The organism is Agarivorans sp. TSD2052, assembly GCF_023238625.1.
Lineage (GTDB): Bacteria > Pseudomonadota > Gammaproteobacteria > Enterobacterales > Celerinatantimonadaceae > Agarivorans.
This window is the reverse complement of sequence record NZ_CP096670.1, coordinates 2,680,290-2,737,960: the sequence shown is the minus strand read 5'-3', so window position 1 is coordinate 2,737,960 and position 57,671 is coordinate 2,680,290. Positions and strand designations below refer to the sequence as shown.

55 protein-coding genes (2 of these 55 cut by a window edge) are annotated in these 57,671 nt (G+C 43.6%); 35 read left to right on the top strand and 20 right to left on the bottom strand.

What is annotated here, in order from left to right:
• Together M0C34_RS12375 and M0C34_RS12370 are read right to left on the bottom strand one after the other, a co-directional pair.
• Positions 1-62, bottom strand: partial view of an isopenicillin N synthase family dioxygenase gene (locus M0C34_RS12375; RefSeq protein WP_248711998.1) — the start only. The gene continues 901 nt to the left of window position 1, outside the view; the window shows 62 of its 963 coding nt (coding positions 1-62); its start codon is at positions 60-62; its stop codon lies off the left edge, out of view.
• Positions 63-161: 99 nt separating this feature from the next.
• Positions 162-1,244 (bottom strand): BMP family ABC transporter substrate-binding protein, encoded by a 1,083-nt coding sequence (locus tag M0C34_RS12370; RefSeq protein ID WP_248711997.1) that lies wholly within the window; start codon positions 1,242-1,244, stop codon positions 162-164.
• Between the two features lie 413 nt (positions 1,245-1,657).
• On the opposite strand from M0C34_RS12370, the gene M0C34_RS12365 reads away from it, so the two are divergent.
• From M0C34_RS12365 to M0C34_RS12350, 4 genes are all read left to right on the top strand, one after another.
• Positions 1,658-3,052, top strand: coding sequence for a uracil-xanthine permease family protein (locus M0C34_RS12365; protein ID WP_248711996.1), 1,395 nt, complete (start codon positions 1,658-1,660; stop codon positions 3,050-3,052).
• A gap of 186 nt (positions 3,053-3,238) precedes the next feature.
• Positions 3,239-3,742: a hypothetical protein gene (locus M0C34_RS12360; protein ID WP_248711995.1), complete on the top strand. Its 504-nt coding sequence runs from the start codon at positions 3,239-3,241 to the stop codon at positions 3,740-3,742.
• A 167-nt stretch (positions 3,743-3,909) separates the two neighbouring features.
• Positions 3,910-4,263, top strand: coding sequence for a putative quinol monooxygenase (locus M0C34_RS12355; RefSeq protein WP_248711994.1), 354 nt, complete (start codon positions 3,910-3,912; stop codon positions 4,261-4,263).
• Between the two features lie 175 nt (positions 4,264-4,438).
• Complete coding sequence (locus M0C34_RS12350; protein WP_248711993.1) at positions 4,439-5,125, top strand: haloacid dehalogenase type II; 687 nt, start codon at positions 4,439-4,441, stop codon at positions 5,123-5,125.
• A gap of 78 nt (positions 5,126-5,203) precedes the next feature.
• On the opposite strand, the gene M0C34_RS12345 is transcribed toward M0C34_RS12350, so the two are convergent.
• From M0C34_RS12345 to M0C34_RS12325, 5 genes are all read right to left on the bottom strand, one after another.
• The gene (locus M0C34_RS12345) at positions 5,204-5,710 is read right to left on the bottom strand and encodes an SRPBCC domain-containing protein (RefSeq protein WP_248711992.1); all 507 of its coding nucleotides are present in this window, start codon (positions 5,708-5,710) and stop codon (positions 5,204-5,206) included.
• 92 nt (positions 5,711-5,802) lie between these two features.
• Positions 5,803-7,482: a bifunctional metallophosphatase/5'-nucleotidase gene (locus tag M0C34_RS12340; protein WP_248711991.1), complete on the bottom strand. Its 1,680-nt coding sequence runs from the start codon at positions 7,480-7,482 to the stop codon at positions 5,803-5,805.
• Positions 7,483-7,610: 128 nt separating this feature from the next.
• A complete protein-coding gene (locus M0C34_RS12335; protein WP_248711990.1) occupies positions 7,611-8,540 on the bottom strand; it encodes an ABC transporter permease in 930 nt (309 codons plus the stop codon).
• Positions 8,540-9,655 carry an ABC transporter permease gene (locus M0C34_RS12330; RefSeq protein ID WP_248711989.1) on the bottom strand — a complete coding sequence of 372 codons (1,116 nt, stop codon included), beginning with the start codon at positions 9,653-9,655 and terminating at the stop codon, positions 8,540-8,542. Before M0C34_RS12330 ends, M0C34_RS12335 begins: the two co-directional genes overlap by 1 nt.
• Complete coding sequence (locus M0C34_RS12325) at positions 9,648-11,198, bottom strand: ABC transporter ATP-binding protein (protein ID WP_248711988.1); 1,551 nt, start codon at positions 11,196-11,198, stop codon at positions 9,648-9,650. The genes M0C34_RS12330 and M0C34_RS12325 overlap by 8 nt, the downstream gene beginning before the upstream one ends.
• A gap of 335 nt (positions 11,199-11,533) precedes the next feature.
• On the opposite strand from M0C34_RS12325, the gene M0C34_RS12320 reads away from it, so the two are divergent.
• The 3 genes from M0C34_RS12320 (at position 11,534) to puuE (ending at position 14,599) form a co-directional block, all read left to right on the top strand.
• Positions 11,534-12,163 (top strand): TetR/AcrR family transcriptional regulator, encoded by a 630-nt coding sequence (locus M0C34_RS12320; RefSeq protein ID WP_248711987.1) that lies wholly within the window; start codon positions 11,534-11,536, stop codon positions 12,161-12,163.
• Positions 12,164-12,278: 115 nt separating this feature from the next.
• Positions 12,279-13,667: an 8-oxoguanine deaminase gene (locus M0C34_RS12315; RefSeq protein ID WP_248711986.1), complete on the top strand. Its 1,389-nt coding sequence runs from the start codon at positions 12,279-12,281 to the stop codon at positions 13,665-13,667.
• 8 nt (positions 13,668-13,675) lie between these two features.
• On the top strand, positions 13,676-14,599 hold the full coding sequence (puuE, locus tag M0C34_RS12310; protein WP_248711985.1) for an allantoinase PuuE: 924 nt from the start codon (positions 13,676-13,678) through the stop codon (positions 14,597-14,599).
• 96 nt (positions 14,600-14,695) lie between these two features.
• On the opposite strand, the gene M0C34_RS12305 is transcribed toward puuE, so the two are convergent.
• On the bottom strand, positions 14,696-14,959 hold the full coding sequence (locus tag M0C34_RS12305) for a DUF5062 family protein (protein ID WP_248711984.1): 264 nt from the start codon (positions 14,957-14,959) through the stop codon (positions 14,696-14,698).
• A gap of 347 nt (positions 14,960-15,306) precedes the next feature.
• On the opposite strand from M0C34_RS12305, the gene M0C34_RS12300 reads away from it, so the two are divergent.
• The gene (locus tag M0C34_RS12300; RefSeq protein WP_248711983.1) at positions 15,307-17,556 is read left to right on the top strand and encodes a peptidase U32 family protein; all 2,250 of its coding nucleotides are present in this window, start codon (positions 15,307-15,309) and stop codon (positions 17,554-17,556) included.
• A gap of 141 nt (positions 17,557-17,697) precedes the next feature.
• On the opposite strand, the gene M0C34_RS12295 is transcribed toward M0C34_RS12300, so the two are convergent.
• The 9 genes from M0C34_RS12295 to M0C34_RS12255 form a co-directional block, all read right to left on the bottom strand.
• Positions 17,698-17,892 (bottom strand): putative quinol monooxygenase, encoded by a 195-nt coding sequence (locus tag M0C34_RS12295; protein ID WP_248711982.1) that lies wholly within the window; start codon positions 17,890-17,892, stop codon positions 17,698-17,700.
• A gap of 6 nt (positions 17,893-17,898) precedes the next feature.
• The gene (locus tag M0C34_RS12290) at positions 17,899-18,774 is read right to left on the bottom strand and encodes an SDR family oxidoreductase (RefSeq protein ID WP_248711981.1); all 876 of its coding nucleotides are present in this window, start codon (positions 18,772-18,774) and stop codon (positions 17,899-17,901) included.
• Positions 18,775-18,902: 128 nt separating this feature from the next.
• A complete protein-coding gene (locus tag M0C34_RS12285) occupies positions 18,903-19,217 on the bottom strand; it encodes a DUF3861 domain-containing protein (protein ID WP_248711980.1) in 315 nt (104 codons plus the stop codon).
• 49 nt (positions 19,218-19,266) lie between these two features.
• Positions 19,267-19,758 carry a DUF2798 domain-containing protein gene (locus M0C34_RS12280; protein WP_248711979.1) on the bottom strand — a complete coding sequence of 164 codons (492 nt, stop codon included), beginning with the start codon at positions 19,756-19,758 and terminating at the stop codon, positions 19,267-19,269.
• Positions 19,759-20,059: 301 nt separating this feature from the next.
• On the bottom strand, positions 20,060-20,401 hold the full coding sequence (locus tag M0C34_RS12275; RefSeq protein ID WP_248711978.1) for a hypothetical protein: 342 nt from the start codon (positions 20,399-20,401) through the stop codon (positions 20,060-20,062).
• A gap of 65 nt (positions 20,402-20,466) precedes the next feature.
• On the bottom strand, positions 20,467-20,964 hold the full coding sequence (locus tag M0C34_RS12270) for a hypothetical protein (RefSeq protein WP_248711977.1): 498 nt from the start codon (positions 20,962-20,964) through the stop codon (positions 20,467-20,469).
• A gap of 312 nt (positions 20,965-21,276) precedes the next feature.
• Positions 21,277-21,837 (bottom strand): hypothetical protein, encoded by a 561-nt coding sequence (locus tag M0C34_RS12265; RefSeq protein ID WP_248711976.1) that lies wholly within the window; start codon positions 21,835-21,837, stop codon positions 21,277-21,279.
• 120 nt (positions 21,838-21,957) lie between these two features.
• Positions 21,958-22,383: a hypothetical protein gene (locus tag M0C34_RS12260; protein WP_248711975.1), complete on the bottom strand. Its 426-nt coding sequence runs from the start codon at positions 22,381-22,383 to the stop codon at positions 21,958-21,960.
• Between the two features lie 153 nt (positions 22,384-22,536).
• Positions 22,537-23,463 carry a LysR family transcriptional regulator gene (locus tag M0C34_RS12255; RefSeq protein ID WP_248711974.1) on the bottom strand — a complete coding sequence of 309 codons (927 nt, stop codon included), beginning with the start codon at positions 23,461-23,463 and terminating at the stop codon, positions 22,537-22,539.
• A 334-nt stretch (positions 23,464-23,797) separates the two neighbouring features.
• Between M0C34_RS12255 and M0C34_RS12250 the strand changes: the two genes are divergently transcribed.
• From M0C34_RS12250 to M0C34_RS12240, 3 genes are all read left to right on the top strand, one after another.
• The gene (locus tag M0C34_RS12250; protein WP_248711973.1) at positions 23,798-25,768 is read left to right on the top strand and encodes an alkyl sulfatase dimerization domain-containing protein; all 1,971 of its coding nucleotides are present in this window, start codon (positions 23,798-23,800) and stop codon (positions 25,766-25,768) included.
• A gap of 181 nt (positions 25,769-25,949) precedes the next feature.
• Positions 25,950-26,447: a hypothetical protein gene (locus tag M0C34_RS12245; RefSeq protein WP_248711972.1), complete on the top strand. Its 498-nt coding sequence runs from the start codon at positions 25,950-25,952 to the stop codon at positions 26,445-26,447.
• A gap of 263 nt (positions 26,448-26,710) precedes the next feature.
• Entirely contained in the window at positions 26,711-27,391 is a 681-nt protein-coding gene (locus tag M0C34_RS12240) for a glutathione S-transferase (RefSeq protein WP_248711971.1), read from the top strand.
• Between the two features lie 104 nt (positions 27,392-27,495).
• Here the strand turns inward: M0C34_RS12240 and M0C34_RS12235 are convergent, their stop codons facing one another.
• The gene (locus M0C34_RS12235; protein ID WP_248711970.1) at positions 27,496-29,106 is read right to left on the bottom strand and encodes an ABC-F family ATPase; all 1,611 of its coding nucleotides are present in this window, start codon (positions 29,104-29,106) and stop codon (positions 27,496-27,498) included.
• Positions 29,107-29,506: 400 nt separating this feature from the next.
• Between M0C34_RS12235 and M0C34_RS12230 the strand changes: the two genes are divergently transcribed.
• The 7 genes from M0C34_RS12230 to M0C34_RS12200 all read left to right on the top strand — a co-directional run bounded on the left by M0C34_RS12230 (position 29,507) and on the right by M0C34_RS12200 (position 33,926).
• The gene (locus M0C34_RS12230) at positions 29,507-30,145 is read left to right on the top strand and encodes an RDD family protein (protein WP_248711969.1); all 639 of its coding nucleotides are present in this window, start codon (positions 29,507-29,509) and stop codon (positions 30,143-30,145) included.
• Between the two features lie 2 nt (positions 30,146-30,147).
• Positions 30,148-30,471 (top strand): hypothetical protein, encoded by a 324-nt coding sequence (locus M0C34_RS12225; protein ID WP_248711968.1) that lies wholly within the window; start codon positions 30,148-30,150, stop codon positions 30,469-30,471.
• A 137-nt stretch (positions 30,472-30,608) separates the two neighbouring features.
• Entirely contained in the window at positions 30,609-31,295 is a 687-nt protein-coding gene (locus M0C34_RS12220; RefSeq protein ID WP_248711967.1) for a DUF4336 domain-containing protein, read from the top strand.
• 26 nt (positions 31,296-31,321) lie between these two features.
• Positions 31,322-31,636, top strand: a complete 315-nt coding sequence (locus M0C34_RS12215) for a cupin domain-containing protein (RefSeq protein ID WP_248711966.1) — start codon at positions 31,322-31,324, stop codon at positions 31,634-31,636.
• Between the two features lie 116 nt (positions 31,637-31,752).
• A complete protein-coding gene (locus M0C34_RS12210; protein WP_248711965.1) occupies positions 31,753-32,124 on the top strand; it encodes a SpoIIAA family protein in 372 nt (123 codons plus the stop codon).
• A gap of 83 nt (positions 32,125-32,207) precedes the next feature.
• A complete protein-coding gene (locus tag M0C34_RS12205; protein ID WP_248711964.1) occupies positions 32,208-32,633 on the top strand; it encodes a hypothetical protein in 426 nt (141 codons plus the stop codon).
• 216 nt (positions 32,634-32,849) lie between these two features.
• Positions 32,850-33,926, top strand: coding sequence for a GGDEF domain-containing protein (locus M0C34_RS12200; protein ID WP_248711963.1), 1,077 nt, complete (start codon positions 32,850-32,852; stop codon positions 33,924-33,926).
• Between the two features lie 39 nt (positions 33,927-33,965).
• On the opposite strand, the gene M0C34_RS12195 is transcribed toward M0C34_RS12200, so the two are convergent.
• Positions 33,966-34,271, bottom strand: coding sequence for a chaperone modulator CbpM (locus M0C34_RS12195; RefSeq protein WP_248711962.1), 306 nt, complete (start codon positions 34,269-34,271; stop codon positions 33,966-33,968).
• The gene (locus tag M0C34_RS12190; RefSeq protein ID WP_248711961.1) at positions 34,268-35,218 is read right to left on the bottom strand and encodes a DnaJ C-terminal domain-containing protein; all 951 of its coding nucleotides are present in this window, start codon (positions 35,216-35,218) and stop codon (positions 34,268-34,270) included. The genes M0C34_RS12195 and M0C34_RS12190 overlap by 4 nt, the downstream gene beginning before the upstream one ends.
• Positions 35,219-35,736: 518 nt before the next feature.
• Between M0C34_RS12190 and M0C34_RS12185 the strand changes: the two genes are divergently transcribed.
• The 17 genes from M0C34_RS12185 to M0C34_RS12105 all read left to right on the top strand — a co-directional run.
• On the top strand, positions 35,737-36,366 hold the full coding sequence (locus tag M0C34_RS12185; RefSeq protein ID WP_248711960.1) for a LysE family translocator: 630 nt from the start codon (positions 35,737-35,739) through the stop codon (positions 36,364-36,366).
• Positions 36,367-36,398: 32 nt separating this feature from the next.
• Positions 36,399-37,571 (top strand): MFS transporter, encoded by a 1,173-nt coding sequence (locus M0C34_RS12180; RefSeq protein WP_248715634.1) that lies wholly within the window; start codon positions 36,399-36,401, stop codon positions 37,569-37,571.
• A gap of 264 nt (positions 37,572-37,835) precedes the next feature.
• The gene (locus M0C34_RS12175; RefSeq protein ID WP_248711959.1) at positions 37,836-38,840 is read left to right on the top strand and encodes a diguanylate cyclase; all 1,005 of its coding nucleotides are present in this window, start codon (positions 37,836-37,838) and stop codon (positions 38,838-38,840) included.
• Between the two features lie 287 nt (positions 38,841-39,127).
• Positions 39,128-41,185: a methyl-accepting chemotaxis protein gene (locus M0C34_RS12170; RefSeq protein ID WP_248711958.1), complete on the top strand. Its 2,058-nt coding sequence runs from the start codon at positions 39,128-39,130 to the stop codon at positions 41,183-41,185.
• Between the two features lie 130 nt (positions 41,186-41,315).
• Entirely contained in the window at positions 41,316-41,486 is a 171-nt protein-coding gene (locus tag M0C34_RS12165; RefSeq protein ID WP_248711957.1) for a hypothetical protein, read from the top strand.
• A 210-nt stretch (positions 41,487-41,696) separates the two neighbouring features.
• Positions 41,697-42,395: a VC0807 family protein gene (locus M0C34_RS12160; RefSeq protein ID WP_248711956.1), complete on the top strand. Its 699-nt coding sequence runs from the start codon at positions 41,697-41,699 to the stop codon at positions 42,393-42,395.
• Positions 42,396-42,755: 360 nt separating this feature from the next.
• Positions 42,756-43,505 (top strand): substrate-binding periplasmic protein, encoded by a 750-nt coding sequence (locus M0C34_RS12155; protein WP_248711955.1) that lies wholly within the window; start codon positions 42,756-42,758, stop codon positions 43,503-43,505.
• Between the two features lie 226 nt (positions 43,506-43,731).
• Positions 43,732-45,162 (top strand): Wzz/FepE/Etk N-terminal domain-containing protein, encoded by a 1,431-nt coding sequence (locus M0C34_RS12150; RefSeq protein WP_248711954.1) that lies wholly within the window; start codon positions 43,732-43,734, stop codon positions 45,160-45,162.
• 13 nt (positions 45,163-45,175) lie between these two features.
• Positions 45,176-46,258, top strand: coding sequence for a glycosyltransferase (locus tag M0C34_RS12145; protein WP_248711953.1), 1,083 nt, complete (start codon positions 45,176-45,178; stop codon positions 46,256-46,258).
• Between the two features lie 19 nt (positions 46,259-46,277).
• Positions 46,278-48,089 carry a sugar transferase gene (locus tag M0C34_RS12140; protein ID WP_248711952.1) on the top strand — a complete coding sequence of 604 codons (1,812 nt, stop codon included), beginning with the start codon at positions 46,278-46,280 and terminating at the stop codon, positions 48,087-48,089.
• Between the two features lie 387 nt (positions 48,090-48,476).
• Positions 48,477-51,542 (top strand): ammonium transporter, encoded by a 3,066-nt coding sequence (gene amt, locus M0C34_RS12135; protein ID WP_248711951.1) that lies wholly within the window; start codon positions 48,477-48,479, stop codon positions 51,540-51,542.
• 255 nt (positions 51,543-51,797) lie between these two features.
• Entirely contained in the window at positions 51,798-52,160 is a 363-nt protein-coding gene (locus M0C34_RS12130) for an STAS domain-containing protein (protein WP_248711950.1), read from the top strand.
• Between the two features lie 21 nt (positions 52,161-52,181).
• Positions 52,182-53,006 (top strand): OmpA family protein, encoded by an 825-nt coding sequence (locus tag M0C34_RS12125; protein ID WP_248711949.1) that lies wholly within the window; start codon positions 52,182-52,184, stop codon positions 53,004-53,006.
• A 10-nt stretch (positions 53,007-53,016) separates the two neighbouring features.
• Complete coding sequence (locus tag M0C34_RS12120; RefSeq protein ID WP_248711948.1) at positions 53,017-55,152, top strand: SLBB domain-containing protein; 2,136 nt, start codon at positions 53,017-53,019, stop codon at positions 55,150-55,152.
• Positions 55,149-55,847 carry a P-loop NTPase family protein gene (locus M0C34_RS12115; protein ID WP_248711947.1) on the top strand — a complete coding sequence of 233 codons (699 nt, stop codon included), beginning with the start codon at positions 55,149-55,151 and terminating at the stop codon, positions 55,845-55,847. The genes M0C34_RS12120 and M0C34_RS12115 overlap by 4 nt, the downstream gene beginning before the upstream one ends.
• Positions 55,848-55,890: 43 nt before the next feature.
• Positions 55,891-56,790 (top strand): phosphate/phosphite/phosphonate ABC transporter substrate-binding protein, encoded by a 900-nt coding sequence (locus M0C34_RS12110; protein ID WP_248711946.1) that lies wholly within the window; start codon positions 55,891-55,893, stop codon positions 56,788-56,790.
• A 31-nt stretch (positions 56,791-56,821) separates the two neighbouring features.
• On the top strand, positions 56,822-57,671 hold the 5' end (the start) of the coding sequence (locus tag M0C34_RS12105; protein WP_248711945.1) for a PAS domain S-box protein. Its footprint extends 2,258 nt past the window's final position; 850 of the gene's 3,108 nt are visible here — the first part of the coding sequence; its start codon is at positions 56,822-56,824; the stop codon falls past the right edge of the window.

Below are 57,671 nucleotides of genomic sequence, written 5' to 3'. Positions count from 1 at the left end.
CATTGGCTTTGGTCATCGTTATGTAAGGCACTAATATCGATGATAGGTAACGCTAAGGTCATATTGTTCCATCCTGGATGATTATACGGGTACTCGTTTAGTGAGTTTTTAGCGCTCTCACACTAGGCTTAGAGAGCGCTATATAAGTCAAAAAAGTCAATTTACTTAGGAATGGTGGCGTCGATACCTTCTACGTACCACATGACTCCGGCTAACTCTTCATCGTTAAGGGTTTTGCCAGCAGGAATAACTTCTTCACCTTGGTTGTTATTCATAGGGCCTGTGAAGGGATGGAATTCACCCGATTTTATCTTCGCTTCTGTTTCGCTAATCGCTACTTTAATATCATCGCTAAGCGCAGGATTGACCGACACTATTTGTAGGATATCTTCAGCAAAACCGCCCCAGTAATCTTCAGGCTTCCAAGAACCATCCATCACTTCTTGAACGGTACGAATATAATGAGGTGCCCACACATCACGTACTGAGAACATATGTGCAGTAGGGGCGAAGTGGCTCATGTCTGATGCTTGACCAATACCCATTTTACCGCGTTTTTCTGCAGCGATAAGGGGGGCAGGGCTGTCGGTATGCTGCAAGATAATATCTACACCTTGATCCATTAACGCATTGGCTGCGTCTGCTTCTTTACCTGGATCGTACCAAGTATTTACCCAAACAATTTTAATCTCTACGTCTGGGTTTACACTTTTAGCTGCTAAGTAAACAGAGTTAATATCACGAATCACTTCAGGGATTGGGAAAGAGGCTATGTAACCAATCACGTTAGTTTTGGTGGCCATGCCTGCAGCAATACCCGACACATAACGACCTTCATAGGTCCGCAATACGTAAGTTGATACGTTTTTAGAGCGTTTGTAGCCAGTGGCGTGCTCAAAACGCACTTTAGGGAATCTTTTCGCTGCTTTAATCGTTGGGTTCATGAAACCAAATGAGGTCGTGAAAATCACATCGTGGCCTGATTTGGCTAGTTGAGTAATCACGCGCTCGGCGTCAGCACCTTCAGGCACGTTTTCAACAAAGGTTGTTGATACTTTACCCGCGAAATGTTTTTCCATTTCAATGCGACCTTGGTCATGCTCATAACTCCAGCCGTGGTCTCCTACAGGGCCTACATACACAAAGCCCACTTTTAGTGGTTCATCAGCGGCCATGGTGGTTGGGGCGATTAATAAGCTAGTTACAGCAAAGGCGGCTGCGCTTATCCATTTATTTAGTTTCATTAAGAACTCCGTTTCTCTATATCGGCGTTTAGGGTTGTGATAGTGGTAGCAAAAAGCTGGCCACTTGGTCATGTTTTTTGATTTAAGTCAAAAAACCACGTTAACACAAGCTTTGTTGTAATTAGATATCCTAATTGTAAGCAAAGCCACGATTTGAGTTTGTTACTTAATGGTGCAAGATGTTAAGTGCTCGCACCAAGGCTAAGCATTATAGCTTGCTTTTGACGTCAATTAATCATAGTTGATGTAAGCGATATGTTGATGATTTGTTGTTTGTAAGCCGCTGCTTGTGGTGTTTTGTGGTGATGTTCCCAATAGCGATTAACTTGGTTGGCAGGCAATTTGCCTAATTAAGCTGACTTTGTGGTCAGGTTTTTCTGGTTGCATAACGGATATATAGACAGGGAGCGAGTATGAGTAGCGATAATGAGACCGCAGTATCAAAGGATTTGATCTATCAATTGCATGACCGCCCGCCAGCCGCACAGGCCTTTTTTGCAGGCTTACAACATGTACTGGCGTGTTTTGTGGGTATTATTACGCCAACGTTAATTATTGGTGGAGTATTAGGCTTAGGTGAGCATATTCCATACTTAATTAGCATGGCGTTAATCGTGTCGGGAGTAGGCACTTTTATTCAGGCAAAAAAAATCGGCCCGGTAGGGGCTGGGATGATTTGTGTGCAGGGGACTAGCTTTGCATTTTTAGGTTCAGTATTGGCTGCAGGGTTTATTGCTAAAGGCCAAGGTGGAGGCCCTGAAGAAATTTTATCACTGATATTTGGCGTTTGTTTTTTAGGTGCCTTTATAGAGATATTTTTGTCACAAGTACTGATAAAAATGAAGAAAATCATCACTCCATTGGTGACCGGCATCGTGATAACTATTATCGGTATTTCACTGATAAAGATCGGTATGACTGACTTGGCCGGTGGTTTTAAAGCGTCTGATTTTGGCAGTATGCAGAACCTAAGTTTAGGCGCCATTGTATTACTGACCATTATCGTATTGAATCGCTCTACTAATCCTTGGTTACGCTTATCTGCGATTGTGATTGGCCTAATTGTAGGGATGGTTATTGCAATATTTATGGGTAAAGTCGACTTCTCTTCAGTACTGTCTCAGCCTTCAATTAGTGTTCCGATGCCGTTTAAGTATGGCTTCTCATTTGATTGGGTGGCATTTTTGCCAGTAGCGATTATTTACTTCATTACCGCGATTGAATCTGCGGGTGATATCACCGCCAACTGCGCCGTATCGCAACAGCCAATTAAGGGCGATTCTTATTTAAAACGCGTTCGCTCAGGGGTACTTGCTGATGGGGTAAACTCATTGATTGCCGCGACCTTTAATACTTTCCCAAACACCACCTTTAGCCAAAATAATGGGGTTATTCAGCTTACCGGTGTTGCCAGCCGCTATATTGGTTTTTATATTGCCGCCATTTTGGTAGTACTTGGTTTATTCCCTATTTTGGGCGCAGTACTGCAGCAGATCCCAAAGCCTGTATTGGGTGGCGCGACCTTGGTTATGTTCGGTACTGTTGCCGCAGCAGGCATAAAAATCTTAGCCAGCGATGAGCTAAATCGACGAAAACTGTTGATCATGGCGGTGTCGTTTGGTGTTGGGCTAGGCGTTACCATGGTGCCTGATCTCCTGCAGCATGCGCCAAAGTTAGTACAAAACATCTTTGGTTCGGCGGTTACCTCGGGTGGTTTAACGGCAATTTTACTTAGCTTACTGTTACCAGAAGAACGCAGTGAGACAGTGGCTAAAGTCGACAAGGCTGCGCAACATTCCGCAGCGTAAAGGCCGGGTTGGCTTTTTAAACGTTGCTTAATGTTTAGGCTTTTGGCAAAATTGCGGCAGGTGCTAAGGGGCGCCTGCCCGCCAAGAGGAACTCACCCTTAACTTTTATTATTACTTCATTAAGACACTGTATGTCATTCTGAATATTGTTTTGCGGGGAACAGACTATTATTTAGGAACATAGAGATGTTATCCCCAGTTGAAGAACTTAAGATCCGCAGTAAAATTTTGCTTAAACAGCAACCCACTGCTAACTCGCCTTTACTTGCGCTAAGTAAAGGCAAAATACCACAGCTTAAACACGCCTTATTATTTGTGGCTCGCCAAAGCGGATTTAATGATTGGCAACACGCCTTAACCATATTGTCTTGTGAGCAATCGTTAACTGAGCAACAAGATAGTGGTAAGTTTTGGTATGCCCAAGCGAGCATGACACTGCTTAACCATTGGTGTGCTAATTACCAAGAAGCGTTAACATTACAAGCTCAAAAAGGGGGCGTAGTCTTACCTTATAAAAAGCAATTTGTAGTGGCTGATAGTCGTTTTTTGCAAAGCTTAGGTTTAGCCGTCAACGACCCATTGTGGGAATCGCTTAAATACAATTGGTGCCAAGGCCCGCAAGCGATTCGCCAACAGCTAGCTTATAAGCGCTTGTTAGCGATGCAATTAGCCCCTTATAAAGCCTGTTAATTGGATACTAAACGTTTAAACTCTTCACTAAGTAAGCGTTCTTCTTGGTGTTCAGGCTAAATCGCCACTGCATTTGATCTACTTTGCCTATGCAGTGGTTTGAATGCCTTAGTATGGACCTTAATTGGCGAGCGATGCTCGCCAAACTTCTCTGTTAAGGAACTTACATGTCAAAGAAAATTTATTGTATCGCTATGTTTAAACCCAAAGCGGGCAAACTCAACCAGCTGTTTGAAGTGCTGCAAGGGCTAGAGCCAAACACTCTCCGTGAAGACGGTTGCATCCAATACACGCTAACACGCCAAATTGATAACCCTTTTGCTACTGGTACTGGTTACCCGATTGCTTTTCAAGAAATTTGGGCCGATAAAGATAGCTTCGAAGCGCACTGTCAGCGCCAAGAAATTAAAGACTTTTTTCAAGCCCAATGCGTTGCAGAAAGCGGTTTTGTTGAAGATGCCAATGTATGCGTATATAGCGATGAGCCAGAGAACTACGATGCGCCAGTGTTGGTGAAGTAGTTCAAACCTCAATTAACCTTATTTAAAATCGGTTATTGGCTCGGGCTTGTGAATAGCATGTTTACAGCACTCATCTTGTTCTTAGTATCAATGTGTTTAGCATGGCGTTATATTAGCTAACACTATATGGGCTAAACAGCTGTTGTGTAACCGCTATCACTAAGGAGAGAGCGCAATGTCTATAACCTTAGCTTTTGATGTTTACGGCACACTCATCGACACGCATGGCATTGACTGCTTGCTGGAAAAGCTTGCGGTAAAAAATGTCACTGAGTTTTCTCAAACGTGGCGAAATAAGCAGTTAGAGTATTCGTTTCGCCGCGGCTTAATGCAACATTATCAAAGCTTTGCTGTATGTACTAAAGATGCCCTCGATTACACTTGCCGCTTTTATAAGGCGGCATTAACCACAGCCCAAAAACAGCAACTTTTAGATGCTTACAAAACCCTACCTGCATTTGACGATGTGCCAGCGGCGTTAAGCCAATTGAAAGACAGTGATATCAAAATGTATGCGTTTTCTAATGGTAGCTTAGCAGCAGTTGAACAATTGCTTGAGAGTGCCGGCATTAAGCATTTATTTGATGGCGTGGTAAGCTGCGAATCGCTTCAATCATTTAAACCTAACCCTGCGGTTTATCGCCATTTCTTGCAACAAGCCAAAGCCTTAGCGAGCGATACATGGTTAATTTCGAGTAACCCCTTTGATGTTATCGGTGCTATTTCTTTTGGGATGCATTCAGCTTGGGTGCAGCGCAGTGAACAGGCCATCTTTGACCCTTGGGGAATAGAGCCAACAACAGTGGTAAAAAGCCTTAGTGAGCTAAACGTCAATGTATTTAGTATCAACCAGCAATGTTGAAAAACGGACTAAATCATTGGCTAATCGCACTATGGGATCACTCGTGACGTTGGCTGTTTGCGAGACTCATGTGATGAGTTAATTGTTACTCAAGGTGCCAACGGTTGATTGCTTTAGGTGCTGTTCTTGTAATTCTTCGAGCCAATGTCGATGGTAAGTCCTAAACTGATTAGACATAAAATACTTAGTTAACCAAGTTAAACCATTTCGTTGAGTAGATTCGGTAATAACTCGACAACCTTTGCTTGTGGGCTCAATTAACCAAGCATGATACATATCTACAGCACCCATTTTTCCTTTCCAGGCAAGTTGTTTATGAGGCGTAAATTCAACCACAGTACATTTGAATGCTGCTCTTTTGGTTTTCCAATAAAATTGAGCATTTTTAGCCAATTCAATGCCATCGCCATTGATGATTTGAACTGAGGTTGAGCTATGTTTCCATGTTGGCCAGCAGGGCGCATGAACTAAACAATGCCAAATCTCTTCAGCGCTGGCTGATATATCTAGCTGATTTTTAATATGTATTTGAGAGTTTTTAGGGTGATAGTAATCAGGCCAGATAATTCCTTTCTTATTGAGCATGCTGTTTCTCTCGATAGACTAAACATTTCAATATTAGTACTTATGGTGACATTTAACGAACTGTTCAAGATCTCGTTGTTGTGTGAGCTTGACTAGGCTAGCGCGTTGAGTGTAGAAGCATATTCAACAAAACTGTCACTCATGCTGGTGGCCAGATCTTGGTGGTCCCAAGAATTAAGCAAGGCGTGGTAGCCTTCTTTGCCTGCAAGCGTGTAGGCCGATGATACACCGCGATAGGCGTGTTGTTCTTTTACCGCTATCCACTCGCCTTGCTGACATATCTTAATATTTTTGACTCGCTGACCTTGAGGTTGCTCGCCATTGTATTGATAGCGTAGCCGATAGAAATAAGGAAAACTGCCATCGCCAGTCCCTACTATGCCATTGTTGTAGGCGTTATCTATGGCACCTTCAATCACACTGGCTAAATCTTCACCTTTGATTAAATAGCTGACTAAGGCTATCTCGAAGGGCAGTAAACGACCACAAATTTCTGCTTTTGTCAGTGGCCCTGCCTTGAGTGATACACGAACACCACCGGCATTGTGTAAGGCAAAATCTGTAGGACTATGTTTGTTGGCGATTTGGTAAAAGCCTTTACATACCAAGGGAGACACTTCACTGCCTAAGGGGTAATCATGATTAGGTAGTCGAGTATGCAGCAGTGGTGTGGGCAAAGTGGTAATGATTTGCTCGCGCATTTGTTCAACCACAGGGCGATAATCTCGGTCAATTATTTGCTTAATTTGCGGGTCTTCGGGGAAATGACTAAATAAATGGCTGCGGCTGACATAGTCATTAATCTGTTGGCGCAGCTCGTTGCTTACAACTTGCTCATTGGCAAAGGCTTGCCAATCGTCTGCGAGTAGAAATGACACCCCGCCAGTCAAGCCAGTTACTTTACCTTGATGGTCAAACGTCAGTTTTTCTAGGCCTATTGATTCGGCATGTTTTCCGGCTTGCAAGATTAAACAATCATTAACCCACTGAGGCGCTTGTTCAGTAGAACTGATGCCAAGCTCGCTGAAATCTCCGGTAAGGGTATGCGAATGTCCGCCGACAATCACGCTTATGCCATCAACAGCCTTAGCCAGTTCTACATCACCGTGGTATCCCAGGTGGCTCAGTACCAGGATATGATTAATCCCTTGTTGGTGGAGGTGCTCGATGGTAGCTCGGGTGGTTTGTATGGCATTGAGAAAATGGCAATCGGCGTCTGGGCAGCCAATATTATGCATTTGGTCATGGGTAATACCGACAATGGCTAACTGTTTGTCTGCTAGGGGTTTAAGCAGGTATTGAGCAATTTGGCGCTGATTGTCAAAACGATAGAGGTTGTTATGGGGGGCGAGAGGATGGGCTTTGTTTTGATCCTCTTGGCTTAGGTCCATGTTGCCTGCCAGTAAGGCAAAGTTAGCTTGCTCGATAAACTGCGCAACGGGGGCATTACCTAAATCAAATTCATGGTTACCAATCGTTAAGGCATCAGGGGCCAATAGATTAAGTAAACGAGCATTGGCCAAACCCTTAAATTGACTGAAATATAAACTGCCTTGAAAACTGTCGCCAGCATGCAGTAGCAATGAATCTGCACCTTGTTGCTTGGCTAATTGGCGCTGAGCCTTAACTGCGGAAGCTATTCGTGCATAACCGCCACAATGGGCATCTATTTGATACTCGGTGTCAGCAAGCTTGAGCTTGAAGTGCAATAGTGACGATTCAAAGTGTGAATGGGTGTCATTGATATGAGCCAAGTACAACGAGTAGGACATAAGGTAGGGGGCCTCCTAACATGGGGAGCTCATGATACGCGAAAAAGTCACGGTGTAAGCCACTTGATTAAGTAAAAAACCAAGCCGATGGTGAATCAGCTTGGTTTACGTGTCACTAAAATGAGGGTTTAGTGGATCCTTGAATCAAAGGGTTTAGCCAAGCTCATCGGTGCAGCGAGTTTTTGACGCAATGGGTTAGAGCTAATAATCACCATTACTACAATGGTGGCTACATAAGGCAGCATAGCTAATAGGTTGGGTGATATAGTAAAACCAATACCTTGCATCACTAAATGCAAAATAGACGCTACACCAAATAAGTACGCGCCCACCATTAAGTAACCCACTCGCCATGAGGCGAATACGACGAGCGATAGTGCAATCCAACCACGGCCCGCGGTCATGTTTTCCATCCACATTGGGGTGTATGACAATGACATATAGGCGCCCGCAAGGCCGGCAAAAGCACCGCCAACTAATACCGCAATATAGCGAACTTTAATTACTTTTATACCCAGGGCATTCGCTGAGTAGGGGTTTTCACCTACCGCGCGTAAGGTTAGCCCGGCGCGGGTTTTATTGACAACCCACCAGCAAATACCCACTAAAGCAAAGCTGCCGTATACCAAAATGTCATGATTGAAAAATAGCGGACCAATAAAGGGAATATCGCTAAGCAAAGGGATCGCAATCGCTTTAAATCCAACCACGGTAGAGCCCACTAAGTTAACGCCTAAGAAGGCACTTAAACCGGCTCCAAATATGGTTAAGGCTAAGCCTGTAGCCACTTGGTTGGTATTGAGGTTGAGGGATAACAGACCAAAAATGGCTGCCATGGTCATTCCGGCGATGATCGCTAACAATAAACCCAAGGCTAAACTGCCACTAAAATACGCGCCAGCAAAACCTGCCATTGCGCCCATTAACATCATGCCTTCTTGACCTAGGTTGAGTACCCCTGATTTTTCGCAGATTAATTCGCCTAAGGCGACCAGTAATAGTGGCGTGCCGGTTTTAATCGCAGCCACTAAGATTTGTTGAAAAAGTTCCATATCCATTAGGCTGTTCCTTGCTTAGTTTCGGTGGCCGTTGGTTTACTGCTTTGTGCCACGCGGGTGGTGGGTTTCCAAATGATTTTGTAATTAATCAGGAAGTCACAAGCGAGCAAGAAAAAGAGCAATATCCCTTGGAAAAGACCGGTAATCGCGGTGGGCATACCTAGCTCTATTTGTGCTAAATCACTACCCATGTATAAGGTACCCATGAAGAAGGCGGCGAAAATAATTCCAAAGGGATTTAGCCTGCCAAGGTAAGCCACAATAATGGCCGCATAACCATAACCAGGAGAAATTTGCGGGATAAGCTGACCAATTGGGCCGGTCACTTCGGCAACCCCTGCAAATCCAGCCAAAGCGCCGGCACTTAACATGACACTCCAGATAATAAATTTGCTGCTGTAGCCTGCGTAACGTGCCGCTGGTTGGTCAGAGCCAAACACTCTTAATTGAAACCCCGGTAGAGTGCGGTACAAAATTATCCCGGAGCCAATGGCAAAGATAACCGCCAAAATAATGCTGATTGAGGCTCGGCCATCTTCCATAATGGTAGGTAGCAATACAGAATCAGCAAAAATAGCCGATTCGGGGAAGCCAAAGCCATCAGGGTCGACTAATGGACCGTGTACACCCCAAAGCAGCAAGTACAAGCCGATATAGTTGAGCATAATGGTAGTAAGAATAAGGTTGGTGTGAAATAACTGATGTAACAAGGTAGGGATAGCCGCCCACAACATGCCGGCTATAGCACCGGCAATAAGGGTAATGGCTAACCAACCATAGCCGCTATCGTCGCCAGCTTGCAGCGCAAAGTAACTGCCCACTAAGGCACCTACTAACAGCTGCCCCTCTGCGCCAATGTTCCAAATATTGGCTTTATAACAAAGGGCCAAACCGGTTGCGCATAATAGTAGGGGAGTGGTTTTCACCATTAACTCACCCAAGTTATAACTATCGCTAAGCGGATCAAGAATGAATACTCTAAATGCTGTGGCGGGATTAATATCTAACGACAGAAACATCACGCTGGAGACGAGCATGGTTAACACAATCGCAATTACTGGCGACATCCAAGACATTAATTTAGATGACTCTAAACGTGGTTGAGTTCTAAGCATGTTGCTGCTCCTCTTCTGGGGTGTCGTGATCGATAAAGCCACCCGCTATCCACTTACCTATTTGTTCTATATTGGTTTGTTCGGTGCGTACCGCCTGCGATATTTTCCCTTCGTAAAGCGCCGCTATTCTGTCTGAGATCATAAATAACTCGTCGATATCTTCTGAGACCACTAATATTGCTGCGCCGCGATCGCGCAGTTCAATTAATTGGCGATGAATTGAGCTTGCTGCACCAATGTCTACTCCCCATGTTGGGTGAGCACAAATCAGGATTTGTGGGTCTTGGTCGACCTCTCGACCAATAATGAATTTTTGTAAATTTCCCCCTGATAAGCTTTTAGCTTGGGAGTGAGCGTTATGACATTTAACATCATTGTGGTGAATAATTGACTTGGCAAGTTCCAGTACCTTGTGAGGCAAAATTAGGCCTTTTTTAACCAAACCTTTGCGCGCGCTGGTTAACAGGGTATTGTCGGCCAAGCTCATATCTGGCACCGCACCTTGGCCTAATCTGTCTGCCGGCACATAACTCATGCCTAGCAAGCGTCGCTCACCGGCGTTTAATTTACCTACTTTACGGCCGTTCATGATAATGCTGGCAGCGTCGGCTCGAGTATCTTCTCCGCTTAGTGCTTCCAGCAAATCTTCTTGGCCGTTGCCTGCAACTCCTGCTATGCCTAAGATTTCACCGCTGTGTAGGCTAAGATTTACCTTGTTGAGTCCAGTACCAAAAGGATTGGTCGGTTCAACAGATAAATTAGTTGTCACTAACAGTTCATCAGAACCAATGGTTTTCTCGTAGCGCTCTGATAACACCGCATCACTGCCTACCATCATGCGAGCGATAGAATCAGGCGTTTCATTGGCGGGGACACATTCACCGCTTACTTTACCGCCGCGTAAAATAACCGCTCGGTCGCACAGCGAGGTCACTTCTTTTAGCTTATGACTAATAAACAAAATGCTACAGCCTTCGCTGGCTAAGGTACGTAATACTTTAAATAAACCGGCTACTTCTTGTGGTGTAAGCACCGATGTTGGTTCGTCAAGGATCAGTAGTTTTACGTTTTGGATTAAGCAGCGCAGGATTTCTAAGCGTTGACGTTCGCCAATACTGAGGTTATGTACGTAACGGTCAGGGTCTACTTTTAGCTCATAGGCGGCACTTAATTCAACAATTTTTGCGCGTAAGGCCGCTTTGTCTTTCACGACCCCAGCGTCTAGGCTCAATTCAATATTTTCTTGCACAGTGAGGGTTTCAAACACTGAGAAATGTTGAAAGACCATACCAATGCCCATGGCACGAGCCATATTGGGCGAGCTTATTTTAACTTCCTTGCCATGCCATAATAATCCGCCTTCGTCGGCTTGTACTACGCCATAAATCATTTTTACTAAGGTCGACTTACCAGCGCCATTTTCACCCAGTAGGGCAAGAATTTCACCTTTTTCTAAGCTAAGGCTTACCTTGTCGTTGGCTAATACACCGGGGTATCTTTTAGATACCTGCCATAGCGCTAACAATGGTTCGTGTTGTTTCATTATGAGTCCATTCGATATCTGTATGGTTTTCTTTAAGTCAATATCATTGCCATGTTCAATCGTTTGATTGAGCACTGGGTAATATGCAATCCTAAAAAACAATGCATAAATCTGACCACTTGTTCAACTTTATAGGTGTAGCGTAAAAGTTGCATTTGTTGAATATTTGTTGTGCTCGATTGGTGCGTAGTATGGCAAGTTTTGTGACATATTGGTGCAAAATATTGCTTTATATTAAACAAACATAGTACTAGTGATTTACCAATTAATACTTAATAATAACTTTATATACGGACTATATAACAGATACACCGCAACAAGGAGAGTGAATAAGCATGGCAAAAGCGACGACAGCTCAAAGCGGCACCATTAGAAAAAAGAACGAGAAGCTCATTTTAAAGGCGGCCACAAACGAGTTTGTGAAACACGGTTATCAAGGCACATCGTTGCAAGCCATTGCAGACAGGGCGGAGTTACCCAAAGCCAATATTCTTTACTATTTCAAATCTAAGCAGGGCTTATATACGGTATTGCTCGAAGATATCCTGGCAATGTGGAACGATGCTTTTGAAAACACCACCGCTGACGATGACCCCGCGATTGCCATTAGCGCATATATTCGCTCAAAAATGCGTTATAGCCGCAGCCACCCTAAAAGCTCGCGTATCTTCGCGATGGAAATTATCCAAGGCGCACCAAACCTAAAAGACCAACTGCAAGCGCCAGTTGTCGTATGGGCAAAACAAAAATCTACGCTTATTCAAGCATGGATTGACCAAGGTAAAATGCAAGCCGTAGAACCGCTAAATCTACTGTTTCTGATTTGGGGGGCTACCCAGTTCTACGCTGATTTTGATACCGAGATCCGGCTGATTCATGGCAAGGCCTTAAGTAATAAAGAGTTTGCTAGCGCAGAGCAAAACTTGATTGATATTGTGGTTCGAGGTCTAGGGCTTAAGGTTTAGCGTTAGAAAGTGAGTGTTATTAATACTGATTTAACTTGATTAGTTGGTCAAGAAATTGCTTGTTGGTTAAAGCATATTTATAACGACAAGTTATTAAAGGAAATAGACAAACGCAATGCCTTCTAATAAACCAAGCACTAACCAAGCTCTTTGGATAAAAAACCCATTAGCGGTATTTAGTGGTGCTATTTCAGGGGCCGACGCAGAGCGAGATTTACGCGGTGGGGTCGTGGTTAAAGGTACCACCATCGTTGAATGTGTCGCAGCAGGGCAACAACCGATTACCCCCATCGACCAGCAACTCGATGCTAGTGACATGGTGCTGCTCCCCGGCTTAATTAATACCCACCACCATTTTTACCAAACGTTGACGCGCTGTTTACCGGCGGCAATTAATCAGCCTTTGTTTCCTTGGTTAAAAACGTTGTACCCCATTTGGAGCGGACTGACACCCAAGCATATTGAGTTGGCGACAGAAATTGCCTGTTGGGAATTAATGCTAAGTGGTGCCACCACGGTGGCCGATCACCATTACGTGTTTAACCATGCCTTAAGTGAGGCGATAGACATTCAAGCTGAAGTTGTTGGGCGTTTAGGTGTTCGCGCCACCTTAACCCGGGGTAGCATGAGCTTGTCACAAAAAGATGGCGGTTTGCCGCCTGATTCAGTGGTGCAAACTGAACAGCAAATCTTAGATGATAGCTTAAGGCTCACCAAGGCTTATCACGATGCCAGCGAAGGAAGTATGCTGCAATTGGCATTAGCGCCTTGCTCGCCTTTTTCAGTGACCGAATCCCTAATGAAAGAAACGGCTTTGTTGGCTAAGCAGCAAGGGGTTCGGCTGCATACCCATTTAGGTGAAACCATCGATGAAAATGATTTTTGTCTGCAAAAACTCGGTATGCGCCCGGTAGATTACCTTGAGCATTGTGGTTGGATGGGGCCGCAAACGTGGTTGGCTCATGGCATCCATTTTGATGAAGCAGAAATACAACGCTTAGGTGCTGCACAGATTGGTATCGCCCATTGCCCCACCTCTAACATGGTGTTGGCATCGGGCATTTGTCCCACCTTAGATTTAGCGGCTGCGGGTTGTCATGTTGGTATGGCAGTGGATGGTTCAGCCTCTAATGACAGCTCTAATATGATTCAAGAATTACGTCATTCATTAATGCAGCAACGATTGCGTTATCGCGCCGATCAAATTACCCACCATCAAGTACTCAACTGGGGGACTCAAGGCAGTGCCGCAGTGCTGGGGCGTGAAGATATTGGCGTGTTGGCTCCTGGCAAGCAAGCAGACCTAGGGCTGTATAAGCTGGATGGGCTCAATTTTTCCGGTGCTCATGACCCATTGGCAGCCCTGATTTTGTGTGGCGCTAGCCAAGTGAACAAACTGATGGTGGCGGGTAAATGGATTATTGAAAATGGCGATGACACCCGCGCGCAACTAAACCAACTTAAAGCAAAACACCACCAATTAGCCAAGCAATTGGTGGCGTAAGGATAACTATGAGCGATAAAAAACAGCCTAACAACCCATACCCGCGTGACTTAGTCGGATATGGACAACACCCGCCCCACGCTAATTGGCCAAATAACGCCAAGATTGCCTTACAATTTGTGATTAACTTCGAAGAGGGCGGTGAAAATTGCGTATTGCATGGTGATACTCATTCAGAGCAGTTTTTGTCAGAAATTGTGGGGGCTACCGCCTACCCAGACCGCCACCTCAGTATGGAATCGATTTATGAGTATGGCAGCCGAGCAGGATTTTGGCGTTTACATCGATTATTTACTCAACTCAATATTCCGGTGACGGTGTTCGCTGTAGCCATGGCCTTGCAACGCCATCCGCAGGCGCTTGCTGCCATGCTAGACGCCAACTGGGAAATCGCCAGTCATGGCTTACGTTGGATCCATTACCAAGATTTCACTGAACAGCAAGAGCTAGAACATATGGAGCAAGCTATTGCTATTCATCAGCAACTCACGGGTGCTAAGCCTAAAGGCTGGTATACCGGCCGTACTAGCCCTCATACCCTGAAGTTACTGGCAGAACGAAACGACATTTTGTATTGCGCTGATAGTTATGCCGATGACCTACCTTATTGGGATAAGAACTACAGTAAACCACTGTTAATGGTGCCCTATACGCTAGATACCAATGACATGCGTTTTGCTACGCCACAAGGCTTTAACAGTGGCGAACAATTTTATCAGTACCTAAAGGATGCTTTTGACGTTCTTTACTTTGAAGGGGAAACAGCGCCCAAAATGCTCAGTATTGGCTTGCATTGCCGAATTATTGGCCGCCCAGCGAGATTGGCCGCTCTGCAACGTTTTATTCAGTATACCCAGCAGTTTGAAGGAGTGTGGTACGCCACGCGAGAGCAAATTGCCGAGCATTGGTTAGCCGAGCAGGGCACGAAGTAAGCGATGTCGACCCCATTAATCTCTTTACAGGGCAGCCCAATAAAAAACAGCACTCAAATAGTGCTGTTTTAGTGTTGTTATGGTGCACTGAAGGGCTCAGCCCCCGAGTAATTCATGATCTTTAGGTAATTGATGGGCTAACCAAAGTACTAACTTGTGGCGCATCTCAGGACCGGTGATTTTGTCTTTAGGCAGTGGAGTTAAGCGTTTATCTTCGGCTAGCAGCATATACAGCGCCTCTACCTTGTCTTTCTCTGAAATACCAGGAGGGAACTTAGCAAAACCGCGTTGTAAGGCGTATACCTCACCAATTTGTAAGGCCTTCTTTAAAAGCTGTGCTTCGTGTTTATACTTTTTCACTAAAGGTCTCGCTGTATCTAAAATATGCTATCAAACATACGGTAAAGCGTAGCCTAATAACAGTGCTTTCATCACTAAATGTAAGCTATGGCACTCGCATTTTTTTAGTTGCTGAAAAAACCAACAGCGAGTGTTTGTGCATACTGACTTTGCCTAAACCAGCCATTAGCCATATTAAAAATAACCAGGCCTTGGGAGGCGTCAACGGCTTCGCCCGGAACGCAGGTTTCAGCTCGCCAACCCCAATTAAGGTTGGTTAACTGTAGCATTAATGTTCTGTAGCCGTTAAAATCGCGCGCTATTCTGGCCAGTCAAGTTAGCCCAAGTATTTAAGTGAGTGTAGTCGTATGAGCAGAAAGATAGAGTTATTAGCCCCCGGTGGTGATGTAGAAGCCATCAAAGCGGCGGTAATCGCGGGCGCTAATGCAGTGTATTGTGGTCTAGATACCTTTAATGCCCGCAACCGAGCATCTAATCTTTCTTTCGACGACTTATTGGGTATTTTACGCTTAGCACATAAGTACGACTGCGAAGTGTTTTTAACTCTCAATGTGGTGATTCTTGAACACGAAATACCACAAATGGTTAAGTTGTTGAATAAGCTTGTTAACTCGGGCATCGATGGCATCATTGTTCAAGACTTGGGAATGTTCAATTTAGTTAAAAAGTATTTCCCCACTTTGGATATACATGCTTCTACTCAGCTTACTTCGCACAATGAAGGCCAAATTGAATTCTTGGCCAAGATTGGTGCTTCGCGGGTTAATTTGTCGCGCGAGTTAAACCTTGGCGAAATAAAAACGCTTACCGCATTAGCGCACCAGCACGAGGTTTTAACCGAAGTGTTCGTGCATGGCTCATTGTGTATTGCCTTCTCTGGTCAGTGTTACTCAAGCTCTGTGAGCGTAGGTAACTCTGGGAACCGCGGCCGCTGCAGTCAAGCGTGTCGAGATGAGTACGAAATTACCAACGCTGGTAACCGCTTCCCGCTTAACTTAAAAGATAACTCTGCTTATTTTGATTTGCCGCAGTTAGTGGACGCGCAAGTGGACTCGCTAAAAATTGAAGGCCGAATTAAAGGTGCTCATTACGTTTACACTGTCGTCGACAGCTGGCGTAAACAAATCGATAAATTTGTAGCAACCGGCCAGTTATTAGCGGACGACTCAAACTTGCATCGAGTATTTAACCGTGATTTCACCAACTCTTTTTTACACGGTAATCTTACCAAAGACATGTTTATCGACAATCCGCGTGACCACAGCCCGCAATATGCAGTAGATAAATACAATGCTATTTCGGTAGTGCAAATTCAAGAAGCGAAAAAAGAGCTACATGCCGAGCGCAACGAAATCGGTGAAGAGTTAGCCGAGAAAATAAAATACTTAAGTATTGCGAAGCAACCCTTGGTAATGGCTTTTTCTGGCAGTTTAAATCAGCCCTTACGTTTAACCATGACCATTGGCGATAACGATAAAGTACATCAGCTAGAAACGCCTTCACCATTAGCCGTTGCAGGCAAACAAACGCTTGACCAAGCGCTATTAGAAAAACGCTTCAAAAACTTCGCTAGTAACGACTTTAGTCTTGAAGAATTTGATTGTCGTGAACTAGGCGAGAATTTGAGCCTACCATTTAGAGAGTTAACCGAGTTAAAGAATCAAGCTGCATTTTTGTTGAATAACTCAGTGGCGGTGGTGCCTGCAGTTGAAGTTCCCCCCCTAGAACAGCACCCAAGAAATACTGGCAAGCCTAGTATGTCGATATTGATTGCTGATGAGAAAGACTTACATTTATGTGAGCTAACCTCGTCTGATGTGTACTTCAAGTTGCCTGAAAGCTTTAAGAAAGGCTGTAATAAATTCATTGATATTTTCTTACGAAACCCACGTTTAATACCGTGGTTTCCTGCAGTACTTATTGGTAAAGATTACCTAGAAGCGGTGCGCTTGTTGGAGCAAGTTCGCCCAGCGAGGATTGTGAGCAACAATACAGGCGTAGCATTTAAAGCCTATGAAATGGGGATTGAGTGGATTGCGGGTCCGTTTTTAAATACCACTAACTCTTATGCTTTGCTTACATTAAAAGAAGAACTAAATTGTGCGGGCGCGTTTATTTCTAACGAAATTAATCGTATGCAAATTAGAAATATTACTCGCCCCGATAACTTCAAAATGCTCTATAGCATTTATCACCCCATCTTAATGATGACTAGCCGGCAATGTTTCTTCCAGCAAACCGTAGGGTGTAAAAAACCAAGTATTGAAGACGGCTGTATGCTTAAGTGCGAAAAAGCCACTACTATCACTAACGTTAAAGGTGTGTCGTTTGCGGTTGATAAACAAAAGGGCGGTTACCCAAGTATTTACAACCACGAGCAGTTTTTAAACGTTGATATTGTGAGTGATTTGGCTGGGCAGTTTGACGAGTTCTTTATAGACCTTACTAACATTGGGGCTGGCTCCAAAGCCGAGCTAGATAAAGCCTTTCTAGTGACCCAGTTTGACGCGTTCTTGAAGGGTGACCAACAAGCCCAGCAACAGCTTAGCGAAATAGTGAGCATTTCTACCAATGCTCAGTATAGCCAAGGTTTGTAAGCTCGCTTATATACTTCCTCGCAGAACCCCCTCGCTGAAATGACCGCCAGCGGGGGACTCGGTTCCAATAATTTGGTAGTGACACTCAGCATTTACCGATACTTTTGCCCACCTTGAAGCCTTGACTCTGGTTTGATGACGCTAAAATGCGACTTTATCGGTAAACACTTCATACACCTCAAATCGCAGCGGATTAATTTCACATTGGCTAACTTCAAATGTGACGCAGCCTACTTCAGCTTGGGTTAAGCGCAGGTGATTGATGGGCTCAGCGTTCACCGCATCAAGATCCGCTGATGGAACAAGGATAACCCCCCTTAATATAAGTTGGGTCATGGTGTTTCAGTTGGCTGTTTGGTGGGGCGAGTTTGCCGCTGATTTTAGTTGATTAAAGTATTCATCCCAAGTGATATGCGGCCGACCGGCAGCTTGCTCAAACTGGCTTGGGTTATCTGATTTACCTTCACTAATACCTTGGTAAATACCTGCGATAACGGTACCGATAAAGTCCCCCAATTCCTCGATGCGCTCTTGGCGATATTGGTCAACGCTCAATGGACGATAAGTCAGGTGGCTAGCAAAGGCTAAATTCATATAATCAGCAAGTTGATACTGAGTGATTGAATCGCCATGCAAGTTATAAGTATGTCCGTTGTGCTTATCTTGGGTCAGCATTCGCGCATAAGCGTAAGCCAACTCGGTGCGAGTGGTGTAACCGCATTTTCCATCGCCAGCACTATTAAAAATGCCCCCAACTTTTTTGTAGTTATCGATATATTCAATGTCTGGTTCGATATAGATGCCGTTGCGACCTATCACCCATTCTAAGCCGCTGTCGCGAACATCCTGCTCGGTTTGGCGATTACTTTGAATTACAGGAGAAAAGGCGGTATTTTCTTCAGCGCCTTGAACGCTGGTATAAACGATCTTTTTAAGTCCTGCATTTTTTGCCGCTTGGATGACGTTTCTATGTTGAGCAATTCGTTTTTCAGGCGCGTCCATCCCTGAGACTAATAACAATACATCCACAGCTTGTAACGATTGCTCAAGTTGTTCGGGATTATTGTAATCGCCAGCACGCACCTCTACCCCAAGGTGTTTAGCGTTATCAGGAGTGCGTGCTAGAGCAATGACGTTTTCCTTAGACATTAATGCTACGCTGGCTTTTACAATTGCCGCCCCTAACTGACCACTTGCTGCAGTGATGGCTATTTTCATGTTGTTTTCCTCTTGTTCCTGACTTTAGTGTGGCAGTGAAGGGTTACTTTATAAATATATTAGGATATAAATCGACCAGCGGCGACCAATGGCTTGCCAGTGCGAGTGGTCGTTAATCATCACCTGAACTATTTCTCTTTCAACGCACTTTTTACCGTGCTTTTTAGATTGTGCATAAAGTTTTTGAAGTGAGGCATAAAATCAATAAACAACGGGTGTTTACGGTTTTGCATCATTACTGGGCCTAGTAAACGCAAGGCTACACCGACTTTAGTCGCCAGTGACGGTTCTAATCCGCTGCCTTGCTTTAGGTTTTCCACCACATCAAATAAGTTTTCTCTGTCTTGAAGGTCGAACTGCAGCGTTTTTCCTGTTTTTTGGTCTGCATTAACTTCTTCAATGGTGAAACGGTAGCATCGGTCTTTTTTATTTTTAGCGATCATGTGTAGTACCTTGTTAGTAATAAAAATAGGTGAATAGATGTCGGCTGAGTTAGCTTTTTAAAAAGTTCTCTATTTTGGGTTTTACTGTCATCGAAACAACCAACATAAGGCTTAAGGCTACTGGTAATGCGGCTAAAAGGCCGTTCCACCAGGCTTCGATAAACACCAACATGTCAGCAACACCCACATTGTTTAAAGTGGTTGTAAAGGCCATTGCAGACTCCATTATTAAAGCCATCGATATGCCAATTACAAGATTGCGGGTTTGCTCTTTTGTATCGGGTAGTAGGCTCTGAATGAGTTTTGTTAGTAAGGCCATAATTAGAAAACCTGCTGGCATTACCGTTACCGCTGCAAGCAGAAATGAGCTCAGCCAATCAGTAAAGAACGTGTCGGTATAACCAAGGTTTATGTAGGTCATGACACCGGTTAACGTGCCCCCCATTAAGGACATCATTACTAACACCACCATAATTTTGTAAATAAGTGGTGTTGTCTTTTGGGAAGACTCCGGGGTGGATACTGTTAGTGGCGTATTCATTGTTATGCTCCAAACTTTAAACTAGTTCAACTTGGTTGATAAAGTCTACTTTAATTTATATGGTTGACTATGTCAACTATATATTGAGCGCAGATCGACCTATGTGAGATTGCCCAACACGGGTTTAATCTCTTCGCTATGCGAATACATTGGATTTAGTAAGGAGAAAATCATGGTCGAGGAATAGTGCCGCCTGATATGGCTATTCGCATATCGACGTTGCCCTCATAAACAAAGAGAGATTGCATCTGAAAAGCCATTTCAAACAGCGAACACCGAGTAACTAAACGGGCTTCGAATATTAGAAAGGGGCGTGTAAAAGCATCAGGTGGATTGGGTACATGGCATAAAGCATTGCGATAGTGCCGAAAATAGCCATTAACAGTGGTGGAAATAGGTGCATATATGATGATTTTTGCCAATAGGTGTATATCGCCATCATTGCGCAGGCTATTGCGCTTAAGTACCACCACCTACCTAACGAAAATGCCGTTTCTGTCCATGGCGGTATTTCACTGTATATTGAATCTATAAACTGACGGAATTGATCTGCAGCATTGTCTTCTGCTCTAGTCCACAGATAACATAGCAATGCTTGAATAGCTGAAAATGCCATTGAAAGAATAAGCAGGGTGATTTTCACGTTAGGGTTTGCCTCCTTGTCGTTTAAAACAATGGCTGGTTAACACCACTGTTATGTTGGTCGAGTTAGTAATCAAATGCGTTAACAACTACCAACTCGCAGGAGTCATATTCAGCGTTTGATGCGCTAGCATCGCCAGACACCATGCCTGAAAAGCTAAATTGTGGGTAAATAGTTACTTGAGGTTCAGAGTAAAGAACATCAATGACTTTCCCTTCAGCATTTTTAAATTCTGCTTGTAGTGAAAAGTCATCCCACCTTTTAAGTGTAGGATTTTTGATTTCTCCAATACAGCGTATATTCAGGCCCCGCTCAGACTCTGTTAACAGAAATTCTGCTGAACTTATCTCAAATGTTGGCTTTGTAGGCTCTTTTATAGACATTGAAATGATGTAATAAAAAATCCAGACGATGAAGGCGCCAAGCATGGCTATAACTAAGTAGTTAAAAGCGGGCTTATTTTGTAAATTTGCCGCTTTAGTCTGAATTTGTTGGCAGTGTTTACACTTAAGCGCTTCCGCTAAAATGTCTTCTTTGCAGGCCATACATTGCTTGGTGTTCAATATTGTCTCCTTGACGATTCACTTGCACTCCCTCGCAGCCAGCATTTGATGATACTTTGCCAGACGAAACTGACTGAGTTAAAGCGGCTAAGCGTACTTTGTGTTGGCCTACATGGCCATGAACTATTGAGATGTAAGTCTTTACTGTGAAGCTCGCGGTTAAATAACAGCTTGATGATTAAACGCCAATGAGTCAGCAATGACAACCGCCATATTGCTTAACATCGAGGCGTATTAGCGCTTGCGATGAGATTGACCAGGTTTAAGTATCAACATTAGATCCCTGCGACTTGTCGTTAAATCAATCTGCCACTAATCAGACGCTGACAGCTTTTGTTTCAATAACACGGCAAAACCAGCAATTAACAAGACAAAGAATGCCATCGTAAAACTGCTTTTAAGCAGAGTAAATGCACTGGCAGTTTTTACTGATGAGACCTGTAAATCAGGGAAAGAGCTTATCATTTTTATAATGAATATGTTCTCGAGGTAATCGAATACACCCGCCATAAAAGGCACCAATGCAAAGTAGCGGATTTTTGAATTTTCTGCCTGTGTTTTGCCAATTATCCAAACAAGCAACAATGAGTATGTAATAGAGAATAAGCCTGGATAAATAAAATCTAATGGTAGCTGAATCGACAGATAAAGGTGGCGTCCTTCTTCTCCTAACGAGCTTAACAAATCATTTGCGTAAGTATATGAGTAGCCGGAAGGGGATAAATCAAAGAGTGCCATGCCTGGAGAGTATGCCGACACAGCAGGTATCGAATAAACCAGCATTGAAATATAAACGGACATAGTTAATACAAACAACCCGCTTATGATCTTTCCTGTTGCGTATTTTTGCAGTAAACGAAATAGCGCTTCCATGTATAACATAACTCCTAATAAGCAATGAGCTAAGGGTAAAGCACCGAACGGGTAAGCGAGGTGTTTTTAAACAAGACAATGACAGACTTACTAAACTCGATATCTTGGCTAGCTTACCTGCTAGCTACACTTACCCGCAAGTTTCATTTGTAATGTGGGTAAACTTTGACTGCCTAAGACGTCGTCAAAGGTATGGATACCTAGCACTATAATTGCCACCGCTAAAATGGGAAATAACAAGGCGACTAAAGCTCGTAGTTTAGCGGTCCACCCCGTCTGGACTTTTATGCCCAGAGAAGGAACGTTGGTGGGCGGATAGATCCCTTGCTTAAGGGAGTAGCAACCAGCATAGAAGCTGTAGGCGGAGCCAACCGCTAGCAATAATGGAAAACCGAAGCAAAACATTATTAGCGACCATATTGAAGCACTATACCCAAAAAAAACGTTGCAATTAGGCTTATCGATACTCCCTAAATAGCTACTTAATGCGGCCAAGATAATTGCGAAAGACAACAAGGGCCAATAGAACGTTAATGATCTAAGCACAATTCCTCCCTGAATGAGTAACACCTAGTATTTATCGCCTTGCCTATATCATATCCAAAAACCATAAGTCATTGTGTCTTTTATAAGTAAACATTTAGTGTATGCGTGGGGTAAGGTTTATCCATGTAGACAGAGACTCGCTTAAGCGGTTTTTCAAAATGTATTGTTCATTCGAGCCACAATTTTTGTTGAGATGTCTATTAACTCGTTTCTAAACCACTTATGGCTTGGTTCGTGATTTAGCTTTTTTAACCAAATGAGGTAGTTAGAGACCTTTTTATACTCAAAAGGTGGTTTGAATACTTGCAGTTGCAGGTGATTTTCAAACTGTAGGGCCATCGATAAAGGCACTACTGTTATGTAATCAGATTGACTACACAACACGAGGTTATTGAATAGTGAGCGCCCATGATAAGCGACCTTTCGTTGACTCACATCTATCGTAGTATAGTGACCTAAGCTACGTACTTTGTTTCGGGTTCTTTCTAAAAGAATATGCGTCTCTTCCATGTACTGAGACTCACTGAGCTTACCCTCAATTCTAGGGTGGCCCTTACGGCAAACAATCACAAAATCCCCTTCAAATAACTGCAGAGACTCAATGTTGGGATGGCTGGGAGGGAAAATATCAATCATTACGTCAAACTGTTGGGTAAGCAATCCATCGTACATTTTCTCATCGTCATCGGGTTGGTCGAAAATCTCTAAACGGATGTCTTTGTTCTTTTTGTTGGCAAACTGATTGAGTAAAATCCATTGCAGGTGCTCAGGAGCCGTCATCACAAATTGGCGTTTAGATACTGCTGGGTCAAAATCGCCAATAGCCTGAAACACCTGATTGAGCTGCTGAATGGGGTGTTGAATCTGTGCATATAAGCTAGAGGCGTAAGCCGTTGGCACGACTCCTCGACCACTTCGAATAAACAAATCTTGGCCTATTTGTTTTTTCAATCGGCTTAAGGCGGTACTGATCGTAGATTGGTTGGTACTTAAGTGTTTAGCCGCTTTACTTAAGCTACCTTGTTCCATCACGGCAGCAAATATCGCCAGTAAATTAAAATTGGGTATATCGTTGTTCATCGCTAACTGCTCTTAGTGTACCAATGTTGTGTGAACTTAAAAGCTACTCTAATCATCGTAAAAACGATGTTTAAAACTATTCTCACCTTTTTTACTCAGCTCTACAACAAACCATAATTGATTAGATTTTGAATGAATAATGCTGATTAAGTTAATTATAGCAGGGTGAGAAGAGCAGTGCTGCAATAGAGATAAAAATATAGATAGATATATAAATCATCGTAATTACGATGAATTGAATTCGTTTTAGCCTGTGGTTCCGTTGGTTATAGATGCCTACTATTAGCCCCATTAAAAAATTCTATTGTTTGCAACAAAATATAAGGTCGTCACCATGACTAGTTCGTTCAAGATAATGGCTCTGCCAATAGCCATAGCGAGTACGCTATTTGCGTCAAGTGTTGCTGCCGCAACGCCAGTTACAGAAGCAGCATCAACAGTTGGTCAAGAGCTGCAAACTAGCTCTGCTGCTCAGTACCAAAATATCGATCTTAACGCTCGCTATAAGAGTGAGACGTTATTCGAACATGAATCTAATTTGTTCTGGGGCAAGGGCGAGCGCATTAAAGTGCTGTCTACAACCGGTGAATCTTTGGCGTACACCGCAGAGTCAGAACACGTGCATCCAAGCCTGACTAAACATGGCCGTAAAATGGACCAAGCGATTATCCAAGTCGATCATAATGTGTACCTAGGTTACGGCTTTGGCCTAGATACACCGGTTATGATCGAAGGTGATGATGGCATTATTATTGTTGATCCAGGCGAGTCGGTTCAAATGGCTGAGTCGGTAAAGGCGCAATTCCGCAAGATTACTGATAAGCCGGTTAAAGCTATTATTTATTCGCATAACCACATCGACCACATTTCAGGTGTGCGTGCATGGGCAACCGATGCTGAAGTTGAGTCTGGCGATGTTAAAATTATCGCTCAAGAAGGCTTAACTGCGGCAGTAGCTAACTGGTCTTCTAACCTTGGTACATTGTTTGGGCACCGTACTTCTTATACTGGCGCTAAGCACGTTGAGGAAGGCGAACACGGTACAGTAAACGATGGTTTGGGTCCTCGCTTCATGCAAGGAGATATTTCGTTCATTGAGCCAAACGTAGTACTTAAAGACCGATTAGATATCACCATTGCAGGCGTTAAACTAGAAATTGTTAATGTGCCGTCTGAAACCAAAGATGAAGTAGTGGTTTACTTGCCAGAGCAGAAGATTTTACATGCCGCAGAAGTACTGCAAGGCGAAAACTTCCCTAATCTTCATACTATCCGTGGTACTAAGTTCCGTGATCCTGCGATGTGGTTCAAGGGTATCGATGTTATGCGTGAATTTGATACTGAAATAATGATTAACTCTCATGGCCGTCCGGTAGAAGGTAAAGAAGCCGTCGCTAGCATATTAACCGCTTACCGAGATGCGATTCAGTACACTCATGACCAAACGATTCGTTTCATGAATAAAGGCATGACCCCAGATGAGTTAGTCGAAGTGGTTAAGCTACCTAAGCACTTAGCAGAGCACCCGTGGTTAGGTGAGCATTACGGTACAGTGGCTCATGCTGTTCGTCAGATTTATGTGGGTTACAACGGTTTCTTTGAAGCTGATCCATGGCAGTTAGAGCCAATGGCTTACCAGCAACGCGCTAAAGCATTCGTGGAAATTATGGGTGGCCGCGACAATATTATTCAGACTGCTAAGGCCGCAATCGACGCTGAGAACTACACCTTTGCTGCTGAGATTTTGTCTTATCCAATTACCGTGAATAAAAACGACACAGAAGTTCGTCAACTGAAAGCGTCTGCTTATAAAGCGTGGGCTGCAGATCAAGTAAACATCAACTGGCGTAACTGGGGTCTAAACGCAGCTGCAGAGTTAGAAGGTACTCGTGACTTCTCAAACATGATTAGCTTTGCATCGGTAGATGTACTAACGGCACTGCCAAGCCAGCAAATCTTTGACATGATGACATCTACGCTTATCGCTGAGAACACCTTAGACGTGCAAATGGCAATGACCTACAAGTTTGCAGATACTAAGGAGTCATTTACTATTGAAATTCGTAATGGTATTGCTCAATTGCATGACACTGCAATAAAAGGTGCTGATGTTGAAATTAACACTAGCCGTGCAGTGCTAAACCAAATCTTGATGGCGGGTCCAAACGCGCAACAAGTTATAGGTAAAAATCTACAGACTGGAGATTTTGTATTTAGCAATGGCGACATTCAAGGTTTTGGTCTGTTCATGAGCTATTTTGATAAACCAACGGCACCAAAAGATCTCATGCTTATCGTTCGCTAAATGTCTGTTAGCGATGATTAATTTTAATTGATTAAGCATTGTTAAGTGAAGTTTAAGGCAATAAAGGGGACCAACATGGTCCCTTTTTCTGAGCTTGCAGAGCTTCTTCGACACATCGCTGTTTTACTCTACTTGTAACGTTAACCAAATCCATTAACACCATGCCGCTGAGGTAATTATTATGAAATTACAACACTTACTGCTTATTCTTATGATCGCTTCACCCAATGCTAATGCTTGTGGTATGCATCAGGGCACGGGGTTTAGTTTTGTCTCGGAGCCGGGCTCTTTAGAGGTGTTCGGCAATGTTGTTGATATACGAAAATTTAATGTTTTAGGGAATGTGAATAAAGCTGAAAATGTGGAGTTGTTGTCTTTTAAAAAAGCGCTCAATAAGCCCCATGAAAATAAACAGAACTTTAGTATCTTTGAAGCGACAAAAGGGCACTACAGTGACGTTACAGTTGGAAATGGAGTGCTTATTTCAGCGCGCGAGTCATCGATTACCGAGCAAGATTTATTGTTGATAACAGATTTGGACGTATTGGATGCCTTAGCTTCTAATGTATTGTCATGGCGGCAGGCTAAACACTTTGGCCTAGTAAAAATTAACGGCAGTAGTGATGAAGCCGACGCTTTAGAGCTGTGGTTGACGGCGCTATTTCCAGACTCAGAATAAGTGAGCTTCAAGCATACCTTTCACAATTTATTGGCGGGTCATTTCACTCTGTTTGTTGGTGCCGCTTAGGTTCTTTCTGAATAGCCCTATGCTGACGGGTTATTCTAATGGCTTCGTTTATTGAGCTGAGCGCTGTGGAAAGTCAACAATGCGCGGATAAGGCTAAACTGTTAGCATAGGCATTAATAATGCCGTTGAGTTTTATACATACTATCTGAATAGATGCGTTTACTCAGCGTAAGCGACCTTTTAAGTATTTAATCATGACTCTACCCATTCTATATTCTTTGCAAAATTGCCCTTATGCCATGCGAGCAAGGTTAGCTATTTTGTTGGCTAAACAAGCGGTGTTACTACGGCCAATTGTAATGAAGAATAAACCAGATGAAATGTTAGCTGTGTCGCCCAAAGGCACGGTGCCAGTATTAGTGCTTGAGTCGACCAGCGAATCGCTTGATACTCCGTCGCAGGTTATAGATGAGAGCCTCGACATCATGTTGTGGGCGCTAAGGCGCAATGACCCTGAAAATTTGTTGTATGCCCAGCAAACCGATGCTCTGCCAGAAATGCTTAATTTAATTGCCTATAATGACCAATATTTCAAACCTGATTTAGAGAACTATAAAGACGCTAAACGTTATCATCACCAAGATTTGGAAGCCTGCAGGTTGCGGTGCGAACCGTTCATTCAGCAGCTAGAGCAGCGTTTAAGCCAGCAGGACTTTTTAATGGGCCAGCACCCCAGTTTGCTTGACTACGCTTTATTGCCGTTTGTTCGGCAGTTTTCTAAAGTGAATCGCCAGCTTTACTTACAAGGTCCGTATACCCATTTACAAGCTTGGTTAAACCGCCACCTACAGAGCCGTTTGTTCTCTAAGGCAATGTTTAAGCACCCTTTGTGGTTAGATACTCAGCAAGCGATAGTATTTGGTGAGTCTTATTAGCTGCCACATTAGCCGTTTTTCTGACCATGAATAACAAAAAAGCTCAAGCGTAATGCTTGAGCTTTTTTGTTAGTAGAGCGCGCTACCATTAAGCCAAATAAGGTTTAACCATTGGCGACTTTTAGCTGTTGTTCTTGGCTGGCCAAGTACTCTTCGTAAGTACCCTGAAAATCAACCACTTGCTGATCTTTAATTTCTACTACGCGGGTAGCCAATGATGATACAAACTCACGATCGTGGCTAACAAAAATAAGCGTACCGTCGTAAAGCTCTAGGGCGCTGTTAAGGGCTTCAATCGCTTCCATGTCTAAGTGGTTGGTCGGTTCGTCCATCACTAGTACATTGCGGTTTTGTAGCATTAATTTACCAAACAACAAGCGGTTTTTTTCTCCACCTGAGCATACCTTGGCCTTTTTATTAAAATCGTCGGCGGTAAACAGTAGGCGTCCTAACAAACCACGCACCATTAAATCGTCGTGTTTAGCGCTGCGCCATTGTGACATCCAATCAAACAAGTTTAAATTGTTATCAAAATCGCTAGTACTGTCTTGAGGGCAGTAACCGATATCAGCATTTTCTGACCATTTTACTGTGCCGTTGTTAGCTTGAAGTTGCTCGATTAAACAACGTAAAAACGTGGTTTTGCCCGCACCGTTTTCACCAATTACTGCTAGTTTGGCACCCGCTTCCAAAATAATATTGCCGTTGTTAAATAGGGTTTCATCTTCAAAGCCATGGCCTAGGTTTTCGGTCACTAAGGCTTGGCGATGTAGTTTTTTATCTTGGCTTAGGCTAATTGATGGGGTTCTGCGGCTAGACGATTTAACTTCGTCTAACGTGATTTTCTCCATGCGTTTAGCCCGCGAGGTAGCTTGTTTCGCTTTAGATGCGTTAGCAGAAAAGCGGTTTACAAAGGCTTGTAGCTCATCGATTTCTGCACTCTTTTTAGCGTTCTCGCTGTGCAATTGCTCTCTAATTAATGATGAAGCCTCAATAAATTTTTCGTAGTTACCTGGGTAGACGCGCAACTCGCCGTAGTCAATGTCGGCCATGTGGGTACATACTGAATTTAAAAAGTGACGGTCATGCGAGATTATAATCATTGTGCATTTACGTTGGTTAAGCACCGTGCCTAGCCATTCAATGGTATGAATATCCAAGTTGTTAGTCGGTTCGTCGAGTAGCAAAATGTCTGGGTTAGCAAACAAAGCTTGGGCTAACAGTACGCGCAGTTTCCAACCTGGTGCTACTTGAGCCATTAAACCGTAGTGAAACTCTTCGGCAATACCCGCTTCTAGTAAGATTTCGCCAGCACGGCTTTCAGCGCTGTAACCGTCCATTTCTGCAAACTCAGTTTCTAAGTTGGCTACTTTCATACCGTCTTCTTCAGACATTTCAGGCAGGGCATAAATGCGGTCACGCTCTTGCTTCACTTTCCACAGGGCAGTGCCGCCCATAATTACCGTATCAACGACCGAGTACTCTTCAAAAGCAAACTGGTCTTGGCTTAGTGTGCCTACTGTTTCACCTGGAGTGATAGACACGTTGCCTGAGCTGGGTGCCAGTTCGCCACTAAGGATTTTCATAAAGGTTGATTTACCGCAACCGTTAGCGCCAATTAAGCCGTAACGGTTTCCGTTACCAAACTTGGCTGAAATATTTTCGAACAAAGGCGTAGCGCCAAACTGCATGGTGATGTTTGCGGTAGAAATCAAAAGGTAATCCTGAGATGGTCAATGAAGCCGTGAAGCAAGCACGCAAAGGTATGCGTATAAGGGGGCGCACTATAAAGAAAAGTGTGACCAATGTCGAGTTAAGTTGTACGTTGTTTGAACACTATTTAGCTTTAGTTTCACTATAACAAACAGTTAGTGAAGGATGTTGTACGCCTTTGCTGCTTCGCTCGGCCGATGCTTTGATAGTGAGTAGAGCGGGCTAATCAACAAGCAGCTGAAATACCCATCTTGCGATACCTTCTTGTTATTCTGACTTATTTGTCACTGTTAGCGCCAATCAGCTGATTTTCATGGGGCTCAATGTTAATCTTTATCGCTTATTTGAAAGGGTTTTTTTTTACAAGCGAGGATATTACGCCGCTTTGATTAAGGATAAGTCATGGAGTTCTTGCCGCTAAAAGTAAACAACGATCAAGTTTACGCTGGGTTTTGGAAACGTTTGGTCGCTGCGATTATTGACACCCTTGTTTTCGTTCCATTTCTGGTGATTTTTCATTTTACCCAAGGGATTTCGCTTACGAGTGCTTTGATAACATTGATTATTTCAAGCCTACTTTTTTCAGTGTATTCGATTATTTTTCACTACAAATTTGCTGCAACTCTTGGGAAAATTGCTGTTGGCATCAAAATTACGTTACCCGATGGTGGAAAGATTGGTGTTAAGCAGGCTTTGCTAAGATCTTCTGTGGATTTGCTGTTTGCTTTTTTGATCGTAGTCGCTCATATCGTCGCGCTAACGAAGGTTAACCCAGATATCTATTTGAATGCTGGTTGGATGGAGCGTAATGAGTATATTCTCCTTTCATTTCCCGCATGGCATGGGGCGGTGTCTCTAGCCAGCGAGGGCTGGATATGGTGTGAGCTTTTGGTTTTACTGTGTAATAAACGTAAACGTGCGCTTCATGATTTTATTGCAGGTACCATCGTTATTAAGCAAGAATATACACAACAAGCAACAGTATCGGCTTGTGCCGGTAATGCGGCATTATCACCAGTTAGCGTTCACGCACATGAGTAACTATGAATATAAAAGCCTACATTGATTATTTTAGCGAAATTTCGCATTTAAAAAGAGAACAGCAATTTGATCTACTTGAGCAAGCTCATGATGACGCTTGCTCAGGCTTTAAAATTCTTACTTTCACTAATATAGCCGTATTAATACGTATGATTTTCATATTGTTTTTGCCGGTGGCTAGCTATTTGTTGTTCAGTTATCCAGTGTGGGTGCTGATGGTGACCATTTTCTTAGGGGTACTGATTTCTAGGGTGGCGGTTAGCGAAATTAGCAGTCACTTACTGTTAAAAAGCTTAAAAAAGGTATTACGAGAAAACCCTTTATAGCACCGCGTTAGTGGTTACAGCGCAGTTGTAGTTCACGAGCTAAAATAGCAAGGTAAGGAACAGGGAAAAGCTAGGCCAAACGGGGCGTTAAGCCCTTTCAATGCGCATTGCTAGTGAGAACTTATTGAGGATTTAAAATGGACTGTCTTGCCGATAAGGTATGGATTTTTAATGGTAAAGCGGTGCCGTTTTTGGGCTTACCTTACACCACCAGAATGACAGTGATTCGCTTAGCTAATGGTGACTTATGGGTGCACAGTCCAATTGAACTGACTGAGGATGTTCAAACGCAAGTCGAGCAACTGGGTAGGGTCAGCCATCTTATTGCACCCAATCACTTACATCATTTATTTTTGGCCGACTGGCAAGCCGCCTATCCAAATGCGAAGAGCTATGGAACACCTGAGCTGATCAAAAAACGCAGTGATTTAGTGTTTGATGCCTCTTTTAACGAACAGCCATTGTGGCCTTGGTCGGAAGAGTTAGATCAAGTGCTGTTTACCGGATCACCCTTTATGGAAGAATGCGTGTTTTTTCACCGAGCATCGGGTGCGTTGATAGTGACCGACTTAATTGAAAATTTCTCTGGCGACAACTTTAGTTACTGGCAGCGAGTGCTCGCTAAAGCAACAGGGATATTAGCGCCAAACGGTAAAATGCCGATAGATTGGCGCTTAAGTTTTATGTTTGGAAAGACTACAGCGCGCAAGCACTTATCAGTGATATTCGGCTGGAAACCTACCGTTATTGTGATGGCTCACGGGGTGATAGTAGATCGCGAAGCAATGACTTTCTTAACGCGTTCATTCTCTTGGCTTATTTAGCAGGTCTAATTTAAGAGGCTACTGCCATGTTGAATCTTTTTGCCAACCTTCCTGATGACGTGAGTTGCGAACATTTTAGTGACTTGCTTAGTGGTGAAAATGTTCGAGTAGAGCGCATTGTGTCCTACGGACAGCGTTCACCAGCTCAAGGATGGTATGACCAAGCTGAGAATGAGTGGGTGGTGGTATTAGAGGGTAATGCCATCTTGGTATTTGAAGATGGCACAGCGTTACACTTAGCTAAAGGTGACTATGTCACGATCCCTGCACATACTAAACATAAAGTGGCTAAAACAGCGCAACATGGCGCCACTATTTGGTTAGCGATTTTCTACTGTTAAGTGTTTTAACTCAATCAACTTTCAAACATTCATAACTCTGATCTAGCGCACTATTAGGCTGGGCATTTACGGCTATCTTTACATCATAAATAGTACTTATGCCTTGGAGAATAGTGATGTTTACAGTAACAAGGGTGGCAGATAATCGCTTAGATATAGAGTTCGGCGGCAAGCTAGACAGTAAAGAAATGAAAGCTGCTTTAGATGAACTAAGCATTCAGGCGCAAGGCATTGAAAAGGGTCTAATGCTATATCGCATAAAAGAATTTGCGGTGCCTACTCTAAGCGCACTAGCCGTTGAGTTTTCTCGTATTCCTGAGATGTTTAAGATGATTCGTCAATTTGATCGTGCAGCAGTGTTGTGCGACAAACAATGGGTGCAAACTATCAGCGAGTTAGAAGGTAAGTTGATACCTGGTTTAACCATTAAGGCCTTTGATATGAATCAAGTGGCGTTCGCAGAGCAATGGTTAGTCGGCGATAACTAAACCACTTTACAAGCTTTACTACATAATTCGGTGATTAGCTGCTAGGGTGAAGAAAAGAGTGAAACACTCAATAAGGTAGAGCAATGCGAATTTATTTATCTAAGGTACGCGGTGTGACCTTGGTGGGGGCTTTTCTTTGCAGTGTTTCAATCACTACTGCATTTGCCAACGATGTCACCATTGTGGCCGCCGAATTTACTCAAGATGGCCAGCGTAGCTGGAAGGTAGATGTATCGCTATTACATCAGGATAGTGGCTGGGATCACTATGCAAATATGTGGCGGGTGGTGGATACCAAAGGCACAGTATTGGCCGAACGAGAGTTGCTGCACCCGCATGTTAACGAGCAGCCATTCACTCGCAGTTTAAATAATGTGCCACACCCTGCGCAGGGTTCAATGGTATTCATCGAAGCCCGCGATAAAGTACACGGTTGGTCACCGCAACGATTTGAGGTGGATCTAAGCCAAGCCCAACAGGGACACTTGCGTGTAGAAATGCCCAAGTAGCCAATAATTTATTTTTCTAATTAATTACTCAGTCGCTGCGGTAGTACTTGCTTGTAATTATCTAAAAATCAAAACTTAACGCACTTTACTGACTTTTAACGTAATTATTGGCGACATTGACTGCTTATTCACAGCTCATAAAAACACGACATCAAACATTTTGTCGCCTATTTCTATGTTACGCTGATGGCGCAAAGGGACGTTCAGAAGATTAATATGGATATTAGAACACTTATAAATGTGGGGGCCCAAGGGCGATCATTTTCAGCTGTTAGCCGGATAAAACTCACCAATATTATTAGCTTATTGACGACCGTTATTTCGGGTCTGTATTCAATAAACTATTGGTTATTGCTGGATAATCCCCAGGTTGCTTTAATTAACTTTGGCTTCACCTTGGCCTATTTAACTACCTTAGCTTTTATGCGTAAAGGGCATGTGTCGGGGGCGAAAACTTGGTTCTTTTCGGTATTGATGGTGCATTTATTAATATGCACTAACGTGTATGTTACCAACGCCAGTGGTTTTCATCTTTACTATTTTCTAGTACCAACGGGGGCGTTTTTGTTATTTGAACTTAACCAGCGTCGCGAAATGTTGGCTTTAAGTGCCGCTTCAGTCGGACTATTTTTATACTGTGAAAATACCGTAAACCTAAACCCACTCATCGTATTGGATGAGGCCACTAATCATTTGTTGTATCAGTCGGTTATATTGGTGAATATGATTGAAGTGGTATTCGTATTAACCATCTTCGCGCGACAAATAGAAGCCAACGAGAAAAAACTCACTCAACAGGCCGCAACTGATTCTTTAACCGGTTTGGCTAATCGTCATTGCTTCTTCTCTAAAGGCAACAATATGCTAGAGCAAGCGCAAAAATTACGCCTTGATTTTAGCTTAGTATTACTCGATTTTGACTATTTTAAAAATATCAATGATCGCTACGGACATGTAGTCGGAGATTTGTGCTTAGTCGAAATTAGTAAAGAGATTAAGGCGATTTGTCGGGAGCAAGATTTATTCGCTCGTATCGGTGGAGAAGAATTTGTTATCGCCATGCCCAACACTCATTTAGAGCAAGCTAAAAACGTCGCAGAACGTATGCGAGAGCAGGTATCACAGCATCTAATTCCGATTGTTGGCGAGCGTTCATTTACCTGCACTGCTAGCTTTGGAGTGGCGTCGGCACACCATGAGCAAACACTTAAAGATCTGTTACAGCAAGCTGATAAAGCACTCTACTTAGCAAAGGATCAAGGGCGAAACTGCGTGCAGTTGTATTCCGCTTAGTGTTGGCGGTTTGGTTTATAGCTTTAATGAAGGCCTGCACTATGGCTTTATAAGTCGCGCGAGTTGCCGCTGATAGCTTAGATTTTGTTTAGCTAACGCTTCATTTTCTTTCATTAAATTTACCGCCAAGGCAACGGCTACCCAGTCTACTTCAAGGTCGTGATAGATACGCACGGCCTTTTTAATCCAGTGCACACTGTTGGCGTCAAATACCCAAGCATCTAGCGTATTACCTTGTATTGGTTGAACAATGCCGTATTCAACAAGCTTAATCACCTGGTCACTTTCTAGGCCGTCTACTTGGCAAAGCTCTCTAAAAGAAATATGTAATAAGGTGTTACTCATGAAGAGACCTCCCACTCGGAACGTGGATTGAAATCACTGTTTTTCGCGAGCTCTTGCCATAGATGGCTTTGTTGATTGGCTTCGGAAGGCATCGTTATTTTGACCACTGCGAACAAATCGCCATTAATGTTTTTGGTTTTTAAGCCTTTGCCTTTTATGCGCAGCTTACTACCTGCTTGGGTATTCGGCGGGATAGATAAATGGATTCTTCCTTCTAAGGTTGGCAGGGTGACTTTAGTCCCTAGGGCTGCCTCCCAAGGGGCTAGCGGTAGTGAAACTAGCAAATTATGACCTTGCACATCAAATAAGGGGTGCGGCACTAGGCGAATATGCAGATATAAATCGCCTGCCTTACCGCCGGTGGGGCTAGGCTTGCCTTGACCTACAACGCGGATCCTCTCTCCATCACTTACCCCCAAGGGGATCGTTACCTTTAGGTGTTTATCAATGTGCTCAAGTTGACCATTTCGAATATGCGGCAACTGGTACTCAACCGTTTTTTTGTGCTGTTGAATGGTTTCTTCCAAAAATACTGGAAGTTCAATCTCTACATCTTGACCGCGTTGATGCCCAGACGGGGCTCTTGTATGTTGACGAGAATGGGAAGATTGCTGGCCAAATATCGAGTTGAAAAAATCTGAGAAATCGCCGTCAAACTGCTGCTCATTAGCGTGTGCTTGTTGATTGGTTTGCCAACCAGGGGGAGGGGTAAACTCTTGCTCTGAACGTTGACCATATTTACGCAACTCGTCGTATTCAGCCCGGCGTTCGGGATTTTTTAGTACTTTATACGCCTCGGCGGATTCTTTAAATTTGGCTTCGCTTCCCTCCACCGCGTTCATGTCGGGGTGGTGTTTTAACGCCAGCTTTCGATAGGCGGCTTTAATTTGTTTGCTATCCGCATCAGCTGTTACGCCCAGAATTTTATAATAATCTTTAAATTCCATGCTGTGATCCTTGGTTCACGGGCTGAGGGCGGAGCTGTTATCTGTTAGTTCCTAAGCGCCTATTTACGTAGCTTGGGTTTAATTAGTCGCTAGTTTAAGTGTAGGTGCTTAAGGCTTTTTCTGGAGGCTTTATATGCTCAAATCGCGATATAGTGGCATACAGTATTCGTATTTTTCTAAAGCTTTTCGGGTATTCCAACCAGTGTGGAAGTTAGGCAGGGTGCTGCGGTGTAATACTTCAGGCCCCTGTCGTTGGCGCCTGAGAGTCCATTGAGAGAGCCGTTTTCTTATTATCATTGCTGTCCCAGCGTTTTGATAAACAAACTATCTGGTTTAGAGGGCGTATCTGTAGACAAAATAAGTGCTGCGGCATACCTCTATTTAAGTGTAAAAACGGGTATTGTAAAATATCGCTAGCTAAAAATGTTGCTCTGGCATTTTTTCTTAGTTTGTTTATAAATCGTCATGTTAATCTTGTTGCTTGAGCGAATGGGCGAGAACGCTAACGGAGTCGTGTAATGTTAGGGATAAACGAGTTTTGGTTGTTTGTGGTATCAGGAATATTACTAAACTTAATACCTGGCCCAGATTCATTATATATTGCGGCGCGCAGCGCTAGTCAGGGGTTTAAAGCTGGTTCGGTAGCCGCTTTGGGTATTGGGGCGGGTACATTTGTGCATATTAGCGCGGCCGCCTTTGGTTTGTCGGCCATTCTTGCTAGTTCAGCCATGGCTTTCACCGTTGTTAAAGTGTTGGGGTGTATCTACTTACTGTATATGGGGTTTGCTATGGCTTTGAGTCACAAGCCACATCAGCTGCCAACTAAACTCTCGGCGAGTAAGTACTCAAAAATCTTTCGCCAAGGCTTTCTTACCAACAGTTTAAACCCTAAAGTCGCGCTGTTTTTTTTAGCGTTTGTTCCTCAATTTATCGATGCTGCAGAGCCAAATAAAGCCTTAGCATTTGTCGTTTTAGGTTTAGTGTTTAATCTAAACGCGATGATTTGGGGGCATATTTTAGCTTGGTTAAGTGCGTCTATATCCCAGCGATTACACACCAGCAGGCGAGCCAAAACTTGGTTAAACCGAATATTAGGTGGGGTGTTTGCTGGTTTTGGCGTTCGTTTAGCGTTTTCTGAGCTTAGTTAAGCGCGCTTCTTTATTAGATACCAAGGATTATGATGCCACGTTCTAAGAAGCAACTTTTGTTGATGATGGCATTTTTGATGCCATTTAGTTTTTCTATTTGGATGGTCTTACTCAATAACTTTGCTATTGAAGTTGCCCAATTTACTGGTCGTGAAATTGGCATCTTGCAAAGCCTGCGTGAAATCCCAGGCTTTTTGGCTTTTACCGCCATTTTTGTATTGTTGATATTAAAAGAGCAGACCTTTGCCTTACTCAGTTTATTGGTATTAGCCATTGGTATTACCCTGACTGGTTTTTTCCCTAGCGTTTACGGTTTGTATTTTACAACGGTGCTAATGTCGATAGGTTTTCATTATTTCGAAACGGTAAACCAATCGCTCACTTTACAGTGGATCCCTAAAGACGAAACGCCTGCTTTTATGGGGAAAGCACTTGCAGTAAAAGGCGCAGCGGCAGTATTGGCCTATAGCTTGTTATGGTCATTGCTAGAATATGGTCGTTTCGAGTATGTGTCGTTGTATGCGATGTTTGGGGGTATGACGATATTAGCCGTATTGTTTATTGCGCTGCGTTTTCCGCATTACACCGCTGAACATGAACAACATAAACGGTTGATTTTGCGCCAGCGTTACTGGCTTTTTTATACTTTAGTATTTTTAAGTGGCGCTCGTAGACAAATCTTCGTGGTATTTGCTGGCTTTTTGATGGTCGAAAAATTTGGTTATTCGGTGTCTGATATCGCTTTGCTCTATTTAGCTAACCAAGTATTAAACATCTTGTTTGCCGGGAAGATAGGTCAGATGATTGGGCGTATTGGCGAGCGCCGCGCCTTGATGATTGAATACACAGGCTTAGTGTTTGTGTTTGCAGGGTATGCCTTAGTTGAGCAGGCAGAGTGGGCGGCCGGTTTATACATTGTTGACCATTTGTTCTTCGCTATGGCTATCGCCATAAAAAGCTATTTCCAGAAAATTGCTGACCCAGCCGATATTGCCAGTTCTGCGGGGGTTAGTTTTACCATTAATCATATTGCGGCGGTGATATTGCCGGCACTATTGGGCTTGGTTTGGTTGTATTCGCCGTCTTTGGTCTTTTGGCTGGGGGCGGTTATCGCGGTAGCGTCTTTAGCATTTTCTTTTTTGGTGCCTCGTCATCCGGAGCAACACCAAGAAACGACATTAGCCACCAAAACTATACTAGGCTAAAGGCGTTTACATACTTATGACGGGTATAGTGGTTAAGTGAATAAATAAGCGTAAATTTAACAGTATCAGTTTGTTATGGACTATAGCGGTGTTGCTACGTTTGGGTGACGTTATTGTTTTTTAGTTTTGTTTAACTATGCTGTAAAGCACAGTTTGTTATCAATGCTCTACTATAATTTAGTTTCACAGCAGGATAACTGTTACCCCATTAAGACAAGGCTGTCTTACTTGCTGGTAGTTTGAACGTAAAGAAGGATCTAGGTGATGCACCAAAGTTTACTCGGGCGTGTGGAGAAAAAAGCGTTTGGGGTGCCCTCTAATGATATTAAAGACGCCTTGTTAGCGCATCGACGATGGGCTCACAAAATTAGCGCTTCGTTGGTGCTACGCCAGGTATTAGTCGATCCTGAATTTACTGATAAACACGCCCACCATTATTGTAAGTTCGGTCGCTGGTTGTGGCAGCTTTCACAAGATAATTTGATTCAAGCTGATGCCTTCGGACATTTAGATCATGTTCATCAGGGCTTGCATAAATCGGCCGCTAGGCTGTTGTCTTCTTTTGCTCAAAATGACTTAGTGAGTGCTAAAGAACTCGAAGACTTTCATCTAAGCCAAGATGATTTTGTTGCGAGTGTACTAGACATTTTTGAATTTTCTTTGGTGAATAAGTATCAATTTGATACCACTACCAAGCTGATAAACCGACGAACTATTGATGTTGTTTTAGCTAACGAAAAGCGGCGGCTAGAAGGCCTTGAAGATTCCTGCTGTTGTATTGTGCTGGCCGACATCGACAGATTTAAAGATATCAATGACAGTTACGGGCATGATGTTGGCGATGTGGTTTTAGAGCATACTGCAGCTGTGCTTAATGGGTCTATAAGGCGCAACGACACTGTGGCTCGCTTTGGTGGAGAAGAGTTCTTATTTGTTATGCCTGATATGAGCTTGCAAGAAGCGACGCAAGCCGTCGAGAGGATCCGAATAAAGCTCGCTAATTCTGTTATCACCCATTTAGGTAAACCGCTAAGTGTAACGGCTTCATTTGGTATCACGCAGTTGTGCCAAAATTCAGATATTAAGGAATCTATAAAGCGGGCTGATGTGGCTTTATATGAAGCAAAACGGCTAGGGAGAAATTGTACTATTGTGCTTTGCTTAAAAGACTTAATGCAACATTTAGCGCAGGAACCTACAGGGCAATTAAATGCAGAAGAAACTATTCAACAATATTGTAGGAACGTTGAACAAGTATTAAATCAGTAGTTGTCTGTTGCCGAATAAAAGAACGCCCACACTTCTCTTGCTAATAAGCTGGTTTGTTCTATCGGTAGTATTCGTTTAGTTTTCGTCCCCCAAAAAACGCCTGTGTTATTTTTGATCTTTAAAATCAAAAGCTTAAAATATGCTTATCAATTTGTTATCAGTGAATATGTATTTTTTGATCATTAACATAAAAGCGCTTAAATAGGATTGCTTAAAGGAATTTGCATCGCTAAGTTAGCCCTAAATACACTGGGAAGTGTTTTGAATCATCGCTAGTGGAGCGCAATATGTTTAGCAATTTTCAATCATCGGCTTTCTTTGGTCGCCTCAAAACGATATCTATCGCTAGGCAGGTGGTCGCTGTGGTTGCCATTATTGCGACTACCTTTGTGATGGCAATTTTAATCGCCGTTATTGGTTTAAATAATATTCAAAACCGTAATCAAGAGTTGGCTAATTCTTCATTGGTTGCCCTGCAAAATGCCTCTGATGTTGAGGCGTCTTATTTGCAAATGAATTATTTAGTGCTCGCTATTTTAACCTCTAAAGATCAATTACAGTTGGATCAACTTTTTGCACAATGGCAACAACAGCGAGGTAGTGCCCAACACCTGCTAGAGCAAGCGATACAAGCCTCATTGAGCCACGGCCAAAACGGTAATGCTGAGACGTTTACGGCGTCCCTGAAAATGCTTACTCAGCTTGACCAAGAGCTCTCTCAAGTTTATCAAGCCTTAACCCAAAGTTATGTTGAAGATGTAGAATTAACAAAAATTTTTAATCAGTTTGTTTTGCAATCTACCGAGTTATACAACGATATTGGTTATCAAGTAGAAGCTTATGCGCTAGAGGATCAATACATACGAGATATTTATCGCAGCTTCATGGCGACTTCACAACGGGTACAGTTAAAAGCTTTTGAGTTAGCCTCAGTAGATAACCCCGATACTGTCAGTCAACTAATTAGCTATATTCGAAAAAATACCAAGCGATTAGAAGCTGGTTTTTCTGACTTAGAAATTGAAGTGGGCAAAATATCTAGTCATGCCGACATCCAAAGAAACTGGCTATTTATAACTAAGCATATCAAAGAAGATCAAGGCCTGCTGTCACGTATTTTTAGCAATAAGCAAAGTGTTGAGCGAGTAGGACTCAAACGGGTTGTTTTGGAGGCTGAGATAAACGGTCAAATTGATGAATTAAAACAATTAGTCGGGAGAATCGATCTACAAACAAGTGCCATGGTTAATGATGCAGAAATGCTGGTAAACACAGTGAGTTTAAGTGCCACTATTGCAGGTTTAATCGCATTGTTGGTAGCGCTTGGCGCTTGTATTTCGATTAACCGTTTAATTAAGCGGCCCATTGATGACTTAGCTACGGTGACTCGGGCGATGGCTAAAGGTGACTTTACTTTACATATGCAAAATAACTGGAATGGCGAGTTTTCCAAAGTGGCTGGCTGGGTCAATGAGGTAGCAGCCAATACCAATCATTCACTGACAGAAATTGCGCTCGTCACCAACGAGCTAGAAAGCATGGCGACCAGTAATGTTGCCATTACTGGTGAAATTAAAGGTAAAACCGATAATCAGAACACCAGTTTAGAAAGTCTTAGTGCCGCCATTGAGCAAATGGCTGAGGCTAGCCAAGCCATTGCTAGTATTGCCAGTGACTCATTTCATCAAACAGAAAGTGCAGATGATAGACTTAAAAAGGGCCGAACGGTCATGCAAAATAACCAGCAGACTATTCAAGCCTTGAGTCAGCATATTGATAGTACCCATGACGCAATGGAGCACTTGCTCAACGATGTAGAAAGTATAAAAGCGGTGTTGGGTGTCATTCGTTCAATTGCCGATGCGACTAATCTACTCGCCTTAAATGCTGCCATTGAGGCTGCGCGAGCTGGTGAATATGGTCGCGGTTTCTCGGTGGTCGCCGATGAAGTGAGATTGTTATCACAGCGTAGCGCCGAGCAAACCGAACAAATTTCTAAAGTGATGAATCGTTTAGAAAATCAAGCAAGTGAGTCAATGCAATTGATGGGTGAGAGTCGCAGTAAGATGAGTGAAACCTTGCATCTAAACGGTGACTTGTCACAAGCTATTAGCGCGGTTAGTAGCGACATACAAAAGTTGCGAGATATGTCGCACGGTATTAGTACCGCCACCGAGCAGCAACGCGAAGGCGCTGAAAAAATCACCATTGAAATGGGCTCTTTAGCTGCACAAGCAAAACAAAATAGCTTGACCTTAGATGGGTTAGCCGCCGATGGGCAGCGCCTAAATGCGTTATCTAATCAGCAAGAAAACAATGTAGGCAAGTTTAAGCTGGTGAGCTAGAACGGCTATAAGCTAGGGCCTACGTTGGTATCAAAACTAAAAAATACTCAACAACGTTTGGCTCTGGCGGCGAGAGCACTTAAGCTAGAGACCATTGTCTAGACATAAAATAACTTAATGAGAAACACCAATGTCAAAGAAAGTGATAAGGTTTGAAATCGAGAAAGAAACTAAAAACAGCGTTCGCTATAAGGAAGTCCCCGACGAGGGAACGGCGCCTATATTGGGCTCATTGTATGTTCAGAAATGGTTTGCGGGTAATAGTCAAACCATTGAAATCACCCTTGATAAAAAAGACTAGCGGTAACTGATAGTCATTTTTTGACGTAGCTAAGCAGCTGTAGGCTACAGAGAATACCAGCCGTGGGGCATCACGTTTTTCTTTGTCTGTAGGGCAGGATTGCATGACAATGAGTGCTTAAATGAAAAATCAGCCGCTATTTGCTGGTTGTTTCATTGCTCATAATTCGCTATAACCTTTCAACTCAATTTGCAACAACATATAGAAGCCATGAAAAGTTCTCCTACGCATAAGCCTCGTCCTTTAGTTGATCTCATCGTCAGTATCGTTTTACCGTCTTTTATACTCATGAAATTAAGTGGCGACGATGCCTTAGGCGCGAGTGGAGGTTTGATTGCTGCGCTGGCCTTCCCTCTTGGGTGGGGGCTTTTTGAGCTAATCAGATATAGAAAATTTAACTTCATTGCTTTACTAGGCTTGGTGAGTGTTTTGTTGACGGGGGGGATTGGTTTATTTGAGCTCGATACAAAATGGTTAGCGATTAAAGAAGCGGCTATACCCGCGGTAATAGGCATCGCCGTTTTAGTCTCTACCTTTACCCCTTATCCTTTGGTTAAAACCTTGCTGTTTAACCCTGATATTATGGATGTGGAAAAAATCCAACAACGTTTAGCTGAACATAACAGCAGTGCTGCCTTTGAAAGCCGCTTACTAAAGGCCACCTATTTTGTCGCCGGCTCCTTCGCCTTTTCGGCAAGCATGAACTATATCCTCGCCAAATGGCTAGTGACTAGCCCAGCTGGAACGTCGGCATTTAATGAACAGCTTGGCCAGTTAACTCTCTATAGTTACCCGATGATAGCGCTACCCTCGATGGTAATGATGATGGCTATTTTTTATTACTTGTGGCGCACAATTCATAGCCTAACGGGGCTTGAGTTAGAGGAAGTCCTGGCATCTAAGAAATGACTCTATATTGAGGAGTACTGTCGACTCGACTGCTGTGGTATTCGAAGAGATTAGGCTGATGGCCTAACGCTTAACAATGGGGGCCTAATCAATAGGGATAGGTTAGACCCCGCACAAATGATTCAACTCCGTATATCCCAATATGACAAATATCGTGGTGATGTTGCTTAGGGTTTGGTTTGCTGGTGTTACCTATAGTAGGCCGGTCCAAGTGTTATGCTCTCTACCGCTGTAAGGGCCGAAATACCGATTACCAATTGCCCTGTGGTACTCAATTGGCGATGAGCTTGTAAAATCAGTGGTATGTCTTAAAGTCTTTGTATAAGAACATCATTTGTTGGGTGGCCAAAGGCAAACCTCATGTTTAAAGTTCTGCTGTTTGTATTGTCAATGCAACTGATTCATTCTGAAAAGGTTTACGCCGAAAAAATAGTGCTTGCCGCTGCCGCTGGCAGTATCCCAACCTCATATCTAGAAAACGGTGAACAAACCGGTATTTTAGTGGATGTTATAAACCAAGCGTTTACCAGAGCGGGTTACACCGTTGACATTAAGCTAATGCCTTGGGCCAGGTGTTTGAAATCTGCCCAAGAAGGCACTGTTGATGGCATCTTCTCCCTGTATTTAACTGATGAACGACAGAAATACCTCACTTACACTAGCGAAGTACTGATAACCCAGATTCAAGCATTGTTTGTCTCAATTGATTCGACCATCACCTATGATGGTGACCTTCAACAATTGGCAGATAATTCAATCGGCATCATCAATGCAACTAGCTACGGTCCAAGGCTTGATGCTGCTTTAGAGCAGGGCTTATTCAAGACTGTTGATGAAGCTCAAAGCTCAAAAAGTAATCTTAGAAAACTACTGGCTGGTCGAGTAGATTTGATACCCTCATATCGGCATGTGGTTTTTAGTACTGCAAAAACACTGGGCGCAGCGCATAGAATAAAGCAGTTATCACCTCCTATAGAAGCCATTCCTAGTTATTTAGCATTCACTAAAAAACGAGACTTTTCCATCGTCATTAGGGAATACAACAAGGCGCTCGCAGCAATGAAGCAAGATGGCAGCTACGATATGATTTTTGAGAAATACCTTCAATAGTCACCCTCGCGACTATCCGTGAAGCGGCGTATGTAGATTTGTGCTAGGCAAGTCCTCCTTGTCACGCTCATATTTCTTGAATGTACCTTGCGGTTATCGCTTATCTTGCAAATTGCAAAGAGCACTAAATGTTTGCTTAACATTTCCTCTAAGTGTCTGATACTAAGAATAAAAAAATAATGGTACGAAATTCGCATTTCAAGGCTTGAATAAAGTGGAGAATACAATGGGCGAGTTACTACCAAGAATTTATTTAATCGTTGATGCGCTGTGGCGTCGACGTTATTTAATTGCTTTACCAATATTACTTATGCCTATTGCTGGTGCCTTAGTATCACTAATGTCTGATAAGCAATATGCCTCGCATACGAGTATGTTGGTACAGGAAACTGCCAGTTTAAATCCATTTTTAGAAGACCTAGCTGTATCTGCCAACGTTGAAGGACGGATGGAAGCCTTAACCACCTTATTACATAGCCGACATGTTTTAAGTGAAGTGGCCATAGAACAAGGTTTGATGTTTGAGAGTGATAGCCCCTTACGCAAAGAGCAAGTAATTAAGCGATTATCATCAGCACTAACCGTACGCCAAGTGGGTAAAGATTTAATTAGGATCGATTATAAATCAGCTAATCCGAAGGGCATGAGTGAATTGCTAGAAACAGTCTCAACACATTTCATCGAGCAGTTACTGGCGCCTTCCCGTTCTTCAATCCAAGACTCTGAGCGCTTTTTGCGTGAGCACTTAAGCATTAGCAGCTTAGAACTAGAAAAAGCCGAAGAAGCCTTGGCATCATATCGCACCGAGCACGCCGATGGCTTGCCCGAACAACATGCCGCAAATATGGACCGCTTATCACAAATACGTCAGCGGTTGATTGAGCGCGAAGCTGAATTAGCAGGGGCGAAACAAAGTTTAGGTAGCATAGATCAACAGCTTTCACGGACAAACCCGGTAGTGACGCGTCTTGAGGAGCAAATTGTCCTAAATCGGGCTGAGTTAGCGACCTTAATGTCTCGTTATACCGAGGGGCACTCTAAGGTGCTGGCTATCAAACGTACCTTACGTCATCTAGAAGAGGAGCGTGAACAAGTGTTGGCGCTACCAGAATCGGCGGTGAGCAATACCGACAGCTCGGCGTTACTCCAACAGCAAATCTCGATTACTGAGTCCAATGGTGAAATGTTGATTGTGCAGGTAGAGGCCTTAATGATAGCTCGTCAACGGGTAGACGCTTTGGCCGAAGAGGTATCGCAGTTACGCAGCTTAGCCAATTCATTGCAGCAACAAATTGGTTCAGTGGGTGAGCAAGAGCAGCAGCTTCGTATCTTAAATCGAAATCTGCGGGTGCAACGTAGCCTCTACGAAAACCTGCTCACTCGCTATGAAATGGCCCAAGTTACTGGTGCGTTGGGGGTATTTGAGCAAGCTGACCGGATAAAAATTATTGACCGAGCTTATACCCCTAGTGGCCCAGCAACATTACCCATGTGGATGTTTGTAGTTGCAGGTTTAGCTGGAGGCATTGCCATTGGCATTAGTTTAGCGGTGATTGCAGAGCTAACCGATTCAAGTTTACGCACTATTAAAGACATTGAAGACATTGCGGGAGTATCGGTATTAAGCCGAATTCCACCGCTTAAAGAATCGCATTAAAAAGGATTACATTATGAGCATTTGGATCCAAGTTGTTCAACATTTGCAACCCGGCGGTATTGAAACTATGGCGTTAGATTTACAACGCATGGAAGAGACACATGAGCAAGGGGTGATTATCTCTCTGGAAGGGAACAAAGAACAGGCGCTAGCAGCGTGGCCGCGCTTACGCCCTTATGCCTCCCGATTGATGTTCTTGGATAAAAAGCCCGGTTTTCATTTTGCGACCTTGTGGAAGTTGATAAATTTGTTTCGCCAATGGGCCGTGCCAGTGGTGCATACCCATCATATTGGGCCGCTAATTTATGGCGGCATTGCAGCCCGCTTGGCGGGCGTCAAAGTGCTTATTCATACTGAGCACGACGCATGGCACCTACGCCAGCAGCGTCGCCGTCTTTTACAGGCGCTGGTACTGAAATGGGTCAAACCAATGCTGGTTGCTGATGCCAACCTCGTCGCTGGAGAGTTAAAAGCTGCTATAGGGGTGGATGATGAAAAGGTGCAAGTGATTAAAAATGGCGTGGATACTTATAACTTTACACCCGGTAATAAACTAGCGGCACGTAGGAAAATGGGATTACCTGAAGAGCGTCGAATGATTGGTTGTGCTGGGCGCTTAGAGCTTGAAAAAGGCCAGGCGGTGTTGATAGAGTCTTTAACATTTTTGCCTCCTGACGTTGATCTTGTGTTGGCTGGTGATGGCAGTCAGCGACCACATTTAGAACAATTAGTTCGGTCGTTAAACTTACAGCAGCGGGTTCATTTTTTGGGCGCGGTAGAAGCGATGCCTACTTTTTATCAAAGCTTAGACCTATTCTGTTTGCCGTCTTACTTTGAGGGTTTGTCATTGGTTATCTTGGAGGCGCAATCTTGTGAAATTCCCGCGGTGGTGACAGATGTTGGTGCGTCTACCGAAGCTCTTTGCCCACGCACAGGGACCTTGGTTGAGCCCGGTAGTGCTTTTGCAATGGCCCAAGCTTTAGAAAAAAAACTAGAGATGCCTAATTCTGGTAATCCTCGCCAGTTTGTTAAGCAATGCGGTGATTTACGCACCACGGCGCGTAACTACGCGGCGCTTCGTCACCGTTACTCTTAAGCAGAAAAGGAGAGGGGATATGAATGCATTGATTTGGATTACGTTAATAGCGATGTTTCTGGTGGTCTATCATCACGCGCTTTACCCGCTATTACTTAAGTTACTCAGTAAAGGGAATAAGCAAACAGAAGCGGCAAGCCCTGTTAGTGTGGTACGCAATTATCATCGCAGCGAAGCCGATGCGCGATTGCCGACCATTCAATTACTCATTCCAGCTTACAATGAACAAGATTATATTGCGGCAAAATTGATTAATCTGACTACGCTAGATTATCCCGATGACCGCTTAAGCATTAAGGTGATATGTGATGGTTGCAGTGATAATACTGCCGCCGTCGCAAGAGCCTGTTTAGCAGAATTGAGCTTTTGCAGTTTTGATATCGAAATATGCGAACAAACAGACAATCAGGGCAAGGTGGCGGTGCTCAATCAGCATATTAGGCAAAGTCAGGCTGATATTGTGGCTTTATCAGATGTTTCTGCGCTCATCTCGGTTGACGCAATGCTGATTGCCGCAAGTCATTTTAGCCAAGCTGAGGTAGGGGTGGTCTGTGGTTACTACCACCTACTTAGTCCCGGTTCAGTAGGAGAGCAAGCTTATTGGCGTTATCAGCGTGAAGTGAAACGTTGTGAAGCTGACATGGGGGCGCCATTGGGTGCTCATGGTGCGTTTTATTTGATTCGTAAATCGTTATTTCGAGCTATGCCAGAAGACACCATCAATGATGATTTTGTTATTCCAATGGATATTGTGGCTCAGGGGTATCGAGCGGTGTATGAGCCAAATATTCGCGCGTTAGAGCTTGAACACGCTTCAGATAATCAAGACCGCAGTCGCAGGAAGCGTATTGGCGCCGGTAACTTACAACAGCTTATCCGGTTGCGCCACATGTTATTACCCCGTTTTAGAGGTGTTGCATTTACTTTTTTCTCAGGCAAAGCCCTTCGTGTGACCATTCCGGTATTTTTGTTAACCAGCTTATTTGGCTCCATGCTGCTAGGCGTGCAGGCTCCATTGTTTGCGGTACTATTTCTATTACAGTTAGTGGCTTACGTATTAGCTATGCTACCGAGAGTTTTACCTCGTCTGGTTTGGCCTAGGGCAATTGCTAGCCTTAATTATTTGGTGGAGGGGCATTTTTCTAGCATGCTTGGCTGCCTTGAGTACCTAGCTAAGAAGGTGAGGCGCCAATACTTGCTTCGATTTGTTAGCCCCACTGTGATGGTGGGTAAACGAGCATTTGATATTATTGGCTCGAGCATATTGCTGGTTGTTTTTAGCCCTTTGTTTCCGTTGGTGGCCTTAGCGATTAAATTAGACAGCAAAGGCCCTATCTTTTACCAGCAAACACGGGTCGGACTGATTTCTGACAAAGTAGTGCAATTATTTGAAATTTATAAGTTTAGAAGTATGCGAGCCGATGCGGAAAAAAACAGTGGTGCGGTATGGGCGAGCAAGCGAGATGATCGAACAACTCGAGTAGGGCGGTTTTTGCGTAAAACCCGTATTGATGAGCTACCGCAACTCATCAATGTACTTAAAGGCGAGATGTCTTTAGTGGGGCCTCGTCCCGAGCGGCCGGTATTTTACCACTCTTTAGAGCAAGCTATCCCTTACTACAGCGAGCGTACCGTAGGCTTAAAGCCTGGCATTACCGGCTTGGCTCAAGTCAACTTGGCCTATGACTCCAGCATTGAAGATGTGAAGCAAAAGTTGGCTTACGATCACTGCTATGCATTAAGTCTGAGCCAATGTGGCACGTGGCTATATCAAGACCTTAGCGTTTTACTTAAAACCGTATGGGTAGTGGTGGCAGGGAAGGGGCAATAGTTTGCGCGGCTAATGTCTACCCTTAGGTAATATAGCCAGTGATTGCTGAACTAATCAGTAAGTATGTGTCACCGTATTTAGTGAAATCGTCGATGTTAACGGTGGGCTACCCGCAGAAAAACAGGGTTTTGCTATGGTTCCGAGATAATTGTAGTTGATTGCTCCAATATCGCTTTGTTTGTTCAATGGTTTTACCCATAAAGTTTTAATTATTGTTAGTCTTTACAAACGCTTACCCAATAGGTGTGAAGGTGTTTTGGCTTGCTAAACAGTCTTGTTGTATGGATACTGAACAAACTGTTTTAAAAGACATGGTGTTAAAAATACCAGCTGGAAGCTGTATTTTCGTGTACCTAAAGCAAACATCTTTCTCGATGGGGATATGTAATGGACTACTTATGGTTGCTGATTGCTTCAACCTTAGTGTTTTTAATGCAAGCAGGCTTTTTGTGTTTAGAAAGCGGCAAAATCCGCAGTAAAAACAGTATTAATGTCGCTGCGAAAAACATATCTGATTTTGTTATCGCTGCGCTTATTTATTGGGCGTTTGGCTTTGCGTTGATGTTTGGCGAGTCATCTAAGGGCTGGATAGGCCTGAGCGATTTTTTTGTGGGCGAGCAGCAATCGGCTTTCCAAGTTAGCTTTTTCCTATTTCAAATGATGTTTTGCGGTACTGCAGCAACGCTATTGTCGGGCGCGGTAGCTGAACGTATGTCCTTTATGGGCTACATCGCTGTATGTGTGATTATCAGCGCAGTTGTGTACCCGGTTGCTGGCCATTGGGCTTGGGCGTCGATATACATAAGCACAAACTTGGGCTGGTTGGAACGCTTAGGTTTTGTCGATTTTGCCGGCTCTACTGTGGTTCATTCTGTTGGCGGGTATGTCGCATTGGCAGCGGTACTGATTATAGGCCCAAGAATTGGTCGCTTTGATAGTGCTACATCTTTACCGGTAGGTAATAACTTACCGATGTCAGTGTTAGGTACCTTGCTTATTTGGTTGGGGTGGTTTGGTTTTAATGGTGGTAGCACTATATTGTTTAGTGACCAAATCCCTAGCATTATTCTTAATACCTGCTTAGCGGCCGCTGCTGGTGGGCTGATTAGTTCAGTCTGTCATTATTGGTGTAAACGTTATGTTGACGTGGGCTTTATCTTAAATGGTGTAATAGCCGGTTTGGTCTCTATCACAGCGGGTTGCCATGCCGTATCGCCAAAACAAGCCGTCATGATAGGCATGGTTGCTGGGGGGGTGTTATATGTTGGCACCCGTCTTATTGAACGCTGCAAAATAGATGATGCTTTAGGTGTTGTGCCTGCGCACTTGTTTGCTGGGATATGGGGGACTCTTGCTGTGGGTCTGTTTGCTAATTTAGACACCTTAGCTACGGGATTAACGCGTGTTGAACAAGTGACAGCACAGTTGTATGGCATTGGTGCAATTGGGGTGTATAGCTTTGGCTTAAGCTTTATATTGCTGTATACAGTGAATCATTTTTTCCCCTTAAGGGTATCGAGAGAAGATGAACTAAAAGGCATGAATGTCAGTGAACATAGAGCGTCCACCGAGCTGATTGATTTACTAAGTTCAATGAATAACCAACAACAACAAGGGCGCTTTTCTGAGCCCGTTCCGGTTGAGCCATTTACCGAAGTGGGACAAATAGCCACTCAATATAATCAAGTTATCGAACGAGTCAGCGTGGAAATATCCAAACGTGATAATGCCATAGATGACTTTCGTGCCAGTGAAAAAAGAAAAAGTGCCATTTTAGACTCGTCGATGGATTGCATCATTACCGTAGATCTATTGGGTGGGATTATCGAGTTTAACCCTGCCGCAGAGCGTACTTTTGGTTATCTAAAATCACAAGTTAGCGGCAAGAGCTTTATTCAGCTATTTATCTTAGAGCAAGACCAAGAGCAAGTAAAAGCTAGCCTACAACATCGGTTTTCTACTTCGCAAGGTTTGCTCCGCAACAGGCGAAACGCAATTACCCTGCACCGTAATTCTGGTGACCAGTTTCCTGCAGAAATTGTGATTACTGGGGCCAGCTTGGGCAGTGAGATAAAAAATGAGTTTACCTTACATATTCGTGATGTAACCCGCCAACTTAAACTGCAAGATAAGTTGAAACAACTCGCCTATAGTGACCCCTTAACAGGCTTGTATAATCGAACCTATTTGATGGGGCGTTTACAAGACGTTATTCAACGCGCTACCCATACAAATGAAGATATCGTTCTATTTTTTATGGACTTAGACCGTTTTAAGAAAATTAACGATACCCTAGGGCATAAGGCTGGAGATGAGTTGCTTTGTGAAGTGGCTAAACGTTTAATTAGTGTAACTAGAGCTACCGATGTTATAGCCCGTTGGGGCGGTGATGAATTTGTAGTGTTGTTTTCTGGAGCGGTAAGCATTGAGTTGGCAAGGTCTAAAGCCAACGAGGTTTTAACGGTGATGCGTGAGCCTTTAGAGCTTGAGGGTAGAATGATAAACATTCCTACCAGTATTGGTATTGCGCCAGCGGTTGTTGGCCAAACGACGAGTGAACAGCTAATTCAACATGCCGATATAGCGATGTATTACGCTAAGCAGCGGGGCCGAGACAACTTTCAAATTTTTGAAGCCGAAATGGCTCACAAGGCTGCCAGAAACTTCGATTACGAGCAAGAAATGGCCAAAGGAATAGAGTGCGGAGGACAGTTCTCTATGGTTTATCAGCCTAAAGTCACCGCTGATGGTGAGGTGGTTGGCTTGGAAGCCTTGATGCGCTGGTCTCACCCTAAAGAAGGGAGCATTTCGCCCAGTGAGTTTATTCCGTTAGCGGAAGAGTCTGATCTCGTGATCCAGTTGGGTCAGTTCGCTATCACTGAGGTGGTGATCTTGTTACAGCAATGGCAGCAGGAAAACATACGACAAGTGCCCATATCGGTGAATATATCCGGTAAACACTTGGTCTCAGGCCAGCTGGTGTCGTTTATACAAGAGCATTGTCATCGTTATGGGGTGAACCCCAGCCATTTGGAATTAGAAATAACCGAAGGGGTACTACTCACCGATATTGAACGCTGTATTGAAGTGATGTCGCAACTACAAGCCCTAAATATAAGAATTTCAGTAGACGATTTTGGTACCGGCTACTCTTCACTTAATTACTTAAAACGCTTACCCATTGATGTGCTTAAAATAGATCGTTCTTTTGTTGATGAATGTGCAACCACGATAGAAGATGCTCAAATCTGTTCTACTATTATTAACTTAGCTAATAACCTAGGCTTAAGCACCGTCGCTGAAGGCGTAGAAACTCAAGCGCAGTTAGATTTTCTGAACCGTAATGGCTGCCAAGTTTATCAAGGCTTCTTCTTTTCTAGGCCAGTGCAAGCAAATCAACTGAACCGTTTATTAGCTAAGCCTGAACCGCTGAGCCAAGCAATAATAAACTAGGTTGGCTGCGGGTAATCCTCTTAAATCCTATCAGCGATAGTGCTAGTGTCAGAAAAGTCCGCTGATGCGCACTGATCATGCTTAGCGAGACTTTAAACCTAGGCTGTTGCATTTTGCGAAATACGATTTTCTTTTCTGAAAAAGACGTCTTTTTTCATTCTTTGTTGTTTTAAGTTATTGTAATTAATCAATATTTTAATGGTGGCATAGATTTGGCTTTATAGGTCTTGATAATCAAGAATTGTGGAGCTAAATATGAATATGCAACTTACTACTTCAGACCTCGGTGACCTTACTGCATCTATTGACGGTAACTTTGATGCCAAGTCATGTGCAGAGCATAAAAACCAATTTGAAAATATTTGCCACAGTGCAGCTAGCAAGCTAGTGATTGTGAATATGCAGCAGGTTGATTTTCTGGACGCCTCAGGAGTGGGTGCCTTGGTATTTATGTTTAAACGTATCAAATCGGTGGGCGGCCGTTTAATTCTGGTGGGCGCCAAGCAACAGCCAAGAGATTTGCTCACTATGTTACGGGTAAACCACATCATTACCATGATGGATACCCTTCCTCGTCAAACTCAGCACGTTGACTCTTTAACGTCTATTGCCGCTTAAGTGGTATTCAAGGAGCCTATCATGCGTAGCATCATCATCAGCTTATTGTTATTAATGACCTCAGCGTGTAGCAGCTGGCCAGAGCAAGGGCGTGGCGGTTTTGCCGAGCATCAATTAGGTTTATTAGCATGGTTAGACGGCGATACGGGTACCGCTGACCTAAGAGAACTGGGTCCAGAGCATGGCCTGCATTTCGAGTCAGTATTAGTTAAACATCAATTAGATTTGTTAATCCTAGAAGGCGCCGAGTTATGTTTCCCTGCATCGGTCACTCAAGCGCGGATGCAACAGCAGCGAATAGTGCGTGAGTTAGAAGGGGGGTTAACCTTTGATGCTGCCAATGATCTTGAGATTCAACAACACTTTGTAAACATGTTAGAGCAGCGCCTTGATCGGGTTACCGAAAGTGGCGCCTGCCAAACTGATCGCCTAGGTCATATTCAATCTTCGCATTTGATGGTAAGCATTAGCGACGCCTTAAATAGTAATAACCAGTTTGCTTTTGATTCGAGTGAGCTGACTCCGGCATATAAAGATCAGCTCACTAATCTCACGCCGATTATTGCGGCCAGTAAAGTAGCGCTAATTATTACCGGTCATAGTGATAGTAAAGGTGATGACGAGTACAAACAGCGTTTGTCTCTAGCCAGAGCGCAAGCGGTTGCAGACTACATGACAGAACTTGGTATGAACGAACAGCAAATTAAATTGGCTGCTGTTGCTGACTCTCAACCCTATTCAGAAGGCGAAACCGATGCCATTCGTCACTCAAACCGCCGCGTCACTATTAGTGTTATCGACGCCGAAACCAACATTTTCGCTCAGCGCTTTGAAAGCGCACAGTAAGGAGCAAACCATGAGTACTTCAAAGCTTTGTAAATTTATCGTTGTAGCATGGATGTTTGTGGGCTTGGTAATGAGTATTGTGTTTAGCGTGACCGCGTCGGCAGCGAACCCACAAGTGCAAGCGGGCGATGTGATTAGAATTATCCTACCTGGTGAGGCGTCTTTAGACAAAAATTTTGAAGTGGACCGAAATGGTCGGCTGATATTGCCAGAAGTAGGCCCGATTATGGTGTCTGGTTTTACTGAGCAGCAAATGCAGGAAAAAATTAGACGCGAGCTATCTAAAGCGTATCGCGACTTAGCAGGCCTAAAAGTTCTGCTCGATGAGCGACGTATCCGGATTAGTGTATTAGGTTTTGTTGGCCAACCCGGTGAAGTAGTATTAGCCGAGGGTGCTGGCGTACAAATGGCTATTCAAGCTGCTGGAGGATTGCGCTCTGGGGCACAACTTGATCGCATGCAACTGCGCCGCGGCGATGATGAAACAGAAGTGTTCAATTACAAGCGTTACTTGGATTCCGGTGATTTAAAGGTACTGCCAAGGCTGGAGTCTTTGGATGTATTGTTTGTTCCAGCATCACCCAAGATAGGTAATGTAGCAGTAGATTTTGATCCTAAGGCGCTTAATGATAAAGGTGATGCCGCCGAAGATCGCACCGCTGTAAAAGTATTTGGTGAAGTGTATAACCCTGGCAGCTTTTCTTTTAAAGAGTCAGCGACATTGGTAGATATGTTGATGCGTGCCGGGGGCGTGACGCGTTATGCCAGTGTTGAACAAATTCGCGTTATTATTGATGGTGAGCCTAAGCTTTTCAATTTAAAGCGTTATCTGGACACTGGCGATAGCGATATGATGCCCCGCTTAACCGTTGGCACTACAGTTTTTGTGCCTAAGCAAGAAGAAGAGATTAAAGCCGGTGCTAACACCGTTTATGTAATGGGTGAAGTATTTAAACCTGGTGCTTATGAAGGTAATAAAAATGCTGGATTTTTAGATGTGTTAGCTAATTCGGGTGGCCCAACGCGGTTTGCTGAAACTCGTCAAATTAGAATTATTCGGGCAAGCGGTTCAGTAGAACGTTTTGATTTACAGTCTTTTACTGAAGGTCGCAGCGCCAAATTGCCAAAAATTGCCGCTGGCGACGCGATTTTCATCCCAGAAAAAACCGATTTAAATGAGAAATCATGGACCAAGGTTTCACCTAATCGTGCAGTAAAAGTCATGGGAGAGGTAAACCGTCCAGGCCGTTTTGAATGGGCCAACGAAATGAATCTCATGGATTTGTTAGCGCACGCTGGCGGCCCTAAACCTAACGCTGATATGGCGAAAATAACCGTATTATTTAGTGATGCAAACGGCAGTACTCGTTCGGTTAACTTTGACTTAAATGCGTATCTAAACGGCGAAATTAGTAATACACGTATGCCCCGTATCGTAGCTGGTACAACCATTATGGTGCCGCAATTGCCTGATGACCCAAGTGATAATAAATCTCAATGGGTGCGCCAGCGTTCAGAAGACTCTATTTATGTATTTGGTCAAGTAGTCGCCCCCGGCCGCTACCGCTTTGACCCCAGCATGCATTTCCTCGATATTCTTGCTGCAGCCGATGGCCCTTCGGAAAAAGCTGATATTAGCAATGTGCGAATCAGCCACCGTAATGGTAAACATGCGCAAGTCTCAAAATTAGATTTAGCGATGTATTTTGAAACGGGAGATGAATCTTTGTTACCTAATGTGGTTCCAGGGGATTCGATTTACATCCCTGAAAAAGACCGTAACTGGTTGTCAGAGAAAAAAGAACGCACTGTTCGAGTGTTAGGTTCAGTGAACAAACCTGGTCGTTACCGCTTTAACGATGATATGACGCTATTAGATTTGTTAGCTGAAGCCGGCGGTGTCGACAATGATGGATTTCCTGAAAAAATCACCGTGGTTAACTTATCTTGTTGTAAAGACCAAGCTCGTACGTTTAATTTGCTCGAGTTCTCTAAAACCGGTGACTTTGGCATGCTGCCGGTGATTAGAGCTGGTGACACGGTGTACATCCCATCACGTGAAGAGAGTGGTTGGCATAAGGCTCGCCAAGGTATGGAAGATGTATTCAGAATTGTAACAATTAGCGCACTGTTGGGGTTTTTATGATTAGTTTACCTTCGAATTACCAAGAGTTAGAGCGAGTGTATCAACGCTTACCAGTGGCACAAAGCTCTTGCATTGGAGTGAGTTCAGCACAACCGGAAGAAGGTGTGTCAACCCTTGTCGATGCCATAGCGAGGCGGGCCGCAGCGGCTAATCGCAGGGTATTGGTGGTCGATTTCAATCTGCATCACCCTCGACAATTCGATATACCGCTATTTGATTTAGGCTGGGATAAGGGAAAGGTACAAGGAGTGATTAAAGACCCTCACACTGGGATTGATTATTTACCTAGTCCAAACGACAAAGCTTCATTGCTTTCCCTTAAAGAGCCCGGAGTGATTGAGCAGTGGGTTGAGCAATGGAAAGAAAGCTATCAGTTGGTGTTGGTTGATACATCTGCGGTTAATCAAAACAATGGCGGTAATATCTCTGCTCAGCGAGCCTTATCAAGCTGTGATGCCAGCATTATAACCATGATGGCTGGGTTAACCTCACGGCCGGCTTTTGAATCGGCGATTGCTGACTTACGTACTGATGACGTGAGGCTGATTGGGGTTGTGATGAACGATCGCTTTAACCCTAGTTTGAAATCAGAATTATTGAGAGAAACCTCACGTATTACTGTTTTGTTTCCTCGTTTCAAGCGATATGTACAAAGAATACTTATTAACTCTCAACTACTTTCAATAAGGGTGTGATATGTTTTTTACTATACAAGCGTTAACTGGAGTAAGGAGCAAATTGAGCAAGCAAAAGCCGGATATTGAAATACTGGAGCTGAAAAGTAAAAAATACAAAGCTCGGCGAAGAACACAGATAAAGGCAACCCTGCTTATTGTCATCGCGCTACTGCTTATTTTTGTGGTTTTACAAGTGAAAGCAGCGCCAAAAATTTACACTTTTGGGGTGGTGCCTCAGCAATCGGCGACGCGTTTAGCTGTTCTATGGAGCCCTTTTTTGGATGCGCTTAGTGTTGAAAGCCATTACCAAGTGGAATTTAAAACCGCACCGAGTATTCCTGAATTTGAGAAGCGTTTAGCCAGTGGAGAATACGATTTTGCCTACATGAACCCTTATCATTATCAGGTCTATTCCGCGCATCCTGGTTATCGGGCATTTGCGAAATCTAAAGACAAACGACTAAATGGTATTATAGTGGTAAGAGCTGATAGTGATATTAATGTCACTAGTGTTCAGCAGCTCAATGACCAAACGTTAGCCTTTCCTGCACCTCGAGCGTTTGCCGCGAGCGTGGTGACTAGAGGGTATTTGACTCAACAAGGGGTCGACTTTACGCCCAAGTATGTGGGGTCTCATGATTCGGTTTACAGAGTGGTAGCGGCGGGTTTATATCCAGCTGGTGGCGGGATCCCTCGCACTTTTGCTAATAGCGATTCGACCATCACTGAGCAGCTAAAAGTGTTGTGGAAGTCGCCTGATTTTACACCTCATGCTATTGCTGCTCATCCAAGGGTGCCTGAAGCGGTGGTGCTCAGTGTGCAACGAGCAATGCTTGAAATGGACAGCAAACCAGAACAGCAAGTCTTATTGAAAGACTTAAATATGAAAGGTTTTGTATTAGCCAAAGACAAAGATTGGGATGATGTGAGGCAACTTAAAATAGGTGATACTCATCATTGACCAGCCTTGTTAACAAGGATGAATAGGCGCGATGAATCTTAGCTTTAAAGCGAAAACGGTAGTGGGTATAGCGCTGATAGAGTCAGTGCTTTTGGGCGTACTGGTTTATAGTAGTATTGGCTGGTTATATGACTCTAATGAGTTACAGGTCGAGCAACATGGCCGCATGATGTCTTCACTGTTTGCCTCTACAACTAAAAACGCCATTATTACTACCGATTTGGCGACTCTCGATAGCCTTACCGAAGAATTTTCTGCTCAGAAAGATGTCGCTTATGTCATCATTACTGACCAGAACCAGCGACTACTCTCTAAAGGTGGCACAGAGCCGCCCGCTAGCACTGAACAAAACGCCGACTTTGATAATGCGCACAAAATTTTTGAAACCGACACTGAAGTCATCATTGGCAACAAGCTATATGGTCACATACAAATTGGTATTTATGATCACGGTTTGCCTGCTTTAATTTCTGAGGCTAGCTCTTTTGGGGTGAGCATTGCTCTGTTAGAGATTACGTTAGTCGCGCTGTTTTCTTTTCTGTTAGGCACTTATTTAACTCGTCAGCTTGCTGGCCTTAGAGATGCTGCCAAAACCATTACTCAAGTCGGCCCTGGTTTTCAGCTCGCGGTAAAAGGCCGAGATGAAATATCGGAGGTATCTCGCGCCTTTAATAAAATGTCAGCGGCTTTAGAGCAATCGCATATTGAGTTTAGAGAAGCGATTGAAGGGCAAGAAAAGTTAGCGCTTGAGCTGGAGCAAAACCAATCTATCTTGAAAGCTACCATTAGCTCGGCCATGGATGCGGTAATTACTACCGATCGACATGGCTATGTGCTGGAGTTTAGCCAAAGTGCAGAGCGCATCTTTGGCTTTTCTCGAG

Coding starts and splice junctions, on each gene's coding strand:
- amt (WP_248711951.1), top strand. CDS start 48,477: ATGGACTACTTATGGTTGCTGATTGCTTCAACCTTAGTGTTTTTAATG.
- M0C34_RS12190 (WP_248711961.1), bottom strand. CDS start 35,218: ATGGAATTTAAAGATTATTATAAAATTCTGGGCGTAACAGCTGATGCG.
- M0C34_RS12365 (WP_248711996.1), top strand. CDS start 1,658: ATGAGTAGCGATAATGAGACCGCAGTATCAAAGGATTTGATCTATCAA.
- M0C34_RS12355 (WP_248711994.1), top strand. CDS start 3,910: ATGTCAAAGAAAATTTATTGTATCGCTATGTTTAAACCCAAAGCGGGC.
- M0C34_RS12280 (WP_248711979.1), bottom strand. CDS start 19,758: ATGAATACGCCACTAACAGTATCCACCCCGGAGTCTTCCCAAAAGACA.
- M0C34_RS12345 (WP_248711992.1), bottom strand. CDS start 5,710: ATGCTCAATAAGAAAGGAATTATCTGGCCTGATTACTATCACCCTAAA.
- M0C34_RS12130 (WP_248711950.1), top strand. CDS start 51,798: ATGAATATGCAACTTACTACTTCAGACCTCGGTGACCTTACTGCATCT.
- M0C34_RS12330 (WP_248711989.1), bottom strand. CDS start 9,655: ATGCTTAGAACTCAACCACGTTTAGAGTCATCTAAATTAATGTCTTGG.
- M0C34_RS12115 (WP_248711947.1), top strand. CDS start 55,149: ATGATTAGTTTACCTTCGAATTACCAAGAGTTAGAGCGAGTGTATCAA.
- M0C34_RS12155 (WP_248711955.1), top strand. CDS start 42,756: ATGTTTAAAGTTCTGCTGTTTGTATTGTCAATGCAACTGATTCATTCT.
- M0C34_RS12300 (WP_248711983.1), top strand. CDS start 15,307: ATGAGCAGAAAGATAGAGTTATTAGCCCCCGGTGGTGATGTAGAAGCC.
- M0C34_RS12350 (WP_248711993.1), top strand. CDS start 4,439: ATGTCTATAACCTTAGCTTTTGATGTTTACGGCACACTCATCGACACG.
- M0C34_RS12205 (WP_248711964.1), top strand. CDS start 32,208: ATGCGAATTTATTTATCTAAGGTACGCGGTGTGACCTTGGTGGGGGCT.
- M0C34_RS12230 (WP_248711969.1), top strand. CDS start 29,507: ATGGAGTTCTTGCCGCTAAAAGTAAACAACGATCAAGTTTACGCTGGG.
- M0C34_RS12295 (WP_248711982.1), bottom strand. CDS start 17,892: ATGACCCAACTTATATTAAGGGGGGTTATCCTTGTTCCATCAGCGGAT.
- M0C34_RS12215 (WP_248711966.1), top strand. CDS start 31,322: ATGTTGAATCTTTTTGCCAACCTTCCTGATGACGTGAGTTGCGAACAT.
- M0C34_RS12360 (WP_248711995.1), top strand. CDS start 3,239: ATGTTATCCCCAGTTGAAGAACTTAAGATCCGCAGTAAAATTTTGCTT.
- M0C34_RS12285 (WP_248711980.1), bottom strand. CDS start 19,217: ATGATCGCTAAAAATAAAAAAGACCGATGCTACCGTTTCACCATTGAA.
- M0C34_RS12175 (WP_248711959.1), top strand. CDS start 37,836: ATGCACCAAAGTTTACTCGGGCGTGTGGAGAAAAAAGCGTTTGGGGTG.
- M0C34_RS12150 (WP_248711954.1), top strand. CDS start 43,732: ATGGGCGAGTTACTACCAAGAATTTATTTAATCGTTGATGCGCTGTGG.
- M0C34_RS12220 (WP_248711967.1), top strand. CDS start 30,609: ATGGACTGTCTTGCCGATAAGGTATGGATTTTTAATGGTAAAGCGGTG.
- M0C34_RS12245 (WP_248711972.1), top strand. CDS start 25,950: ATGAAATTACAACACTTACTGCTTATTCTTATGATCGCTTCACCCAAT.
- M0C34_RS12255 (WP_248711974.1), bottom strand. CDS start 23,463: ATGAACAACGATATACCCAATTTTAATTTACTGGCGATATTTGCTGCC.
- M0C34_RS12140 (WP_248711952.1), top strand. CDS start 46,278: ATGAATGCATTGATTTGGATTACGTTAATAGCGATGTTTCTGGTGGTC.
- M0C34_RS12160 (WP_248711956.1), top strand. CDS start 41,697: ATGAAAAGTTCTCCTACGCATAAGCCTCGTCCTTTAGTTGATCTCATC.
- M0C34_RS12335 (WP_248711990.1), bottom strand. CDS start 8,540: ATGGATATGGAACTTTTTCAACAAATCTTAGTGGCTGCGATTAAAACC.
- puuE (WP_248711985.1), top strand. CDS start 13,676: ATGAGCGATAAAAAACAGCCTAACAACCCATACCCGCGTGACTTAGTC.
- M0C34_RS12195 (WP_248711962.1), bottom strand. CDS start 34,271: ATGAGTAACACCTTATTACATATTTCTTTTAGAGAGCTTTGCCAAGTA.
- M0C34_RS12125 (WP_248711949.1), top strand. CDS start 52,182: ATGCGTAGCATCATCATCAGCTTATTGTTATTAATGACCTCAGCGTGT.
- M0C34_RS12250 (WP_248711973.1), top strand. CDS start 23,798: ATGACTAGTTCGTTCAAGATAATGGCTCTGCCAATAGCCATAGCGAGT.
- M0C34_RS12185 (WP_248711960.1), top strand. CDS start 35,737: ATGTTAGGGATAAACGAGTTTTGGTTGTTTGTGGTATCAGGAATATTA.
- M0C34_RS12120 (WP_248711948.1), top strand. CDS start 53,017: ATGAGTACTTCAAAGCTTTGTAAATTTATCGTTGTAGCATGGATGTTT.
- M0C34_RS12325 (WP_248711988.1), bottom strand. CDS start 11,198: ATGAAACAACACGAACCATTGTTAGCGCTATGGCAGGTATCTAAAAGA.
- M0C34_RS12240 (WP_248711971.1), top strand. CDS start 26,711: ATGACTCTACCCATTCTATATTCTTTGCAAAATTGCCCTTATGCCATG.
- M0C34_RS12180 (WP_248715634.1), top strand. CDS start 36,399: ATGCCACGTTCTAAGAAGCAACTTTTGTTGATGATGGCATTTTTGATG.
- M0C34_RS12145 (WP_248711953.1), top strand. CDS start 45,176: ATGAGCATTTGGATCCAAGTTGTTCAACATTTGCAACCCGGCGGTATT.
- M0C34_RS12340 (WP_248711991.1), bottom strand. CDS start 7,482: ATGTCCTACTCGTTGTACTTGGCTCATATCAATGACACCCATTCACAC.
- M0C34_RS12265 (WP_248711976.1), bottom strand. CDS start 21,837: ATGGAAGCGCTATTTCGTTTACTGCAAAAATACGCAACAGGAAAGATC.
- M0C34_RS12315 (WP_248711986.1), top strand. CDS start 12,279: ATGCCTTCTAATAAACCAAGCACTAACCAAGCTCTTTGGATAAAAAAC.
- M0C34_RS12165 (WP_248711957.1), top strand. CDS start 41,316: ATGTCAAAGAAAGTGATAAGGTTTGAAATCGAGAAAGAAACTAAAAAC.
- M0C34_RS12290 (WP_248711981.1), bottom strand. CDS start 18,774: ATGAAAATAGCCATCACTGCAGCAAGTGGTCAGTTAGGGGCGGCAATT.
- M0C34_RS12370 (WP_248711997.1), bottom strand. CDS start 1,244: ATGAAACTAAATAAATGGATAAGCGCAGCCGCCTTTGCTGTAACTAGC.
- M0C34_RS12210 (WP_248711965.1), top strand. CDS start 31,753: ATGTTTACAGTAACAAGGGTGGCAGATAATCGCTTAGATATAGAGTTC.
- M0C34_RS12320 (WP_248711987.1), top strand. CDS start 11,534: ATGGCAAAAGCGACGACAGCTCAAAGCGGCACCATTAGAAAAAAGAAC.
- M0C34_RS12225 (WP_248711968.1), top strand. CDS start 30,148: ATGAATATAAAAGCCTACATTGATTATTTTAGCGAAATTTCGCATTTA.
- M0C34_RS12170 (WP_248711958.1), top strand. CDS start 39,128: ATGTTTAGCAATTTTCAATCATCGGCTTTCTTTGGTCGCCTCAAAACG.
- M0C34_RS12200 (WP_248711963.1), top strand. CDS start 32,850: ATGGATATTAGAACACTTATAAATGTGGGGGCCCAAGGGCGATCATTT.